The 46,874-nt window shown below is 43.4% G+C and carries 45 protein-coding genes and 1 riboswitch; of the genes, 7 read left to right on the forward strand and 38 right to left on the reverse strand.

The annotated features are described in order from the left end of the window. Positions 1 to 121 precede the first annotated feature (121 nt). Positions 122 to 1,099 carry a transposase gene (locus tag GQA99_RS17870; RefSeq protein ID WP_160056224.1) on the reverse strand — a complete coding sequence of 326 codons (978 nt, stop codon included), beginning with the start codon at positions 1,097 to 1,099 and terminating at the stop codon, positions 122 to 124. Between the two features lie 175 nt (positions 1,100 to 1,274). Between GQA99_RS17870 and GQA99_RS20900 the strand changes: the two genes are divergently transcribed. Then, positions 1,275 to 1,409 (forward strand): hypothetical protein, encoded by a 135-nt coding sequence (locus tag GQA99_RS20900; protein ID WP_268244229.1) that lies wholly within the window; start codon positions 1,275 to 1,277, stop codon positions 1,407 to 1,409. 82 nt (positions 1,410 to 1,491) lie between these two features. Here the strand turns inward: GQA99_RS20900 and GQA99_RS17875 are convergent, their stop codons facing one another. The 12 genes from GQA99_RS17875 to hinT all read right to left on the reverse strand — a co-directional run bounded on the left by GQA99_RS17875 (position 1,492) and on the right by hinT (position 10,800). Then, entirely contained in the window at positions 1,492 to 1,842 is a 351-nt protein-coding gene (locus GQA99_RS17875; protein WP_160056226.1) for a hypothetical protein, read from the reverse strand. 409 nt (positions 1,843 to 2,251) lie between these two features. Further along, entirely contained in the window at positions 2,252 to 2,800 is a 549-nt protein-coding gene (locus GQA99_RS17880; protein WP_160056228.1) for an NAD(P)H nitroreductase, read from the reverse strand. Positions 2,801 to 2,901: 101 nt separating this feature from the next. After that, a complete protein-coding gene (locus GQA99_RS17885) occupies positions 2,902 to 3,495 on the reverse strand; it encodes an HvfX family Cu-binding RiPP maturation protein (protein WP_160056230.1) in 594 nt (197 codons plus the stop codon). A 92-nt stretch (positions 3,496 to 3,587) separates the two neighbouring features. After that, positions 3,588 to 4,433: a DUF6279 family lipoprotein gene (locus GQA99_RS17890; RefSeq protein WP_160056232.1), complete on the reverse strand. Its 846-nt coding sequence runs from the start codon at positions 4,431 to 4,433 to the stop codon at positions 3,588 to 3,590. Between the two features lie 44 nt (positions 4,434 to 4,477). After that, on the reverse strand, positions 4,478 to 5,503 hold the full coding sequence (locus GQA99_RS17895) for a phosphotransferase family protein (protein ID WP_160056234.1): 1,026 nt from the start codon (positions 5,501 to 5,503) through the stop codon (positions 4,478 to 4,480). A gap of 36 nt (positions 5,504 to 5,539) precedes the next feature. Next, on the reverse strand, positions 5,540 to 6,217 hold the full coding sequence (gene pnuC, locus GQA99_RS17900; protein WP_160056236.1) for a nicotinamide riboside transporter PnuC: 678 nt from the start codon (positions 6,215 to 6,217) through the stop codon (positions 5,540 to 5,542). 5 nt (positions 6,218 to 6,222) lie between these two features. Beyond that, positions 6,223 to 6,483 carry a hypothetical protein gene (locus tag GQA99_RS17905; RefSeq protein ID WP_160056238.1) on the reverse strand — a complete coding sequence of 87 codons (261 nt, stop codon included), beginning with the start codon at positions 6,481 to 6,483 and terminating at the stop codon, positions 6,223 to 6,225. Between the two features lie 49 nt (positions 6,484 to 6,532). Continuing rightward, positions 6,533 to 8,734: a TonB-dependent receptor gene (locus GQA99_RS17910; RefSeq protein ID WP_160056240.1), complete on the reverse strand. Its 2,202-nt coding sequence runs from the start codon at positions 8,732 to 8,734 to the stop codon at positions 6,533 to 6,535. Positions 8,735 to 8,791: 57 nt separating this feature from the next. Further along, positions 8,792 to 8,898: riboswitch (TPP riboswitch) on the reverse strand. A gap of 147 nt (positions 8,899 to 9,045) precedes the next feature. Continuing rightward, complete coding sequence (locus GQA99_RS17915) at positions 9,046 to 9,438, reverse strand: YcfL family putative periplasmic lipoprotein (RefSeq protein WP_160056242.1); 393 nt, start codon at positions 9,436 to 9,438, stop codon at positions 9,046 to 9,048. Positions 9,439 to 9,474: 36 nt separating this feature from the next. Next, positions 9,475 to 9,942, reverse strand: coding sequence for a PaaI family thioesterase (locus GQA99_RS17920; RefSeq protein WP_160056244.1), 468 nt, complete (start codon positions 9,940 to 9,942; stop codon positions 9,475 to 9,477). Then, entirely contained in the window at positions 9,935 to 10,447 is a 513-nt protein-coding gene (locus GQA99_RS17925; protein WP_160056246.1) for a PaaI family thioesterase, read from the reverse strand. Before GQA99_RS17925 ends, GQA99_RS17920 begins: the two co-directional genes overlap by 8 nt. After that, the gene (gene hinT, locus GQA99_RS17930; protein WP_160056248.1) at positions 10,447 to 10,800 is read right to left on the reverse strand and encodes a purine nucleoside phosphoramidase; all 354 of its coding nucleotides are present in this window, start codon (positions 10,798 to 10,800) and stop codon (positions 10,447 to 10,449) included. The genes GQA99_RS17925 and hinT overlap by 1 nt, the downstream gene beginning before the upstream one ends. A 202-nt stretch (positions 10,801 to 11,002) precedes the next feature. On the opposite strand from hinT, the gene GQA99_RS17935 reads away from it, so the two are divergent. Next, positions 11,003 to 12,760 (forward strand): M61 family metallopeptidase, encoded by a 1,758-nt coding sequence (locus GQA99_RS17935; protein WP_160056250.1) that lies wholly within the window; start codon positions 11,003 to 11,005, stop codon positions 12,758 to 12,760. A 162-nt stretch (positions 12,761 to 12,922) separates the two neighbouring features. Here GQA99_RS17935 and GQA99_RS17940 read toward each other — a convergent pair whose 3' ends face one another. The 20 genes from GQA99_RS17940 to yceD all read right to left on the reverse strand — a co-directional run bounded on the left by GQA99_RS17940 (position 12,923) and on the right by yceD (position 34,686). Further along, complete coding sequence (locus GQA99_RS17940) at positions 12,923 to 13,555, reverse strand: LuxR C-terminal-related transcriptional regulator (protein ID WP_160056252.1); 633 nt, start codon at positions 13,553 to 13,555, stop codon at positions 12,923 to 12,925. Positions 13,556 to 13,773: 218 nt separating this feature from the next. Beyond that, positions 13,774 to 15,561, reverse strand: a complete 1,788-nt coding sequence (locus GQA99_RS17945) for a bifunctional protein-serine/threonine kinase/phosphatase (protein WP_160056254.1) — start codon at positions 15,559 to 15,561, stop codon at positions 13,774 to 13,776. Positions 15,562 to 15,602: 41 nt separating this feature from the next. Continuing rightward, on the reverse strand, positions 15,603 to 17,069 hold the full coding sequence (locus GQA99_RS17950; RefSeq protein WP_160056256.1) for a NarK family nitrate/nitrite MFS transporter: 1,467 nt from the start codon (positions 17,067 to 17,069) through the stop codon (positions 15,603 to 15,605). An 11-nt stretch (positions 17,070 to 17,080) separates the two neighbouring features. Further along, on the reverse strand, positions 17,081 to 17,407 hold the full coding sequence (gene nirD, locus GQA99_RS17955) for a nitrite reductase small subunit NirD (protein WP_160056258.1): 327 nt from the start codon (positions 17,405 to 17,407) through the stop codon (positions 17,081 to 17,083). Next, entirely contained in the window at positions 17,404 to 20,004 is a 2,601-nt protein-coding gene (nirB, locus tag GQA99_RS17960) for a nitrite reductase large subunit NirB (RefSeq protein WP_160056260.1), read from the reverse strand. The genes nirD and nirB overlap by 4 nt, the downstream gene beginning before the upstream one ends. Before the next feature lie 219 nt (positions 20,005 to 20,223). Further along, the gene (locus tag GQA99_RS17965; protein WP_160056262.1) at positions 20,224 to 20,916 is read right to left on the reverse strand and encodes an ANTAR domain-containing response regulator; all 693 of its coding nucleotides are present in this window, start codon (positions 20,914 to 20,916) and stop codon (positions 20,224 to 20,226) included. Further along, a complete protein-coding gene (locus GQA99_RS17970; protein ID WP_160056264.1) occupies positions 20,904 to 22,067 on the reverse strand; it encodes a glycosyl transferase in 1,164 nt (387 codons plus the stop codon). The genes GQA99_RS17965 and GQA99_RS17970 overlap by 13 nt, the downstream gene beginning before the upstream one ends. Further along, positions 22,060 to 22,917, reverse strand: coding sequence for a uroporphyrinogen-III C-methyltransferase (gene cobA / locus GQA99_RS17975; protein WP_160056266.1), 858 nt, complete (start codon positions 22,915 to 22,917; stop codon positions 22,060 to 22,062). The genes GQA99_RS17970 and cobA overlap by 8 nt, the downstream gene beginning before the upstream one ends. Next, entirely contained in the window at positions 22,917 to 25,685 is a 2,769-nt protein-coding gene (locus GQA99_RS17980) for a nitrate reductase (RefSeq protein WP_160056268.1), read from the reverse strand. The genes cobA and GQA99_RS17980 overlap by 1 nt, the downstream gene beginning before the upstream one ends. Positions 25,686 to 25,975: 290 nt before the next feature. Continuing rightward, positions 25,976 to 26,308: a tetraheme c-type cytochrome CctA gene (gene cctA, locus GQA99_RS17985; RefSeq protein WP_160056270.1), complete on the reverse strand. Its 333-nt coding sequence runs from the start codon at positions 26,306 to 26,308 to the stop codon at positions 25,976 to 25,978. Positions 26,309 to 26,959: 651 nt separating this feature from the next. Beyond that, positions 26,960 to 27,835 (reverse strand): NAD(P)-dependent oxidoreductase, encoded by an 876-nt coding sequence (locus tag GQA99_RS17990; RefSeq protein ID WP_160056272.1) that lies wholly within the window; start codon positions 27,833 to 27,835, stop codon positions 26,960 to 26,962. A 13-nt stretch (positions 27,836 to 27,848) separates the two neighbouring features. Then, a complete protein-coding gene (locus tag GQA99_RS17995) occupies positions 27,849 to 28,337 on the reverse strand; it encodes an acyl-CoA thioesterase (protein WP_011636973.1) in 489 nt (162 codons plus the stop codon). A 90-nt stretch (positions 28,338 to 28,427) separates the two neighbouring features. Continuing rightward, a complete protein-coding gene (fabF, locus tag GQA99_RS18000; RefSeq protein WP_160056274.1) occupies positions 28,428 to 29,669 on the reverse strand; it encodes a beta-ketoacyl-ACP synthase II in 1,242 nt (413 codons plus the stop codon). Between the two features lie 162 nt (positions 29,670 to 29,831). Then, entirely contained in the window at positions 29,832 to 30,065 is a 234-nt protein-coding gene (gene acpP / locus GQA99_RS18005) for an acyl carrier protein (protein WP_011496723.1), read from the reverse strand. 163 nt (positions 30,066 to 30,228) lie between these two features. After that, a complete protein-coding gene (gene fabG / locus GQA99_RS18010; protein ID WP_160056276.1) occupies positions 30,229 to 30,975 on the reverse strand; it encodes a 3-oxoacyl-ACP reductase FabG in 747 nt (248 codons plus the stop codon). Positions 30,976 to 30,985: 10 nt separating this feature from the next. Continuing rightward, positions 30,986 to 31,912: an ACP S-malonyltransferase gene (gene fabD, locus GQA99_RS18015; protein WP_160056278.1), complete on the reverse strand. Its 927-nt coding sequence runs from the start codon at positions 31,910 to 31,912 to the stop codon at positions 30,986 to 30,988. Positions 31,913 to 31,961: 49 nt separating this feature from the next. Then, positions 31,962 to 32,921 carry a beta-ketoacyl-ACP synthase III gene (locus GQA99_RS18020; RefSeq protein ID WP_160056280.1) on the reverse strand — a complete coding sequence of 320 codons (960 nt, stop codon included), beginning with the start codon at positions 32,919 to 32,921 and terminating at the stop codon, positions 31,962 to 31,964. Between the two features lie 8 nt (positions 32,922 to 32,929). After that, complete coding sequence (plsX, locus tag GQA99_RS18025; protein WP_160056282.1) at positions 32,930 to 33,958, reverse strand: phosphate acyltransferase PlsX; 1,029 nt, start codon at positions 33,956 to 33,958, stop codon at positions 32,930 to 32,932. Positions 33,959 to 33,973: 15 nt separating this feature from the next. Continuing rightward, positions 33,974 to 34,144: a 50S ribosomal protein L32 gene (rpmF, locus tag GQA99_RS18030; RefSeq protein ID WP_011636967.1), complete on the reverse strand. Its 171-nt coding sequence runs from the start codon at positions 34,142 to 34,144 to the stop codon at positions 33,974 to 33,976. Positions 34,145 to 34,161: 17 nt separating this feature from the next. Further along, entirely contained in the window at positions 34,162 to 34,686 is a 525-nt protein-coding gene (gene yceD, locus GQA99_RS18035; protein WP_160056284.1) for a 23S rRNA accumulation protein YceD, read from the reverse strand. Between the two features lie 249 nt (positions 34,687 to 34,935). On the opposite strand from yceD, the gene GQA99_RS18040 reads away from it, so the two are divergent. Then, positions 34,936 to 35,541, forward strand: a complete 606-nt coding sequence (locus tag GQA99_RS18040; protein ID WP_160056286.1) for a Maf family protein — start codon at positions 34,936 to 34,938, stop codon at positions 35,539 to 35,541. A gap of 47 nt (positions 35,542 to 35,588) precedes the next feature. Here GQA99_RS18040 and GQA99_RS18045 read toward each other — a convergent pair whose 3' ends face one another. Next, positions 35,589 to 36,236, reverse strand: coding sequence for an HAD family hydrolase (locus GQA99_RS18045; protein WP_229785955.1), 648 nt, complete (start codon positions 36,234 to 36,236; stop codon positions 35,589 to 35,591). Between the two features lie 43 nt (positions 36,237 to 36,279). Further along, on the reverse strand, positions 36,280 to 37,236 hold the full coding sequence (gene rluC / locus GQA99_RS18050) for a 23S rRNA pseudouridine(955/2504/2580) synthase RluC (protein ID WP_160056288.1): 957 nt from the start codon (positions 37,234 to 37,236) through the stop codon (positions 36,280 to 36,282). Positions 37,237 to 37,863: 627 nt separating this feature from the next. On the opposite strand from rluC, the gene rne reads away from it, so the two are divergent. Continuing rightward, the gene (gene rne / locus GQA99_RS18055) at positions 37,864 to 41,235 is read left to right on the forward strand and encodes a ribonuclease E (RefSeq protein WP_160056290.1); all 3,372 of its coding nucleotides are present in this window, start codon (positions 37,864 to 37,866) and stop codon (positions 41,233 to 41,235) included. Between the two features lie 373 nt (positions 41,236 to 41,608). Here the strand turns inward: rne and GQA99_RS18060 are convergent, their stop codons facing one another. Further along, positions 41,609 to 42,526: a bifunctional methionine sulfoxide reductase B/A protein gene (locus GQA99_RS18060; RefSeq protein ID WP_160056292.1), complete on the reverse strand. Its 918-nt coding sequence runs from the start codon at positions 42,524 to 42,526 to the stop codon at positions 41,609 to 41,611. Positions 42,527 to 42,683: 157 nt separating this feature from the next. Here GQA99_RS18060 and GQA99_RS18065 point away from each other — a divergent pair, with 157 nt between their 5' ends. Further along, positions 42,684 to 43,523 carry an isopenicillin N synthase family dioxygenase gene (locus GQA99_RS18065; RefSeq protein ID WP_160056294.1) on the forward strand — a complete coding sequence of 280 codons (840 nt, stop codon included), beginning with the start codon at positions 42,684 to 42,686 and terminating at the stop codon, positions 43,521 to 43,523. A 140-nt stretch (positions 43,524 to 43,663) separates the two neighbouring features. Next, on the forward strand, positions 43,664 to 44,605 hold the full coding sequence (ylqF, locus tag GQA99_RS18070; RefSeq protein WP_160056296.1) for a ribosome biogenesis GTPase YlqF: 942 nt from the start codon (positions 43,664 to 43,666) through the stop codon (positions 44,603 to 44,605). Between the two features lie 67 nt (positions 44,606 to 44,672). Here the strand turns inward: ylqF and GQA99_RS18075 are convergent, their stop codons facing one another. After that, positions 44,673 to 45,167: a low molecular weight protein-tyrosine-phosphatase gene (locus GQA99_RS18075; RefSeq protein WP_160056298.1), complete on the reverse strand. Its 495-nt coding sequence runs from the start codon at positions 45,165 to 45,167 to the stop codon at positions 44,673 to 44,675. A gap of 151 nt (positions 45,168 to 45,318) precedes the next feature. After that, entirely contained in the window at positions 45,319 to 46,182 is an 864-nt protein-coding gene (locus GQA99_RS18080) for a DNA ligase (RefSeq protein WP_338091743.1), read from the reverse strand. Between the two features lie 132 nt (positions 46,183 to 46,314). Here GQA99_RS18080 and GQA99_RS18085 point away from each other — a divergent pair, with 132 nt between their 5' ends. After that, complete coding sequence (locus GQA99_RS18085; protein ID WP_160056302.1) at positions 46,315 to 46,683, forward strand: diacylglycerol kinase; 369 nt, start codon at positions 46,315 to 46,317, stop codon at positions 46,681 to 46,683. Positions 46,684 to 46,874 lie beyond the last annotated feature (191 nt).

Here is a 46,874-nt window from a genome sequence, read left to right on the forward strand (position 1 = left end):
ATATGACTAAAGTATTAACGTTAAATGATTGACTTACCTGTCATATCCAGAAATCTGCACAGCAGAAAAACCTGATAGCAATCAAGTATAAGGAAATGGTAATTCGATTGGGGTTTATGGCTTAAGCGCACAGCCAGCGCTGACAATTTGCCGCGCCTTGTCGTCGTTTTCGTTCCAGGTGCTCACAATACTCTGTTAATGCAGGTAAGGCACCGACAGCACCTTTGAATAATGCACCAAACTCTGTAGTGATTTTAAGCCAATTCTCTGCGGGGATGTTTAATCTATTCAGTATGTCCTGACTGCTTGAACTAATGGCACCACGTTTATCTTCTCGAATAATCCGACCGGTATCTTCAACCAATACTATGTAGTCTTTGACACTGAACATGAGCCCGTTAGGCATATTGAGCCTTTCATTTCCCACAAACGGTAATAAATCAGATGGTTGCTCGCCTTTCACTGCTGATTTTATACGTCGTTGAATACTGGTGTAATCTGAGGTTTCAGGGGTTACGGCCATATTGGCTCTGACAGGGTTTAAATCGACATAAGCCATACAGGCTAGTACTGCGGCTTCATCAAGTAGTGCCTGGGATTTAAACCTACCTTCCCAGAATCTACCTGTACACTTATCTTCTTTATTGGCCATTCTGGCGATGGGCTCACTGAGTGAACGCATAAACCAACTGATATCAATTAAGCGCTTACGGTATTCGGTAATGCATTCATTAACCGTTTGAAGTTCAAATGAGTTAAGGTCTTCTTCTTTTAGGTATTTTTGTGTGAGTAACGTACCTTTAAAGCCCTTGTGCCATTGAATGAGCACTTCTTTATCTGACCACTGTTTTACTTTGTCAGCATCGACTTTCAACACCACATGTAAGTGATTACTCATCACGGCATAAGCACAGATATCAATAGCAAAGATATTCGCTAACTCAAGAATGCGTGAATCGACCCACTCGCGCCGATGCTCAAAGTTCTCACCAGTGGCATTATCAATTCCACATAGAAATGCCTTACGTACCACACGAGAACAGCAGTGATAGTAAGGTGTATCTTCTAGGCTAACGATTGTCTGTCTTGGTCTGGCCATCTTAGATTACCTGTCAGAGTTAAAGGTAACTAAGCCTAGTTGGTTGTTCAATATTTATCCAGCCGGGGTGGATGGCCATGTTTTGTTTTCAGCCAGCTGGGGTGGATGGCCATGTTTTGATGTTTTGTTACCCTCTGAACTCCCAAGCGAACTTCGCTTAGGTCTACAGAAACTAATGACCATTAACAGTATGCAAGGCGGTGTTGGCGATGGTTATTACGGTGGCCGTGTAAACAAAATTTATGGGCAGGCTAATCCTGAAGAGATAACCGCCACACGAAGTGCATTACTAGCTGAAATGGGGCTATAAAAAGAGTTGAGGGAATTGGTAGGTAATGTTTGCAGCTTAATCCTCCGTGCTAGCTGCACTCGTTACCTACCTTTTTTAATAATCAATTAATCAACTTTGATTCTTTAAAATGACAAGAAGAACACTCATAATCCCTTTCTTTAGTTCCTAGCCGCCCAAGGGTTCGATGTGGTCTAGTTGCTATTATTTGAAAAGTGCGGTTGCTGCACTTCGGACAACGTTCACCTGTAGCACTAGTCACTTCTTCAAGTTTACCTTTAAGAGCAGTATTCTCTGAGATCAAATCTGCAATTTTCAATTTTGCATCAGCAAGCTCTAAACTTAATTCCGCAAGCACATTTTTAAACTCAGCATCTTCAATACTTTTTCCAATTTCACGCAATCTAGTTGCAAGGGAAATCGCTGTTGATACTGTGCGAATGATATCGGCCATAAAAAATCCTTTTCTGTTGGTAGCTAACACAATCAAAAATGTATTTATTGATGAGTGTGAATGGTTCGATGGTTAAGATGGGAGTCTAATCCACATACACATAGCCTAAGCCAAGTCGACTTTCCCAGTTAAGAGTATGATTTGACTCTTACTTCATATCTTATCAGTATCTTGAAAAACTAGTTAGTTCCAATAGGAAAGATTAATTGGAAAGCGTTTCAAATTAGGCATAATTATGAATTGAGTGTGGAATGGTCGAAAATTGAATTATCGTGAAAAATTGCCGCAATTATCGCGCTACAGATCAGGATTTCCAAGGGGGCGAACGCGACGTTAGTGGCAGTAGGCCATGCATCAACATGAAGATGGCCACTGATCATAACCCCGAAACGTTATGACCTTGCGTTGCTTACAAATAACGCGCAAATTGCTGGCCACTTTTAAGCGGTTTAGTGGGTGCAACCACGGCTGGAGTGCCGACATATAAAAAGCCCACAATTTGATCGTCTGCGGCTAATCCTAATGCGGCATTCACATCAGCGTTAAAAGCAAAATCACCACTGCGCCATACTGCACCAATACCTAAAGCGAATGCAGCTTGTTGCATGGCCATGGTGGCGCAGCCTGCTGCGATATGTTGCTCTAAAACTGGCACTTTGTCATGCTGTTGCGTTTTAGCCACAACGGTTATCACCATAGGTGCACGATATGGCATATTGCCGGCTTTAGTTATCATGGCTTCATCGGCACCTTGTGCTTTGGCTGCAGCAACAAAAATATCAGCTAACTTAGCAAGGCCATCGTCAACGGCAATTATAAATTCCCACGGTGTTAGTGCGCCGTGATCGGGTACTCTGGCTGCGGCGTCGAGTAAAAAAGTCAGTTGTTCTGCCGTTGGTGCTGGGGCGACTAGACGAGGCGTTGACTGGCGAGTCAATAACAGTTGTGTTGCGTCCAAGGTTCAATCCTTTCAAGTAAAATTATGCGAATGATATTAACAAAAATCCCACCAATTTGGTGGGATTAATTAAACGGGTTTCATCGACTGAACGTACAGCACTACTTTAATAAGCGACGGCTAATAAAATAGTCGATACTGGTGTAGCGTCCACCGCCAATAACCAATAACGCTAACAACATGAATAAGTAAGTAATGGCGAATTCGATACCATTATTTAAAATCACAAAATTGCCAGAGCTGGTCAGCCATTCGTAATTACCATGTTGTTGTAGAATCGATTTAGCCGCGGCTAACTTTTCTGCTGATGCCATCACGTTATCATTAGCAAGCCATGAACTGGCATCGGCAATAGCTAACCATCCATTAGGTAAATGCACTGCAAATGCTGCCACTAGCATGGTGATCATCATAGGCAAAGCGACTAATCGAGTGGCTAATCCTACCAGTAATAATGCTCCGCCAATTAGCTCGGTACCTGCCGCTAATGCTGTCATGACTTCTGGCATGGGTAAACCTAAGCCCCAATCTGGGTTTCCAAACCAGGCTGCGGTGTCGTCAAAATGAGATAGCTTATTGTATCCTGCCTGCATTAATACCGGCGCAAGGTAAAGCCTTAAGGCCAAAGCGGCTATGCCGTCTGAGTGCTTAATAACAAGTAAAAATTGTTGATATAACCCAATTAACGCCTGCATAAATAATTCGTCCTAAATGTGTAGTGAATCAAAAGACCTGCTTTAGCGGCAAAATCTTTCAATTTACGCTGAGGTATCTCAGTGAGGTTCAGTTATTTATCTAAGTGCAATTCGGTTAAATCGTCAACTAACTCGGTTAATTTACCATTAAAGTGTTTGCGCTGTTTGTCGCTAAAGCTTTGGTTTAAAGCAATTATCATCACCCCAAACTTATGTGTATTCTCAGTGACATTATTTTGATAAACAGATGACTTTAGCTCATCAGGTGCGGTGAGTAAGCGTGTCATTTGAGCGGTAAAATAGTCAGCCTCATTACGGCGCAATAAAGCTTGCTCAAATTGTCGTAGCCATTCGTGACGGTATTCTAACCACATATCTAAGGTTGCTAAACGCTCTGTATTGGCTTGATGAATAATCTGCTTTTGCGGCTCACTGACACTACCGGTCCATTCTTTTAACTGTTTTTCGATACGCTTGTCTGAGTCTGTTATCAGTTCACTTTGCTCTTTGCCGGCGTATTCTTCAATTAACTCCTTTTGCTCTTTTTTAAGCTGAGTTAATACCTGTTGAACTTGTTTGTCATCAAAGCTTGCTACTATGGGGAGTAAGTCTGGCATGACGACATTAAAAATTCGATACCAGTGCGCTTTGGCCATAGTGACTTGTTGCTGCCATAACTCTGGTGTTAATGAATATTCATTGGCTTGAGTTGATAATAAGGTTAGCTGATCGCGGTATCGAGGTAATTCGTCTTGTCGATGCCATACTAAAAACTGTTCAACGAGTTGATCAAATTTATCTTGCTGATCATGGTTTAAATCAACATATTCTTCAACTTCCCACTCGATGGCCCAATCAAGAAAGAAATAGCTCACCTTGGTTGAACAGCCGACAAAGAAAACCGTACAGCACAATAATAACAGCAGTTTTTTGCTCACAATTGGTCCCTCAAAATTAGGTGAATCTATAATATATACGTTGATTAATGGATCAGGGCCAAGTATTGATTGTAAAATTTAATGTATTTAGCCATCGCTAATGTATCTTGTTGAGATTCATTCGCCGCCATAAGCAGTGACCACATTGCCGAGAATAACCAAAAACAGTTTATCGCAGCAGGCATTGCCGCTTTAGCGGCGGCTACATCGGTCAAACTCGACGTTTGGCAATATTGCACAATAACCTTGTGAGTTAATTGCGCCACTTGATCTTCTGTTAAGTTATGGGTTGCTACAGTGCTGGCTAAATCAAACAATGGATGGCTGGCAACAGCATACTCATAATCAATACAAATTATTTTACTTTGCGGCAATGTGCTATTTATGTGGGTGGGACTTAACAGCAAATTGTGTGGGGTTAAGTCGCGATGACAAAAAATAGGCAATAAAACACAAGATTCTAACTGTGATAACCAATGCCTGATACGCATGTTCATGCGTTGTAATGTTTGCCATGCGTGATGCCACTGCTCGTTAGTTTGTTGCTGACTCATCGCATCTAATTGCAAAGCGTATTGCTGCCATTGTCCACTTACACTTATGCTTTTAGACGGTACGGGTAATTGGCTCAGCGATGCAAATAATTGCGCCAACAAAGCAACCGCATCCACATTCGGATGAGCGATTGCCGACAATGGACGAGTAGATGAATGGCCAAACATGGATGAGAACTGGCTCCAATCGCCTTGCGGTTGAGCGACAAAATCACTTAAATAAAATTGTTTGTCGTTACTTACCCATTCTAGTTTCGGCGCAATATTCGCCGCGATAGCAGATTGCCAACATTCAACCTCAAGTGCCCTATTACACCAATGACTGTGGCGTTGATTGACCCGCAACACCTTGTCACCCGAGGGGCAAGATAACAAATAGTTTTGGTTACTTAAGCCCGTATTTAATAAGGTAACGGCAGTGCATTGGGTTAATAATGAGTGATATGTTGCAGCAGGCATGGCCTGCTGCAACATATTAATTAACTCACTGGGGAGGGTGAGTAAAGGTGATGACATAAATTTTACCGCAATAACAATCTGATAATGCAGTGATTATACACTAATTGCCTGTTGAGAAAGCTTATCTTGCTTAACAATAGTGTGTTGATATTTTTTACGCCACATCATGTAACCGGCAACGGCCATTGCGACATATAAAATAAACAAACCTGAGGTCAACATCAGCCCTTTTTGGAAGTAAAGGTAGATAGAGACGACATCGATGACCACCCAATACAGCCAGTTTTCGAGCACCTTTTTGGCGACTAAATACGTCGTCATTACCGCAAAACAAGTGGTTGCTGCGTCAATATAGGGAAACGCTGCACTGGTGTAATTCGCCATACCGTAACCCACCACAACCGACACTAAAGATGTCACTGCGATAACGATGGCATGAGTCTTTAATGTCCAGCTGGTGATATTAAGCTGCGAACTGACATCGTGTCGCTGAGATTGTTGCGCTGACGGCACATGCAACCACAGCCAATAGCCATAAACGGCCATGCCCATGTAATAAATATTGAGCACTGACTCCATGAGTAGTGACACATTCCAAAACAATACCGTATAAATTGCAGTACTCAGAAACGCGGCCGACCAACACCAAATATTAGTGCGCATTGCCAGAATAAGGTAAGCCAACGCAAGCATGACCGCGATAGCCTCCCAAAAGGTCATGACCGACGCTTCGCTAAAAGCTTGTTGAATGGCTAACATCACGTCATTCATGGCTGCTATTCGCTATGACTTAGGTTAAGTTCACCACCAATAAACTTGCACACAAACACGGCTTTACCCCACTTCTCGTGAGCAGCTTGCATTTCAATGGCTAGCATTGACATAACATCAGCGTATTCACCGCACACTTGTGTTGCCATGGCGTTGGTGACACGTTCAATATTGTCATAGCTATCAACACGGCCAATAAACCACTTAATTGGATCAAGATAGTTTTCGTTGAATGGATACATACTAATTTCTGCAGTTAATTTCATTGTTCATTTCCTAAACGGTATGCGGCACCGGGTGATGCCGCAGTTGAACTTACATAAATTTATAATCAAACGTTACACCCACTTGGCGGGGATCGCCATAACGAATGTATTGTTTGTCGGCCCAATCTAAGTCGGGTTCGTTACCAAAATAGAAGCCGCGCACACCGTATTCTTTATCAAATAAATTACGGCCCCATAAGTAAGCCGACCATGTTGGTGTTTCGTAACCTAGGCGGGCATTATAAATGGTGTATGCATCTGATGTTGACTCGTTGCTGTCTGAGTAATAAAAATCACTTTTGCCACTGGCATTGATATTAGCAAACCAGCCCGAATCGGCGACATACGTCATACCGGCACTGTAGGTAAATTGTGGTGAATGGGCGAGCTCACGACCCGACAAATCAATAATCGAGCCGTATTTGTCACTGTATTCATACTGGCCGTATTCGGTTTCTAACCAACCAACGCTGCCGTAAAACTCAATATTCTCAGTGACGTACCATTTAGCATCGACTTCAGCTCCGTAGTTTTGTGAGCTACCGGCATTTTCAGTAAATAATACAAATCGTTGTGGATTATCTGGGTCTTGTAAAGAGGCTGACACTTGTTGATCTTCACGATCCATGAAGAATATTGCCAATGTCGAGTCAACTTTGCCGTCTAACCAAGTCGATTTCATGCCGATTTCGTAGTTATATAAGATCTCGGTATCAAACTCTTTTTTGTTGGCCAATTCTGTTGGCAACGTCATATTAAAGCCACCCGCTTTATAGCCTCGCGCAATGCGTGCATAGGCATTATGGTTGCTATTAATGGCTTTTGATAAGGCGATATGGCCGCCCCACATGTTTTCTGAAGGATCAAAATTATCGTTATTACTGTCGCGGTATTCACTGTCTCTTTGCTCAAAACGCAAACCGGTAGACAACAAATAATCATTGCCTAAATGACTGTCTAATTGACCAAACACAGCATAATTTGTGGCTTGGTAACTCGACTGCAACACTTCATCTGGCCAGGTGTTGTACTCAGAATATAAGTCATTATCTTCATTGAGGTTCATGGCATATACACCCACTAACCAATCAGTGCTACCTGCAAAAATCCGCCCGGCATCCTTTGATGATAAACGAAACTCCTGGGTAAGCGTTTTACGGTCGCCTTCTTTATCCCAGGTATAATCGTACTCACATGGCTCACTGCCTGTGACATTATAGTCATCATCGTACAAGGTGCATTGCTTGCTAGCCCAGTAATCTGGGTTTGCCCAGTCACCGTCATATGCGTGGTGGTGATCGGTTTGCGCTATCGAGGTGAGTGAGGTGAAGTCAAATGCACTAGCACCGGTATAAATAAACTTAAGCCCAGCACCAGTGGTTTCTTGCGCATCAATACCCGGTTGGTCGGTTAAGGTATTACTGGTGTTGTTGTCTAGTGTCCAGGCATCATAGCCGTTATCGAAATTGGCATGTAATAAGGTCAAATCAATTTGTAAATCGTCTGTGGCATACCAGCGTAATTTAGCGCGTGCACTGAGCTCGTCACGTTGATTGCTGTCGTCACTATTTAGATACTGATTGTCTCGGTAGCCATTTTGAGTATGCTGCTCAACTGATACCCGATACAGCAATTTACCTGAGTCATTTAATGGCCCTGAACTAAAGCCAGAAAATGTGCGCAAATCATCATCGCCAACGCTAACTTTTGCGCCATGCTCAAATGATTCGGTAGGGTCATTACTTTTTAGATAAATTAAACCCGCTAAGGCATTGGCACCATATTGCGTCCCTTGCGGTCCGCGCAGCACTTCAACCTGTTGCATGTCATACATGCTCGACACCATGCCAAGGCCTGATAAATCAATATCATCGACCACAAAGCCAACAGATGAGTTTGGCGCGCCCTGGTACTGCTCTTGCTCACCGACACCGCGGATTTGGAAATACTTAGGGCGTGAACTGCCACCTGACCAGTTAAAATTAGCAATGGAATTCAGTACATCTTCAAAATGTTGCGCACCTTCATCTTCAAGTTGTTGCGCATCAATAACGGTCACGCTCGATGGCATTTTATCAAGGCTGATATTACTAAAATCAGCATTAACAACAATGACTTCCATTTTTTCATATTCGGGAGTTACGCGCTCAACATCAGCCGTTTTGGCTAAAACAATCGGCGAGCTTAGTGCTGCGATAACCGCTAAGGCAATTGGGGTGTGGGTTAACCCGGTAGATTTTTTCGTGAACATAGGACCTCAAATAGTGATTTTGAGATCCGGCAAGAGTAGCGAATAAGAGGTGCACTTAAAGATAGTGTGGCCCATTCCTACGCCGGTATAAGCCGGATCAGGTTCTAAGGGTTTGTCATAACGACATCTCAGTTCAGTATTGCTGAACACCCCTTGGCGGCCACGAGTATAAACTATCTAAAATCTGATTACACGATCCGTCATACAATTTGATAACACAAAAAGCACTTTGCCAATGTCGACATTATGCTAGTGCCTTTGTCGTATCAAACAAGCGGTAAACCGCGTGTACAAAATACGAATTTAAAGCGTTAATCAGAGTAGGTTTCGCGCACGTATATCTCAAAATGACTGACTTGAGTATTAGGTGCTACTGCACTGACCTGCAGTTGTTGCATGCCATGTAATTTGACCGACTTCCAACTTGTTGCCTCATTTTCAATGGTATAGCCGTTGGCATCAAACCAGGTAAATTTGTATTGCACGCGTTGGTCATAACTCGATTTACTCTGAATTAACGCCGAGGCTTTAACTAAATCGCCCACCATAATTGATGCAATATCAGTGACATTGACATCACTGGCAAAAGAGCTGCTATCAACGCGAACTTGCCCATTAGAGTCAAGGGCAATACCCGCGGTGTTGTGAGCACAAGCGCCAAGTAACAACGTTGATGTGAATACGATAATCGATACGAGTTTCATAATCTTTCCTTAAATGTTACTGGCGGTATTGGGTTATTAATCTAATAAAAAATGAGCTCTGGCTGTGGCGATCAATTGTTTACGGTTAGTTTGCCAACAATTAATGCTCACATTGGCCACGCGGCGCCCTTGGCGGGTAATTTTACATTCTGCAAAGGTGTCTTGATGTAAACCTGCACGTAGATAGTCAATTGAAAAATCAACAATTTTAGGCACCTTTTTGGCCTGCATAAATACCATTAATTGCACAATGGCCGACATTTCCATAAAGCCTGCAATCACCCCGCCATGAATAGCCGGTAAAATAGGATTACCGATATTGTCATCTTTTGCGGGCAATCTAAATACCATTTCGTCGCCAAAACGGGCGACCGACATGCCAATAAATTGTGAGTACGGCACTTTTTCAAGCAAATAACTGTAGTCATTTAACTCAATGGCACGCTTTACCACATCTTGAACATCCAACTCACTTGATGCCACCTGGGTTGTTTGCTCAGTCATGCTGACTCTCCGGCAAATTACCCATTAACGCCTGGCGAAACTCTTCGCCAACCATTTCAGGGCTAATACGCATAAATGAACCTACCGCATGGGCAATGGGTTCATCAATACTTTCTTGATAGGCAATCGCGCGGGTAAAGGCAACACTTGACGATAAACGATAACACTCTGCAAAGGCGTAAACCGGTTTGTGCGGCTCAGCTGGTTTCATGTAATCGACCCGTAAATCTAATGTTGGTGACAACTCAAGCGATTGATATTTTTTTAAAATGGCGCACACCACTGCGGTGCCGCACGCGGTGTCAATTAAGGTGGTAATCACCCCGCCATGGATCACACCCGTATCAGGGTAACCAATAATATCCTGGCTGTATGGCAACTCAATTAATACGTGATGCTCACTGGCTTCTTTAACACTTAACCCTAAGCGGCGGCACTGAGCCAGTTGGTTAACAAAACGAGTGGCCACTTCAGTTAATGGGAAAAAATCACTGTTAATTTTCATTAGTCGCGGCTCAGCATTGGACCTAATGGCTTACCGCCTAAAAGATGCATATGGATATGGTATACCTCTTGGCCACCATGTTTATTACAATTCATAATCAAACGATAACCATCTTCTGCAATGCCTGCTTCATCGGCTAATTTAGCCGCTACTGTCATCATTCGGCCTAAGGCTTTTTCATCTGATGCTTTAACATCATTTGCCGTGGCGATTAAATGGTTAGGAATAATAAGTATGTGCGTGGGCGCTTGCGGCGCAATATCGCGAAATGCAGTGACAAGTTCATCTTGATATAAAATATCGGCTGGAATTTCACGACGAATAATTTTACTGAATATGGTTTCTTCGGCCATTTTAGGATCCTTAATGAATGACAGCATTTTGCTTATGATAATAGTAACAAGTCTTTGATCTCTGACTCCAGAAAAAACTCAATTAATCAGCTATCTTTTACAGAAAATGGGATTCGTTTGCTTAACCGGGTCATTTTTGGCAGCATTGTCGATTATAGCTCAATCCTTTTGATTGCAACGCTTCTACTATTTGGAATTCTTTATGCATTATCATATCCATGCGATCGATCCTAAAGCGCACTTATTTGAAGTCACTCTCACTGTCACCCAAGCCTCACCATCACAGGTATTTTGTTTACCCGCTTGGTTACCTGGCAGTTATATGATCCGTGATTTTGCCAAAAACATTATTGAAATCGACGCCAAAGAAAATCAGCAAGCGTTAACCGTCACTCAGTTAGATAAGCAAACCTGGCAGCTAAATAACCAGGGTAGCGACATCGTATTGTGCTATCAAATTTACGCCTGGGATTTATCGGTACGTACCGCCCACCTTGATACAAACCACGGTTTCTTTAATGGCAGTAGCGTGTTTTTAGCCGCCAAAGGGCTTGAATTACACCCGCACCAGGTCACCATAGCTAAACCCGCCTTAGCCGAGTTAAGCCACTGGACTTTAGCCACCAGCATGAACAGAACCGCTGGCGAACAATTTGGTTTTGGCGATTTTAACGCACCAAACTACGATGACTTAATCGATCATCCCGTTGAAATGGGTGAGCTCAGCATAGAAACCTTTTATGCTGATGGAGTGCCCCACGATATCGTATTAAGTGGTAAACATCGCGCCAATATGGCTCGCCTGGCTAAGGATTTAACCGCCATTTGCGAGTATCAAATTAACTTATTTGGCACGCCAGCGCCGTTTGAGCGTTATGTGTTTATGACCACCGTATTAGATAACGGCTTTGGTGGACTCGAACATAAAGCCTCAACCGCTTTAATGTGCTCGCGCAATGACCTACCTTTGTCACTCGATGCGCCGGTTGATAAAGGCTACCGTACCTATTTGTCACTTTGCAGTCACGAATATTTCCATTCATGGAACGTAAAACGGATTAAACCTGCCGAGTTTACCCCATTTGATTTATCGCAAGAGTCGTACACAGAGCAATTATGGGCATACGAAGGGATTACCTCATATTACGATGATTTAATTACTTTTAAGTCTAAGTGTATTGATGAAAAAGGCTATTTAACCTTACTTAGCCAAATCATGACACGAGTGTATCGCGGCGAAGGACGTTTTAAGCAAACCCTTAAGCAATCGAGCTTCAACGCATGGACCAAGTTTTACAAGCAAGATGAAAATGCGGCCAATGCCATTGTCAGTTATTACACCAAAGGTGCACTATTTGCGTTGTATTTAGACCTAACCATCCGTATAGAAACCCAGGGCAAGCATAGCCTTGATGATGTGATGCGCGCGTTATGGCAACAATATGGCCTGCCGCAAATTGGCACCAATAACATGAGCCACCAACAGATTGTTGAAAAACTGCTTAATCGCTCGTGTGATGATATTTTTGCTTATTTAGACAACACCCAAGACATACCGCTAAGCCGCTTACTCGAACAGGTCGGTGTTAGCATGACAGTGCGTGCCAGTGAAGGTACAGCAGATTTAGGTGGCGGAGATGCTAAAGGCTATAAAATCGCCTTTGGGGCTAAAACCAAGCCTGAATCACTCGGCCTTAAAGTCTTAGCGGTTAGCCAAAACAGCCCTGCACACCAAGCGGGACTCAGCGCTGGAGATTTGCTGATTGCCGCTGATAATTTACAAGTCAACGCCCAGTTTGAGCAACAACTGCAAAGCTATAGCGTAGGCCAACAACTTAACTTACATTGGTTTAGACGCGATGAATTAATGCAAGGCCAACTGCCAGTGCGAGAAGCTGTTGCCGACACGATTTCTTTAACCATTAACGATGCCAGTAAAACCGCACTTTGGCTTAACTAACATGGGGTTAACTGATAGAAGTTAAACTAATCACGGTTAATTAAATCTTGGCTAATTTATTTCAGAAACATTAGCCACGGTTAAACTGTCCACAAAAAGCAGACACAAAAATGGGTATCAACTGATACCCATTTTTATTTACAAAAGCTGTTGAGCTAAGGATTATACCCTCACCTCATGCATGTGAGTTTGTGCCCATGCGATAGCTTGGCCGCGACTTGAAACCCCAATCTTTCTAAATGCACGATACAAATGAGTTTTGATTGTCGACTCACTAACAAATAATTGATTGGCAATATCTAAATTGGTACTGCCTGACAATAAAGCGTGCAACACTTCACGTTCGCGGATAGTCAACTGATCGCCTTCCACTTCGTTATCATCATTCATCATCGAATGTAATAACTCCTGCGGCATGACACTTCGCCCTTTCATTATGTCGTTCAATCCCAAACTGATTTCCGTTAAGCTGGTGTCAGCGTAAAAAACACCTAGAGTCGTCGAAGGGTGAATAAGAAAACGCGTATCAAGTTGTTTGGGGAAGTTAATAAACACAGTATGGATAGAGCAATATTCTCGCTCAATAAGACGTTGTAATTGATAAGCCTGTTGGATGTCTATGGTTGATAAGTCAAAAAAGACCACTGAAATGGGTTCATCAGCCAACTTATTTGCCATATTACCTGGTTGAGTTTGGGTTAATTTAACCAAAAACTCTTGTGGCCAACGGCATTCAAGTAGATCAATGAGCAACTGAGATCGTGATACTATCATCCAATTTTCGACTTTAAACATCCCAAACACTCCATGTGAACCAACTAAACGACTTCATTGCCAAGTAATCTTCTAACTGGTTAATAATACCAATCATCACCACGACTTAAAATAAGCCAAAAGAATCATCAAACCAACAAAACTAGACTTTAGTATTAATACTAACTAATTATCTATGTGTAAGATTATTTTAGTTAACTGAATTCATTAATGCTCAATTTTTATGTTCAGAGACCATATTAAACCAATAAACTGGTGATTAAAGCCAGAAAAAGTACGATTGAGGTGGCTTGCCAAAATTTGACTGGATTACGATTGATAAGTGGCACGAAATGTTTTGGGCGTTGATGAGCGCTAACAGTGGTTAATTGGTGAATAAGCTCGCAGGTGTCGGCCTGGCGCAAATTTGGCTCCATGTTTAAGGCTTTTTTTAGGGCATCATCAATCCAGATGGGCACCATGGGATTAAGTTTATGAGCATTAACGTACTCTAGACGTAAAAAAGCTTGTCTCGTACTACATTGAGCTAATTTACCGTTAAAAGGTAACTCACCGGCTAACATTTCATAAGCAATCACCGCAAGGGAAAATAAATCAGCTCGGCCATCAGCTTGATAACCTAATATCACCTCAGGAGCGGTGTAATCTGCGGTACCTAAAATATGATCTCGGGTTAATGGGGTGCTAATTTCAGCAATGCCTTTGATATAACAAGAGCCAAAATCAATGATTTTAACCACCCCTTCACGGGTAATAAAAATATTATCCGGCTTTATATCTTGATGCAGTGTTTCTCGGCGATGAAATGCCCTAACACCTAATTCAATTTGTTTAAGCAGTAATAGCACCTCTTCCACCGGGGCTTTTTTATGTTGCACCAACCACTGCGCTAAGCTCACGCCAGAAAGAAATTCAGTTAAATAATACAATGCCGATTTAGGTTTATGTTGTTCAACAACTTTGACGACATGGGCATTGTTTATACGCTGACCAATCCAGCTTTCTAACATAAAACGTTCAATATAAGCCGCATCATCAATGTAATTAACTGATGGGGTTTTCATGCAAAAAGCGTGTTTCTGGTCATTCTCAACCCGATACACCTGGCTGCGTTGCGATTGATGAATAATATGAGTGACTTTATATCCATCGAGCTTCATCCCAACACTCAGCGGAGGCGGAAATGGACGCTGCGATAAATGATGGTAAACATCATCAATGGCTTGTTTCGGCAATTGCTGTACACACAACAATTGCGCGCTCAAATTATCTTTACTGCCGAGCTCAAATGCTTTTTTAATGAGCGTATGACAAAACTGCTCACATAAATCATCACTTAATTGCGGGTGAGATTGATAAAAACTGCTTATTTTTTGCAGTAATTCAAACTCTGTAAATTGGTCGTGTATGCCATCGGTAGTCAGCAAGTAAAGATCGTCTTGCTCAACCGTTAATGCTTTATAATCAACATCTAATTTGACATCCATGCCTAATGCACGGGTTAAATATTGATGCGATGCGTTTATTTTTGTGCTGTGATCATGGCTTAATTGAGTTAATTCGCCACGACGAAAACGATAGATGCGTGAATCACCCACATGCAACATGTGCACAGTGCACGACTTAAACACCAATGCGCTAAAGGTACATACAAATCCGCGCCGAGCATCGCGATAATCTTGCCCTAATCCATACAACCAACGGTTTAATGCGGTTAATACTTTGCCGCTTGAAGTTTGCACGCTCCAGCTATCTGGTGTTGAGTAATAATCTGCTAAAAAGTTACTCACACTAATGGCTGAAGCTTGTGCGCCTCCCTCTGCCGTACTGACACCGTCGCTGATAACACTCACAATCCCTTTAGTCATAAGAGATACACCGCTAGGAATGCGTATGCCTATCGCATCTTCATTTTGCGATTTATGACCTTTTTCAGAGGCTTGCCCCACTACCAATTGCAAGCTGGTTGCAAAAGGCAGCGTGTCATCTATCACAGGGCTGGCATGTGTATCTAACTTAGGAGGCATAGGTTTCCTGCTGTAATAACGATCCCACTCGAACGGTTCGCCTAACTGACGCTTATCAAGGTGACTTCGCCGTCTTCATTCACTTCGGCGATATGACCTTTAGGCTCATTCATAAAGAATAAGGTAATAAAACCAAATACGGCGCTCACTGCAATCACATAAAAGAACGTTTGTGTCGACACCATTGAATATACCGTTAAGAAAAACACTGCGCCAACATTTCCGTACGCGCCTGTCATACCGGCAATTTGGCCCGTCAAACGGCGCTTAATGAGTGGTACGGCAGCAAAAACTGCGCCCTCACCGCCTTGAACAAAGAAAGAACACGCCATCACCACTACTACCGCAAGAGGTAATGACCAACTTGAATCTATTTGTGCTACCGATAAGTACCCAATTGCTAAGCCTGCAGTTAAAATCAATAGCGTGGTTTTACGACCAAACCTGTCACTTAACCAGCCACCACCAGGACGAGACATTAGGTTCATAAAGGCATAGCTTGATGCCACCATACCTGCTTGTGCCATGCCTAAGGCAAAGGTTTCGGCAAAAAATAGCGGCAGCATAGACACTACAGCCAGCTCAGAACCAAAGGTGGTAAAGTACAGCACATTTAATACTGCCACCTGTTTAAACTCGTAGCGCTCGAACTCTGGTACTTCCACAGAAAACAGATGCTTATTGACTTGATAGGTTTGATAAAAATCAATTAAAAACACAAACACTAAACCGGCGTAAATCAAGTTTGTGACATCTTGGGTAAACATGCTGACACCCGCTGGCGACAACTTCCATCCTAATAGCGCTAAGGTCGCGTACATGGGGACTTTCATGACAATCAATAACACTAAATCACTTTTACTGGTGACTTCTAAACCGCCACCTTTTTTGGGCTTAAAGTATGTTGAGCCTTTTGGTGTATCGGTAACATTAAAGTAGTAAACAAACGCAAACAACAAGCTCATTAAACCTGTAATACCAATGGCATAGCGCCAACCGTCCGGGCCACCAAATGCAAGGGCAACAGCAGGTAAAGTAAAGGCCGCAGCGGCAGAGCCAAAGTTACCCCATCCACCGTAAATGCCCTCAGCGGTGCCTAACTCTTTGGCCGGAAACCATTCACTGACCATACGAATACCAATCACAAAGCCTGCACCAATAAAACCAATTAAAAAACGGGCTAGTGCGAGCTGCTCAAATGAGTCGGCAACGGCAAACATAAAGCACGGGATTGAACAAATCGCCAGCAGCGCAGAATACGTAATACGTGGGCCATATTTATCGGTCACCATCCCAATGATGATTCGCGCCGGAATCGTTAAGGCTACATTGAGGATTAACAAGGTTTTAATTTGCGCGGTAGTCAGCCCCAAACTGTCAGCAATCACACTCACCAGCGGTGCGGCGTTAAACCACACAACGAAGGTGATAAAAAAAGCCATCCAGCTTAAATGCATAATTTTCATTTTGCCGCTAAAAGAAAACAACTTAAATTTGTCAGCACTCATAGTCATACTCCCTATGCCTTAGCCAATACAAGGACCTGGCCCTGTTCGGTTTTAATATCAAATGGACTGGCTATTAGGCTATTGTCTTCAATACATACACCGGTCGCTAAACGGTAATGTTGTTTATACAATGGCGAAGCCACACATAACTCCCCTTCCATTTCACAAATTAATCCGCGGGCTAATAAGCCCACGCCTGTGGCGGGGTCAACATTATCGATGGCAAACAAACCATCTTTACCCAAATTAAAAATAGCCACTGCCTTTCCGGCTACCCAGGCTGCAACACCAGTACCTATAGGTAAGCTTGTTTCTTCACACACATTAATCCAACTCATGCTAATACCTCATCTGTCGTGGTTTGTTGCTCGGTAATATCTTTTATTGCAATGGTGCCTGCACCGACATCTTTAATGTTGGGAAAGCGCTGTTCGCGTATGCGTTGATAAGCATTAGCATCAGCGACTGGTGCATCGCTTGGATTAACAAATTCATTAAAACGCGCTAAAAATTCGGGTTGTTCGAGGCTGGTTTTCCATTCACATTGATAGGTTGCAGCAATCAAATCCATTTGTTGTTCTAGGGTTGAATTGATCCCTAGCGCATCATCAATCACAACCGATTTTAAATACGCTAAGCCGCCTTCTAATGAATCCATCCAGGTAGAGGTACGTTGCAGTTTGTCGGCGGTTTTGACGTAAAACATCAAAATACGGTCGATGTATTTATAAAGCGTTTCAGAAGATAAGTCGGTAGCAAATAAGTCACCGTGACGTGGACGCATGCCGCCATTACCGGCAACATAGAGGTTCCAGCCTTTGTCGGTTGCGATTACGCCGATGTCTTTACTTTGTGCTTCGGCGCATTCTCGAGTACAACCCGATACGGCAAATTTCAATTTATGCGGGCTGCGTAAGCCCTTGTAACGATTTTCTAAATCGATGGCAAAACCTACCGCATCTTGCACGCCATATCGGCACCAGGTACTGCCCACACAAGACTTAACTGTACGCAGAGATTTGCCGTAGGCGTGCCCCGTTTCAAAGCCTGCATCAATGAGCTTTTTCCAAATTTCAGGTAATTGTGACAAGGTTGCGCCAAACATATCGATACGTTGACCACCAGTGATTTTGGTATACAAATCATAGTCCTGAGCAATTTGGCCCATTGCAATTAATTTGGCTGGAGTAATTTCGCCACCGGCAACCCGTGGCACAATAGAATAAGTGCCGTCTTTTTGGATATTACCTAAATACGCATCATTGGTGTCTTGCAGCTGCACATGGCCGCTATCTTGATTTAATACATATTGGTTTTGTAAGCTGGCAAAAATAGAAGCCGCGGCGGGTTTACAAATATCGCAACCATACGTGTGACCGCTTGCTGAAGGTTTGCCGTGTTGACGCATTAACGAGTCAAAATCATTAATACCTTCCACTTGGCATAGGTGGTACAAGGCTTGTCTGTCATGATCAAAGTGAGCACAAATCCCGGCATTAAAATCAAGGCCTGCTGCTTGCAAAGTCTGATCTATAATTTTTTGCACTAATGGCGCACAACCACCACATCCCGATGCTGCTCGAGTGCAGGATTTAATCTCAGCCATTTTGTGGCTGCCCGCTTTAACCGCATCAACAATGTCGCCTTTCGTCACTTGATGACAAGAACACACAATAGAGGTGTCTTTTAAGTCCGCTTCATCTTCAGCACCAGCAAGTAATAACTCAACAGCCGAGCCTGCAATTTCATCCTGAGATAAATACATATCCAGTAGGCGGCTGTAATCGCTGTTGTCACCAATCAATACCGCACCTTTTAAATACTTGCCACTGTCGTCAAGCCAGAGTTTTTTATAAATACCGGCCTGATTATCAGACAGTTCAACAAATTGGGCATTGTCAAAACCACGACTTGCGCCAATCGCGGCCACATCGACACCCAGTAGCTTTAATTTGGTACTCATATCTGCACCGGTAAACGATTGACTTGGGGAATCTGATGATAATGAAGCAATATGTGAAGCAACAACTCGTGCCATTTGATAACCAGGCGCCACTAAACCAAATATTTTTTGCTGCCATAATGCACATTCACCAATGGCATAAACATCGGGGGCAGAGGTTAAGCAGTGATCGTCAATTTCAATACCGCCACGCTCACCAATACTGATATTTGACACGCGGGCTAAAGCGTCTTGTGGGCGAATACCGGCAGAAAAGACAATCATGTCGGTTTCAAGAAAAGATTCATCATTAAATGTCATGCGGTGCAGTGCTGTTTCACCATCGATAATGGCGGTGGTGGCTTTAGACGTATGCACACTCACCCCGAGTTGCTCGATTTTACTGCACAGTAACTCACCTGCTTTATCATTAAGCTGAACGGGCATCAATTGTGGTGCAAACTCAACAACATGGGTTTTGACCCCAAGTTGCATCATGGCATTTGCCGCTTCTAAGCCCAGTAGTCCACCACCGACAACAACTCCGACCAGGCTAGTTTGTGCAGCAGCTTGAATGGCCTCAAGATCTTCAATGGTACGATAGACTAAACATTGAGCACGATCGTTACCTTGTATTGGCGGCACAAATGGAAACGAACCCGTCGCCAACACTAAACGGGTATACGAGTAACATTCACCTTGGGCACTTGTGACGGTTTTCGCCGCGATATCAATCGCCGTGATGGGAGTATTTAAATGCAGATTAATGCCCCAATCTTGATAATCCTGGGCACTGGTTAGCATTAACGGATCAGCACTGCCTGTCTCAAAATATTTAGATAACTGCACCCGGTCATATGCTGGACGAGGTTCTTCGCCAAACACATGTACTTCAAAGGTTTTATTCAAACCTAGACTGCATAATTGCTCAATAAAGTGATGACCCACCATGCCATTACCAACGACCACTAATTTGGGTTTTGAGACTGTCATTTCCTGCTCCTTCACGCCTTGTCCTGTAAAAAAACAAAAGGCGCCAACTCCACTTAAAGAGTTGGCGCCATTGCCAGTTACAATCTTAATGTTAAATTTAACTGTTTAAGAATATACGGTGGTTAACCCTTGCTCTTATTCAGTATCTTAATAAGCTCTTGCAGGCTACGTGCCAACAACAAATAAATCATAAACACCTGATTTTAAATTAAAAAACACTCAACAACCTTTACGCTGCATGACCGACATGTCCACCTTAGACGCAGCCGCACCATAATGAGGCGCACCACTTTTGCTCGCCACTGAATTCGCTTGGCTTGTTGATGGTTTAGTGCGACTCACAACAGCAATAATTTGCGCTGACATTTGCGCCAATGTGACACCTTTTTGCATTGCTTGTTGCTGAATAATTTGATGTGCTTTTGTTTCATCAAAACCTTGTTGCATTAAAATTAACTTTGCTTGGCTAAGTAATTTTATACCGCGAATTTCTTCATCTAATTTTTTGAATTCTGCTATCGTTTTGCTTGCCGCACTGAAACGGGCTTGGGCTAAACTCACCACGCTAGTTAACCGATTAACCGTTAACATTTCTGGTATAAATGTGATGCGGCCACAGTCAAGTAAATGAGTCAGTTCAGTTTGTTGCCATGTTTTAGCGTTAACAATTATCACCAAGGGCTTACTGGCTAAAATCCGTTGGATCACTCCCAAAATATGAGCTTGTAAAGAATCCGTTAGCACCAATAAGGTATCAAAATCTTGTTGCTGCAAACGTTGCTCAATTTTGGTAATTGACGTGAATACAGTGACAGGGCCAAAGGCGGTTAAACAGGCTTGATATTGTGCAATGTCGCAATCAGCAACCGGTACCGCCGAAAAGCTAGCATCACAATAAATTAAACTGCGCATAACCACTCCTTATTAACCATTGAATCCGTCTTGCTTGTGACGATTAATCGTGTAGACCAATACTGTAGACTCAATTTTTTTAATTGTTCTGTTGTTAAATCAGATTCGTAATCATCTGATTTATAATGCAGTAAATATAAAATAGCCATCAAAGTAGCCTGTACGCTGCTCAGGGCTTGTTCAATCATCGAACAAGACATCAATGCCTTCATCGCATCACTGTCAAAAGGCGTCATTTCGCGCCACAACAGTGCAAGCGCCTGCTCCGATAGCTCTGCCTGGCCGACTTTTGCACCAGAAAAAGCCGTTAATAAGGTGGCAATATCGACTTTTGACATCGCGATCTCACTTTGCAAACCATTAACGATACTGATTGTGGTTTCTACGCGGGGATTCAGCTCTGTTTCGCCTTGCAAACCTTTAAAAATGGCGACTACACCCGGTTGATAACTGCGTTGTTCAAATAACTTTTGGCTCACGCCTTGATGAATTTTGTCGATGCCTGGGTGAAAATAACTGCGTAAGCTCAGTGGCGCATTGCTCGGGTTAATACAACGAACAGCGGTTTGAATTAAACTGCGCAATCCGAGCTCTTGGTGTAATTGACGACATTCATCGAGCACTGGCGCTATATCACCGGCTCGCACATACACTATGCCTGAACGGTCTAATTCAGATTTAGCGGTTAATGGATCTTTACAGCGCACAATTTCAAGTGCAGCAATACATGACTCGACATGTCGACGATGCGGTAACGCTTGGCTATCTCCGTGCAGTAAGACTCGCACACCATGGTTTGCCAGTAATTTTGCCACTAGTAATAACCAGGGTAATTGCTCACGTTTACCGGCATATACTGGCCAGTCAATTTCAACGTTTAATTGGCTCCAACCCACATCAATGGTGTGACGTAACCCAGCGACAACACCTGCTACTTCTGCCACCGTTTCGCCGCGGACCCGCATTAACATCATCGCACTGGCCATTTGCACTGGCGTCACTTTCGCCTGCGCAAAGCCCTGTATCAGTAAGCTTGCCTCGGCGAACGTTAAACTGCGTGAACCTTTTTCACCTTTACCTAAGGCTTTGATCAGTAATTTAAAGTCAAATTCAGCCACTGAGGTTAAGGTTAACTCACCTATTTTAGGCATACATAGCCTCATACTGAGTTGTGTCATCAATATCTGTTAATAACGTCGCTAATTGTTGTCCGACGCTGACAACCTCACCGATAATAATCAATGTAGGCCCCGCATCGCGTATCGACATTGCCGCGTGTGCCATTGAAGATACCGTTGCATACGTGATGATTTGATTTGGTCGGCCGCCGTTAGTGACAAATGCCACCGGTAGCGAGCCCTGACAATTGGCCTCGAGCAACCCTGTTGCAATGCGATTGGCTTGCTCTTTGCCCATATAAAACACCAGGGTCGATTGGGCGGCTAATAATGCTTGCCATTGCGTTGGAGCGCCAGCGTTGTCGGCATCGGTCATTTTTGTGCCCGTAATTAAAGTGACGCTGCGCGCCATACCGCGAAATGTCAGCGGGATCCCGGTGCTTGATGCACAGCCTAATGCCGCGGTGACCCCTGCAATAAATTGTGAGCGAATACCCTGCTTGGCGAGATAAAGCGCCTCTTCAGCTCCGCGGCCAAAAATATGCGGGTCGCCACCTTTTAAGCGCACCACTTTACGGCCTTGTTTAGCAAGCTTAAGTAATAATGCGTTAATGTCTTCTTGTTTAATGCTCGGCTGGCCGCAACGTTTGCCGACAAAATGACGCTGACAGTGGCTACTGACTAAAGTCAAAATGTCACTGCTTACCAGGCTGTCGTAAACCAATGCATCAGCCTGGGCGACAATACGTGCCGCTTTTATGGTCATTAAATCAAGCTGGCCGCATCCTGCGCCTACAATGGCAACTTCACCGGCTTGCAGCGCACCTGAACCACCGCAGCCAATAGGCTTAACATTGTGGATTAATCCATCTACTGTATTCATTAGGCGACATCCTCTTTTGCTGCATTAGGGTACTCAAGTTCAATATACGATAAAGCCTGTTGCCAATGATTTTGGGCACATTGCTTAACTTCACTGTTGCAGCTACCACACTGACGACCACAGCCCAATGTTGATTGCATAACGTCTAAAGCCTTAGCAAAATGAAGGTGCTGTTTACCATCATGAAACACTTGTTGGTCAAATTGTGCATTTATTTCATCAGCAATTTGTGCATCATTCACACCAGTACAAGCACAAATCAAGGGGCTATTACCTGCATTAATTTGTTGATGTAATTGTTTTATAAAAGCATTATCGACAGGTTTGCCAATGAAGGCATTCAGTGGCTCGACGGCAAGATTAACGCGTGACTGAGACAAGACTTTTATCGCGCTCACGAAGCCTTTTTCCATATTGCACTGCACATGCAGGCGCTGGCCGTTCACGTTAGTCGACCAGGTAAGCGAGTGGGCAGTAGCTTGATAAGCAAACCCTTTATCAGCATCAGTAAAACCGACGTGATGACATATTCCGGTGGTTAAGGTCTGGGCGACTTGCCAACATAAACCCTTTGCCGCAGGGTCATGCAAACCAAACACGACACCTTGCAATGCCATAATGACCGGTTGCAGCACCACATCCTGACACTTAAATCCAGGTTGCTGTGATACTGGGTCAACTCGACTATCAAGGTATTGATTTACGCCTTTGCCCAATGAGAATTGCTCAGACCAATGCATGGACATCATTGCCATCTCAAACGGCATATCTTGATCGACTGCAACTCTAGCCAGTGCAAATGGCGAAGATGCCTTGTCTGTTGCAGAGCCGATAGTCACCAGATCGCCATCTGCAATAGACAAGCTCGCGAGTTTATTTGGATGAAGTTGTATCACGGGCTCTGGAATGCTTGCTCGCAAACTTGCAATATGCCCCGTGCGAGTCATGGTGTGCCATTGATCGCGGCTGCGGCCACTGTTAAGTAACACGCTAGCGTGTTTGCCATCATAGTCAGTCACTTGCGTTACGGACTTTGCTGGTGAAATAAACTGCCCTTTACCTGACGACGTCGCAAACACGCCATCACTAAATACTCGCAGCCCTTGCTGACCAATGAGTTCTGCTGATGCAATGGGCCACTGGGTCGGCAATAGATTGTCGTACTCTTGTTGGCTGAGATTGGTGAGTCCACTTAAATCAAACATTTTATTGGGAAATGCCTGTTTAACCTTTGCTGACAACGCAGAAAACTCACGAAAAACACTCGCGCTGTTGTCAAACTCAAATCCTTGAAAACCCATTTTTTGCGCCACCAGGCTTATGGCCCACCAATCTGCTTTACTTTGCCCTTTAGGGGTAATAAAACCTCGCTGGCGGCTTATGGTGCGTTCACTGTTGGTTACCGTACCGCACTTTTCTGACCAGCCTTGAGCGGGTAATAATATATCTGCATACTTTGCCGTATCAGAATCAGGGCTTATTTCAGACACCACCACAAAGGGGCAATCTGTTAACGCTTTAGCAATTTTCTGGCTATTTGGCAGTGATACCACAGGGTTAGTCCCCATGATCCAAATCGCTTTTATTTTCCCGTCGGCCACTGCATCAAACATGTCGACTGCGGCTAAGCCTTTGGTGTCAGCGACCATATCGACCTGCCAAAAATTGGCGAGTAGTTCACGTTCCGGTTGAGAAAATCCCATATGGCAAGCCAGTTGAGTCGCTAAACCGCCAACCTCTCGCCCCCCCATAGCATTGGGTTGGCCCGTTAATGAGAAAAAACCACATCCCGCCTGGCCAATATGCCCTAAGGCTAAATGACAATTAATAATCGCATTCGTGGTGTCGGTGCCAATAACAGATTGATTCACGCCTTGGCATGATGCTGTCAGTATGGCTTTATGTTGAATAAACAATTGATAAAACTGCTTTAATGCTTGTTCAGTTAATCCCACTTGCTGAGCTAAGTCAGTCAAACCGCTACTTAATTGTTTGGCGTGACTCACAACAGTATCGAAACCTTCTGTGTGGGCCTTAATGTATCCATGGTTAACATGTCCGTTATCAGCTAAATAACCTAACAATCCATGGAACAAGGCTAAATCGGCTCCTGGCGTAATAGCTAAATGAAGGTCAGCTTGTTTTGCTGTCGCGGTTGTCACTGGGTCGATAACCACTAACCTTGTGTTATTGGCTTTTTTTGCTGCCAATATCCGTTGAAATAACACTGGATGAGTCCAGGCGGTATTAGCACCGATTAAAACAATTACCTCTGCATGTTCAATATCGTCATAACAACCTGGCACTACATCTTCACCAAATGCCCGTTGCATGGCGCTCACTGCAGATGACATACACAAGCGTGAATTCGTGTCGACGTTAGCGGTCTTTAAATAGCCTTTGGCAAATTTGTTTGCGACATAATAATCTTCAGTAAGTAGCTGTCCAGAAAGGTACAGTGCGACTGAATCTGGGCCAAATTCAGCAATGGTATTGGCAAACTTATCGGCTATTAAGCTGCTTGCGTCATCCCAGTTTATCGGCTTACCGGAGCGCATCATCGGATAACGAAGCACATTAGGTTGGGTTAAGCTATCGAGGAGTCGCTCACCTTTAGCACATAAATGTCCATGATTGGCGGGATGGTTAATGTCACCTGTAAGTGTTAAATTTGCGCGATCAACATTTTCCCAATCAGCTTGAGTTGAGGCCACACTAACCCCGCATCCGACACCACAATAGGCACAACTTGATTGGATAGCTGACATACTTTGACCCTTTCGCATTCATCATTTATTGATATTACTTGTGCGAAAGCTGTGCCAAAAAATTAACTTACTGATTTAACGTAGAATTAGAAAATATAATATTGGGTTTGCCTCAACATTTGCGCAACAAAAGTGCAAGGCAGCACAGTTAAAGTGCGTATCTACTTGAAAATAATAAGATTTATATACCTAAAAAGAGGTATACCTGTCATTTGTAAGGGGGATATCAAGAAGGGGCAGAAACAAAAATACCGACAGTAATGTCGGTATTTATTAAACCGCGAGAGTACTTATTTTGCGGTACGGCCATCATCATGGCAGGTGTCACATGTTGGTTTTACGCCCACTTTAGCTTCATGCGGAGCATGACAATCTGCACACATTAACGCGCCATCATGTGCTTTATGGGTATCATCCATTTCAGCAAGAGAACCATGACAACTTTGACATTGTTCAAATTCATATGCGCCATCAGCAGATGGTTCTTCATTTGCATGGCAGCTTTCACAGCCACCCATTTCAACGTGAAACTCTGCGAGGGTTTCATCAGCAGCAAATGATGCAGAAGACATCATTACCGCGAAACCTGCCGCAAACAATGCGCTGAGTAGTTTTTTGCTCATTATTCATTCCTCCAAGTGAGTGTATGCCCGCATTCTTTTTAACTGACACGGGTCTTACACTGAAGCACGACACTTTACTTACGGACCCATTCAACATTCTATATTGACGAAAATCGACTCTAAATCGACAAAAAACTAATCTTGTAGCGACAAAAACCAATTAATGACAATATAAAAATAGTTAACTAATCCACTTTAAGCAAAATTAATTTAGATTAGACAATAATAGCAGCCTTACTCATTGGAATATGTGCGCTACATCATGTAACTCGATGGTTTTCAGTGACTAAATCAACTTTTATCCCAGCATATCTTATACAATTGCGCGTTAGTAAATGATCTCTCAGCGAGAATTTAAAAGGGTTTAAACAAGGCGAATGACTGAATGAATAGTTGTTCTCTTTCGAAGTCATGCAACGCAGTGTAAGCCCTGTTAAAACTCGCCACAAAGGAATACCCCAGCCGCTTTTGCTTTGCGTTCTCGCTATTTGAAAGGGAACAACCATGACTACGCAACGCCTTAATCAAAAACCGCTGGACGCATCCTGAGTGGTCACTTATTAATGCACAAAGGTATTAGGTTTTTACAGGCCAAAAAAAGCCCCAATCAATGTTGAGGCTAACAATCGTAAACTGAATATATTGTCTAAGTTAATTTCTCGTTTTTTCTAACCTAGCTAATAAACTCGAGGTATCCCAACGGTTACCTTTCATCGCCTGTACTTCTGAATAGAATTGATCAACCAATGCAGCAACAGGCAGATGACTGCCATTTCGGCGCGCTTCATCTAGTGCAATACCTAAATCTTTACGCATCCAATCAATTGCAAAACCAAAATCATATTTACCTTGCCACATGGTTTGATAACGATTTTCCATTTGCCAGCTTTGCGCAGCGCCTTTGCTAATCACTTCAATCACTTTAAGGCCATCTAAGCCGGCACTTTTCGCAAAGTGAAGCCCTTCTGCCAAGCCTTGTACCACACCAGCTATGCAAATTTGATTGACCATTTTGGTCAATTGCCCTGATCCCACAGGCCCTAAAAGTTCAGCACAACGACTATAAGCAGCAATTACAGATTTAACAGCATCAAAATCGGCAGGCTCGCCACCCATCATTACCGTTAACACGCCATTTTCGGCGCCAGTCTGGCCGCCAGATACTGGCGCATCTAAAAAGGCAATATTAAGCGGTTTGATGTGCGTAGCAATCTCGCGTGCAACATCAGCTGAGGCCGTTGTGTGATCGACTAACACTGAGCCTGCATGCATGCCGTGAATCACACCTTGCTCACCCAACACCACTTGGCGAAGGTCATCATCATTACCGACACAGGTAAACACAATATCCTGGCCTTTCGCAGCATCTTTTGGTGTCGCGGCAGATTGACCACCAAATTGTTCAACCCACTGAGCCGCTTTTGAGCTTGTACGGTTATATACGGTGACCTCATGGCCATTTTTAACTAAGTGCCCTGCCATCGGGTACCCCATAACGCCTAAACCAATAAATGCGACCTTGGCCATGTTTTTTCCTTATTTATTCAACAGAAGGTTTAACGTGTGCTTCCATTTCAGCACCAATACGTTTGCGCATATCCATTAACCGTAATGCACTATCACGTAATCGAACATCATCTGCCGTTGCCGGTATCCATTCAGGAACCGATGTTGGATGACCTTCATCGTCAACAGCAACCATAATAACAATACAATGTGTCGTCAAATGACGTTCAGATTCTTTTGGATCGCCTGCTTTTACATCTATCGCAATATGCATTGATGTTGTACCGGTATAAATCACTTTACCCGTCACCTCAACAATATTGCCGACATGGATGGGCTTAACAAAACGGATGCCGCCCGCATAAACTGTAATACAATATTTACCGCTCCAACCCGCCGCGGCGGCATAGGCCGCTAAATCGATCCATTTCATTACCGCACCACCGTGCACTTTACCGCCAAAGTTCACATCTGCAGGTTCGGCCAAAAAACGTAATGTAAGCTGTCTATCTTTACCGGCCATAAAGCCTCCAAGTCATTCGATGGTGTATCAACGATACACGTTGTACTGATACAAAAAAAGCGCACTAGGCGCTTTTTATATTGAACAATATTAATCTATTTTTTTAAATAGTAGCGAACCATTCGTGCCACCAAAACCAAATGAATTGCATAACGCATAATCAAATTGATGACGGCGAGAAGTGTGCGCAACAAAGTCTAAATCGCACCCTTCATCAGGGTTATCTAGGTTAATTGTTGGCGGCACATGTTGGTCGCGCAGTGCAAGCAGAGTAATGATGGCTTCAATAGCACCTGCTGCGCCGAGTAAATGCCCTGTCATTGATTTAGTTGAGCTTACCAACAAATCATAAGCATGCGGACCAAAAACCGCTTTAACCGCGGCAGCTTCTGCTTTATCACCGGCATTGGTTGAAGTGCCATGGGCATTAATATAACCCACTTGCTCTTTTTGAATTTGTGCATCGTTAATCGCGTTAACCATCGCTGCGGCAGCACCTGCACCATCACTTGGCGGTGATGTCATGTGAAATGCATCGCCACTCATGCCAAAGCCAACTAATTCGCCGTAAATTTTAGCGCCACGCGCTTTAGCACGTTCGTATTCTTCCATCACAATCACACCCGCACCATCGCCAATCACAAAGCCATCACGGTCTTTGTCCCAAGGGCGGCTTGCTGCAGTTGGATCGTCATTACGGGTCGATAATGCTTTAGCGGCGCTAAAACCGGCTACGCCTAATGGGCTGGTGACATCTTCTGCACCGCCAGCGACCATCACATCGGCATCGCCGTAAGCAATAGTACGGGCTGCAAAACCAATATTATGCACACCGGTTGTACATGCAGTAGTCACCGCAAAATTAGGGCCAGTCATGCCATACATAATCGATAAATGCCCAGCAATCATGTTAATGATGGTGCTTGGTACAAAGAATGGCGATACTTTACGTGGTCCACCATTTAATAATGCCGAATGGCCTTGTTCAATTAACCACATGCCGCCCATGCCTGCACCGATTGCAGTGCCCACACGAGCTGGATTTTCTTGGCTCATGTCTAAGCCAGAATCAGTAACGGCTTGAATGCCTGCGGCCATGCCGTATTGGATAAACAAATCCATTTTACGTGCATCTTTTTTTGTTAAGTATTTTTCGACATCAAAATCTTTCACCGAACCACTAAAACGGGTGCCAAATTCGCTGGCATCAAATTTAGTGATTGGCGCAATACCACTTTGGCCTGCCAATAAGGCATTCCAAGAAGACTCGACATCATTACCTACTGGAGTCACAAGTCCAAGACCTGTGATGACGACACGACGTTTAGACATGATATTCACCTTTAAATAAAATCTGCCACGATGCCATTATTGCGATAACGCTAAAGAAGTATAAGAAGGGATATGTTAGTGCAATTAAATGGAACGAGCGTTTACAAATGCTTTAAACAAAAACAGGCGGCATAAATGCCGCCTGTTAATGTGAATTCTTGATTACTGATTCTTAGAAACGTAATCGATCGCTGCTTGAACAGTAGTGATCTTTTCAGCTTCTTCGTCAGGGATCTCGGTATCAAACTCTTCTTCTAGAGCCATAACCAATTCAACCGTGTCTAGAGAATCAGCGCCTAAATCGTCTACAAAAGAAGCAGCTGATTTAACGTCTTCTTCTTTAACGCCAAGTTGTTCGATGATGATTTTCTTTACACGTTCTTCGATGTTGCTCATTAGTTTTCTTTCCTATTCAAATTACGCACTTGCGTAAGATTGCGAGTAGTTTATTCGAATTAGATAACAATGCAAGCTTAGATTTTGTGGTCTAACCACAAAAATTAACATTGAATTGTCACTAACCCTGACTCAAATGAAGGTAGTTTCCTACCTATCGCCCTTAAACCATGTACATACCGCCGTTCACATGCAATGTCTCGCCTGTGATGTAAGCGGCTGAATCCGAGGCCAAAAACAATACTGCGTTGGCAATTTCTTGTGCTTGCCCTAAACGTTCCATCGGAACTTGCGACATAATAGCTTGTTGCTGCTCAGGTGTCAGCTCATCTGTCATGTCTGTCTGAATAAATCCAGGTGCAATAGCATTCACTGTTATTTGACGAGATGCAACCTCTCTTGCAAGAGATTTTGTAAACCCTATCAAACCCGCTTTTGCCGCCGAGTAATTTACTTGACCAGCATTACCCATTGTACCTACTACTGAACCGATACTGATAATACGTCCGAAACGTTTTTTCATCATAGATCGCATTACAGGTTTAGACAATTTAAATAATGACGTCAAATTAGTGTCGATAATGTCTTGCCATTCATCATCTTTCATCCGCATCAGTAAATTGTCGCGGGTAATACCAGCATTGTTAATAAGAATATCAACATCACCGGCTTTTTCTTTGATCTGGCTATATAAATCGGCAACCGATTGACTATCAGTGACATTTAACACCATCCCAAAGCCTTTGTCACCTAGGTATTGCTGAATTGCTGCAGCGCCTTTTTCACTGGTCGCGGTACCGATAACGACTGCACCAGCTTGTTGTAGCGATTCAGCGATGGCACGGCCAATGCCACGACTAGCACCGGTAACTAAGGCTACTTTGCCGTCTAGACTGATGTTAAAGCTCATAAAAACTCCTTTATTCGGTTAATGCCGCAAATGAAGCAACATCGTTTACCGCTTGAGCGGATATTGATTTATTAATTCTTTTTGTTAAACCGGTTAATACTTTACCCGGACCACACTCAACTAAATTTGTAACACCTTGTGTCGCCATAAATTCAACCGTTTCGCTCCAGCGCACTGGGCAATACAATTGACGTACTAATGCATCTTTTATCGCATCTGCATCTGTTGGCATTGCCACATCAACGTTATTAACCACATTAATGTTTGGCGTAGAAAACGTGACGTTAACTAATGCTTTGGCTAATTCATCTGCGGCAGGCTTCATAAGCGCACAGTGAGATGGCACGCTAACAGGCAAGGCAACGGCCATTTTAGCGCCAGCGGCTTTACACGCAGCGGCTGCGCGTTCAACTGCGGCTTTTTCACCGGCAATGACCACTTGACCGGGGCTGTTATAGTTAACAGGACTGACGACATCACCTTGAGCAGACTCTGCGCACGCGGCGGCAATGGCATCATCATCAAGACCAATAATAGCAAACATCGCACCAGAACCTGCTGGCACGGCTTGTTGCATTAATTTACCGCGCAGCTCAACTAATTTAACCGCATCAGTAAACTCAATCACACCGGCGCACACTAATGCTGAGTATTCGCCTAGGCTGTGACCAGCTAATAAAGAAGGCATCGGTTTGTTAGACGCTTGATAAGCACGCCAAATAGCGACACTTGCGGTTAATAACGCTGGTTGAGTTTTGTCTGTTTCATTTAAGGTTTCTACTGGGCCATTTGCCACTAAATCCCATAAATCATAACCTAATGCGTTACTCGCCTCGGCAAAAGTTTGCCCAATAATGTCATAAGATTGAGCTAATTCAGCTAACATTCCTACGGCCTGAGAGCCTTGACCTGGAAATACAAAAGCAACATTTTCCATAAACACTTACCTGTATAAGAATTGAATTAAATAACAGTACATTTAAAAATTAAAAACGAATTAGGGCACTGCCCCAGGCAAAACCGCCACCGAAGGCTTCAAGCAGTAATAATTGACCACGCTGAATACGGCCATCACGCACGGCTTCATCTAGGGCAATAGGCACTGAAGCTGCAGAGGTATTACCGTGCTTAGCCAGGGTAAGCACCACTTTATCTAAACTCATGCTGAGTTTTTTAGCGGTGGCATTAATGATGCGAAAATTAGCTTGATGCGGCACTAACCAATCAATCTCTGACTTATCGACATTATTAAGGCGTAATGTTTCAGTCACGACATTCGATAACTGCGTCACCGCGACTTTAAATACGTCATTGCCTTTCATTGTCATGAAACTAACGGCTTCTGAACCTTCACCCGAGCGAGGAGGAAAAGCACATTTTAACAAGTCGCCTTGACTACCATCGGCATAAATATGGGTCGCAATAATACCTGGTGTATCACTTGCGCCAATAACAGCAGCGCCAGCGCCATCACCAAACAAAATAACGGTTGTTCTATCGGCAGGATCGCACATGCGCGACAATACATCAGAGCCAATGACTAATACTTTTTTAGCGGCACCTGTTTTGACGAATTGGTCGGCGACAGACAAGGCATACACAAACCCTGAACACGCGGCAGCAATATCAAAGGCTGGAATATTTTTAACGCCAAGTAAGGCTTGAATTTCGCAGGCAGCTGCTGGGAATGCATTGGTTGCACTGGTGGTGCCACAGACAATCATGTCTAGCTCGCTGGCATCAATGCCGGCCATTTCAAGCGCTTTTAATGCCGCTTGATGGCCCATGGTTGCCACCGACTCGTCTGTAGCAGCGATGCGCCGCTCAGAGATACCAGTTCGGTCAACAATCCATTGGTCATTGGTTTCAACCATTTTTTCGAGATCTTGATTGCTACGTACTTGCACAGGCAGATAGCTGCCTGTTCCGAGAATTTTTGTGTGCATATATGAGATCAGCTATTGATGTCTAAAAGAATCGACTCCAAACGATCTTTAATCATTTCAGGAAGACGACGTTTTGCTTCTGTTGCTGCTAAATTTAATGCTTGTAAAAATGCAGCTTCATCCGCGTTACCATGACTCTTTACTACTATTCCGCGCAATCCTATCAGACTTGCACCATTATAGTGGTCGGGGTTCATCTTACTGAGAACAGCTTGTATGTGTGGAGCGATAAGTTTGGAGAGTAAACGTACAAAAAAGCCGTCTTTTAAACCACGCTTTAATTGATGTACTAATAGCTTGGCAATGCCTTCTGAGGTTTTTAGGGTAATGTTGCCCACAAACCCATCACAAACAATGACATCAACATTACCGGTATAGATTTCGTCGCCTTCAACAAAACCAATGTAATTGATTTGATCAGTATGCTGTAACAACTGCCCAGCTTGTTGAACTTGATCGTTACCTTTGACTTCTTCAATACCCACATTCAATAATGCCACTTTCGGACGGGCTTTTTTATGGACGGCTTCACATAAAACCGAACCCATAATGGCAAATTGAAATAATGCTTCAGAGTCACAAGAGACGTTAGCACCTAAATCGAGTAAATAAACCGGCTTACCAGTAACCGCCGGTAAACATGACACTAATGCAGGTCTATCAATCCCCGGTAAGGTTTTTAATAACACCTTAGCCATTGCCATTAATGCCCCCGTGTTCCCCGCGCTAACGCAGGCGGCCGCTTTTCCGTCTCGTACTAATTCCAGTGCAATTCTCATTGAACTGTTTTTACGTGAACGTAAAGCATGAACAGGCCTATCACACATGGTGACAACTTCAGTGGTATGGATTATTTCAATGCGGTCTAAATCGGTAGAAGGTGTTTGAGGTAAATACTTTTGAATGTCGGTTTGATTACCAACCAAAATGATCTTGAGGGTGCTATGAAATTTCAATGCCTGCATTGCTGCAGGCACTGTCACGTGGGGACCGTGATCGCCCCCCATCGCATCTAACGCAAGCGTCAGATTTGTCATCAGATAATCAACAAATTACTTGTTGATTACCTTTTTACCGCGGTAAAAACCATCAGCAGTCACGTTGTGACGTAGATGTAATTCACCGCTAGTCGCGTCTACTGATAATTGAGCAGTGCTCAATGAATCATGTGAACGACGCATGCCGCGCTTTGAACGTGATTTTTTATTCTGTTGTACAGCCATTTGACCTGTCTCCTAGATTACTTGCTCTTCAGTTTTTCTAACACTGCAAACGGATTTGGACGCTCCTCATGAGCGGGTTCGATCTCGCCTACAACTACATCTTTCGATCCCTGGCTGCAATCAGTATCTTCATGCATAGGGATGATAGGCATAGCGACTATCAATTCATCTTCAATCAATTGATGCAGACGTACTTCACCAATCTCATTACACTCAATTGGGTCATACGCATCCGGGAGCTCATCGATTTCTGCCTCAGTCCGACAAGGACTAAAACAAAAGTCGACCGTAACCTCAGTAGTATATTGTGTCATGCAACGTTGACATAGCAGAGTGAGCTCCGTCACAGCCTTCCCGCGAAGGTAGACTATCCCCTGTAAGTCGACGCCACATTCCAACGACACAACTACGTTGGAACAGTCGCCGGCACATAACTCGCTTAATCGCTTTAGTTGCTGGCCTGGCACGTAACCTTCATAACGAAGGCCGCTTGAGGCAGCGCGTATAGGATCAATTGAAACCGGTATCTTTACTGTTTGCATAAGGCGCGCATATTATAGTTTGAAAACGCTGGAGTCAAAGAAAATTTCCGTAAAAATACGGTCATCTCACCTAACACTGACTATTTAGGTATTCTTTAATCCGGCATTGAATTTGAAAGTTGGCAAATTTTACCGAACCAAACCCCATCACACAAGCATTACTCGGTGAAAAATACTCCATTTAACCCAATGAATGCAGTAAACTGAGCAATAATCGAGTATTGGCCACGGATAAGTAAAATAAACGTTATGAATTTCAATATTGTACTTGCATCAACCTCGCCTTTTCGTCAGCAATTATTACAAAAATTAATGCTCACATTTGACTGCGTTAACCCCGATATAGACGAATCTCCCCAACCAAACGAAACAGCAATAGCATTGGTGCAACGTTTAGCTGAACAAAAAGCACTCCAAGGGGCAACATTAACGCCACACACAGAGGCGACGGAATTAATTATTGGCTCAGATCAAGTTGCGGTCATCAACGGACAGATCATAGGTAAACCTCATACGGTCGACAATGCAATAGCCCAGCTTACGGCCGCATCTGGTCAGGCCATTACGTTTTATACTGGACTTGCGGTATATAACAAAACAACCAAACAAATGTTGTCGTGCATCGAACCTTTTATCGTTCATTTTAAAACGTTATCCCAAGCACAGATCCGTTATTACGTCGAACAGGAACAACCACTTTATTGTGCTGGCAGTTTTAAGAGTGAAGGACTTGGAATTGCATTGTTTAGCCGCTTAGAAGGTGATGATCCCAATACCTTGATTGGTTTGCCACTGATTAAGCTTATTGAGTTATTACAACAACAGGGATTGGACGTGCTTAGTCAGCAGGAATGATGCAAAAATGAGGGCTTTCAACAATATTCAGAAAGCCCAAATTGATATTATAAATACTGGCGGATTGCTGAAGGGCTATTCACAATAGCCAAAGGCTGAAGCCCAAGTAGCCGAGCTTCATCATGGGCGCCATAACTCACCCCAATACTGGCCATGTTAGCGTTATTGGCCATGGTTAAGTCATGAATGGAATCACCAATCATAATGGCTTTATCGGCACTCACTTCAAAATGACTTAATAAAGCATGGAGCATTTCTGGGTGTGGCTTACTTTGCGAGTCGCTGGCACAACGTGATGCATGAAAATACTGACCCAGCCCGGTCAATTCAAGTACCCTGTCTAACCCTTCCCGCGCTTTACCCGTTGCGATAGCTAATTGATAACCCGCTTCATGCAGCTGCTTAATCAAGACTTCCACCCCGTCAAATAACGGCGTTGGATAATCGCTCGCTAAATGATGGCGACGGTAACAATCAATAATCTGTTGATGGTTTTGATGCTCGCTAAACAAAATCGGCATAATGGTCGGCAAAGACAATCCAATCACATCTCGCACCTGTTGCTCAGTCGGCACTGTTAACGCCAACTCTTGCGCCACACTTTGCATGCAAGTGACAATTTTACCGACTGTGTCCATTAATGTGCCATCCCAATCGAAGATGACTAAATCAAATGCTTTGTCTTGACTCTTCACGTTATGCCTTACTTTATTAATTTAACACACAGCGACAACCTACTTAAGTGCGTTTAAGCTTATCCAATGTATTGAGTAATACTTCGTCCAATGGTGCTTTGACCTGCATGATTTCGTTGTTTTCAGGATGAGTAAATTTAAGCTCAGCCGCGTGTAAAAACAGACGGTCTAAACCTAAGGCTCTCATACTGTCATCAAATTGCTGCTCGCTGTATTTATCATCACAGGCAATCGCATGACCTGCATACTGGCAGTGAACACGAATTTGGTGCGTTCGCCCTGTCACAGGGCTGGCTTTCACCAAGGTACACCCTTGATAGCGTTGCATGATTTTGTAGCGCGTTTCAGACTCTTTACCTTCTTTATTAACGCGCACAATACGTTCACCAGACTTTAAGGTAATTTTTAATAATGGCGCTTTAACCACTTTATCACTTGCCTGCCACTCGCCGCGCACCAGGGCTAAATAATCTTTTTGCATGGTTTTACTGCGCAGTTGCTCGTGTAAATGCTTTAATGCACTGCGTTTTTTAGCAACAAGTAACACACCTGAGGTGTCTTTATCTAAACGATGAACCAACTCTAAAAACTTTTGTTGCGGACGCAGTGAGCGTAAACCTTCAATTACGCCATAATCCACACCACTGCCGCCATGCACTGCAATACCAGCAGGTTTGTTCATAACGATTAAATGATTGTCTTCGTGGATAATTCGATCTTCAAGTTGCGATACTCGAGATAAATTTGCCGACGGTGCAGTGCGATGATCTTTCTCGGCGATGCGCACCGGCGGAACACGCACTATGTCACCAATCTGTAATTTGTATTCTGGCTTAATGCGTTTTTTATTAACACGCACTTCTCCCTTACGCACAATCCGATAGATCATGCTTTTCGGTACGCCTTTTAATTTAGTCAGCAAAAAATTATCGATGCGTTGTTCAAAATGATCTTCGTCGATAGTCACGTATTCAACTTGGGGGGTGGTTTCAGTATTCATGATGCGCCATATAGTAGTAACCGCAATAGTGTACCTTATCTTGCAAATGATTGGCTATTACCATGGCTGACTTGAAATAAATACACGAAAGAATATGGGCTTTTGATTGATGAAAATAGTGTTTGTTGCTATATTTGCGCTCAGGTTGAGAGTAAACAGTGGATAAAGTGTTCACAACTTTCACCAAATGCGAAAAAACTGCAATTAAGAAAATGAGCTTTATCGGTAGCAAACCATTGATTTGCAAATTGTATTTAAATAAAAAACGACAAAAAACGTTTCGACAATTAAACCGTAAGTTTTCAGTAAAGATTTCAATTTAAGTGCAGAAAATCGCCCCAAATTCGAACAATATTTTAGCTTGTTATCAAACAAACCGATTCGACTTGGGCATTAACGGATTAAATTACCATAATTTATGGGGTTGGTTGTAAGTCAACGAATTCCTTGTTTTTGTAAATATTAGAAAATAAGCCATAAATAGGATGCGACACGCAGCGACTGCGTTTTACAGTGATGAGCACCTAATTGCCTGGAGCTAACCGTGAGGTTATACCGATTAATTCAGGCCCGTAATGCAGAAAGATCGTGTTGTTTGATGACCTCATTTAGAAGAATCACGTCATCATGAAACGTATGTTAATTAATGCAACTCAATCAGAAGAGTTGCGTGTTGCCCTTGTAGACGGGCAACAACTGTATGATCTAGATATTGAAAGTCCTGGTCACGAACAGAAAAAATCAAATATCTATAAAGGTAAAATCACTCGCGTAGAACCCTCACTTGAAGCGGCGTTTGTTGATTATGGCGCAGACCGCCATGGTTTCTTACCGCTTAAAGAAATTGCCCGCGAATACTTCCCTAAAGGTTACTCTTTCCAAGGTCGTCCTAACATCAAAGAAGTGGTGCAGGAAGGTCAAGAAGTCATCGTGCAAATTGATAAAGAAGAGCGTGGCAACAAAGGCGCTGCATTAACAACCTTTATCAGTTTAGCGGGTTCTTACCTAGTCCTCATGCCAAATAACCCACGTGCAGGCGGTATTTCTCGTCGTATCGAAGGTGATGAGCGTACCGAATTAAAAGAAGCGATGTCTGAGCTTGAAGTGCCAAATGGCATGGGCTTAATCGTGCGGACTGCCGGTGTCGGTAAAGAGTCAACCGAATTAAAATGGGACTTAAAAGTTCTACAGCATCACTGGGATGCCATTCAAGAAGCGGCTCAAACTAAAGCTGCACCATTCTTAATTCATCAAGAAAGTAACGTGATTGTTCGTGCTATTCGTGATTATTTACGTCGTGACGTTGGCGAAATCCTTATCGATCACCCACGTATTTACGAAGAAGCTAAACTGCACATCGGTTTAGTGCGTCCTGATTTCGTTGAACGTGTTAAACAATATGATTCAGAAGTGCCTTTATTTACTCACTTCCAAATTGAGTCGCAAATTGAATCGGCATTCCAACGTGAAGTGCGTTTACCATCTGGTGGCTCAATTGTTATTGACCCAACAGAAGCATTAACCTCTATCGATATTAACTCGGCGCGCGCCACTAAAGGCGGCGACATTGAAGAAACCGCATTAAACACTAACCTAGAAGCAGCTGATGAAATTGCCCGTCAATTACGTCTTCGCGATTTAGGTGGTTTAGTGGTTATCGACTTTATCGACATGACGCCAGTTCGTCATCAACGTGAAGTAGAAAACCGTATGCGTGATGCCGTACATCATGACCGTGCACGTGTACAATTAGGCCGTATTTCTCGTTTTGGCTTAATGGAAATGTCACGTCAACGCCTACGTCCTTCATTAGAAGAGTCGGCAGCGCATTTATGTCCACGCTGTCATGGCCAGGGCACGATCCGTAGTACCGAATCACTCGCATTATCTATTTTACGTTTAATGGAAGAAGAAGCCATTAAAGAAAACACCACTCAAATCGAAGCCATAGTGCCGGTTGATGTGGCGGCATTCTTGTTAAACGAAAAACGCAAAGCAATCCGTATTACTGAAGAGCGTCATGAAGTTGAAGTGTACATCATTCCAGATGCACACATGCAAACACCTGAGTACCGTGTTGTTCGTCGTAAGAGCGATGATGAAGTGAGCGAATCGAGCTATAAACGTGTCGAAAAGCCGTCATCAAAATTATATGAGCCTCGTAAACTTGAACGTGCAGCCTCTCCTGAGCCAGCATTAAAAGGTTTTGCAGCACCACAAAAAACAGCCGCGGTTGAAGTAGCCCCAACTCAGGCGCCTGTAGCTAAAACACCCGTTGCTTCTACGCCATCTCAGCCAAGCTTTTTTGCCCGTATCGTGTCAGCAATTAGTGGGTTGTTTGCTACTAGCGATAGTGAAAGCAAAGAAACGAAACCAGCTACGCCTGAAAAAGATGCATCACAGGCTAATAATCGTCGCCCACGTCGTAATGATAACCGCAACGAAAACGGCAATCGCAATGCTAGCCGCAACGACAGCCGTCGTCAGCGCAATGACAACGATAAGCCAAAAGACGGTACCGAGCCACGTACTCGTAACAAGCGCAATGATCGTAATAGCAAAAACAATGCTCAAGACGATAACGCCAAAAACAAGCCTCGTAATGAGAAAGTAGATAAGCCATTAACGCAAACTAATGAGCCTAAAGCTGCTGATACCAATACTGAGAAATCACCTAAACAGGAAGCGGCACGTGAGCGTCGTCAACGCCGCAACATGCGTCGTAAAGTACGTATCGAAAATGAGCAAAGTGAAGAGTCAGTAGTAAAAGCCGCTGATGTAAACGCAAGCGCTCCAGACGTTAATGTACAAGAAACCAACACGGTAGAGCCTAAAGTAGCTGAAGAGAAATCAGACACTAAAGCGCCACGTAGCCGTCGTCAACCACGTAAAGAAAGAGGCGAGCAATCGAATGAAGCGCAAGCTAAAAACGACACTGCAGCAACTGATACTGACGACAAAGCCACTGTAGCCTCTGCGCCACAAGCACCTAACGAAGTCAACGCTGAAGCTACTGATACTCAAGTTGAAGCTAATGCCGTTAATGCGGAGCAGGCAACGGAAAAAAATGACACCGTAAGTGACAAAGAAAAACCTGTCACCACAGAAAATACGGTAAGTGATGACACGACTGATGACAATGATACAGAAGGCGCTGAAGATGGAAAAGCAGATGGTCGTGAAGGTCAACGTCGAAGCCGTCGTAGCCCTCGCCACCTAAGAGCTGCTGGTCAACGTCGTCGTCGTGATGATAGCGATGCAACTCAACAAGCAGTATTTACCTCAGTTGATGAGTTAGAAAAACAGCTAGATGCAGAGCAATCTCAAGACAAAGCGGCGCAAAAGCCAGCAAACGTTGATGCCAGTGTTCAAACGGTAACTGACGCACCTGTTGAAGCAACCGCCGTTGAAACTCAAGCAGTAACACAAACTCCAACTGATGCACCAAAAGCTGAAGTCATTGTTGAAGCCAAACCTGCGCCAGTTGTAGAACCAGTTGCAGAAAAAATCGCTGAAGCACCAAAAGCGGTCGAGCCGAAAGCTGAACCACTTGCAGTAGCTGCTCCTGAAGCTGTTAAAGCAGAAGTTACTTCTGAAGTGACTCCTGAAGTGATAGCGGAAGTCGTGAAAGCTGAAGTGGTAACGGAAACGGTTAAATCTGAACCAGAAGTCAATGTCGTTCGCGAAAAAGCGGTAGCATCAAATGCTTCTGCGCCAATGGCTAAACCTGCGGCTATGGTACGCAAAGTTAAAACTGAAACAGTTACTGACGCTAAAGCAGAGGTGAGTGTACCGGTTGAAGCTGCACCTAAAGCACCAGCTAAAGCAAGTCGCTTTGGTTCTATGGTCTCTTCAGATATGACGAAACCGACTGTTGATGTTCGCGAACAACAAGCTGTACCGCAAGGTAGAGCCTATGAAGCGCCAGCAGAAAACAATACCCCAAAAGTGACAATGGGTAACAGCGCATCATCTGATATGGCTCGCCCTGGCAAGTAATATCATAAGGAGTAATCACACTTCTTAACCATAAAGCCATGCTTAGCATGGCTTTTTTATTGGGCCATTTTTAGTTCTGCGGCGTGGTTTAGCGGTGTAAAATTGCCTAACCACCTGTCCGGTAGTTGTTGATAGAAATGCAGTGCCTGATGATTTACATCGGATAGGATATTTGATTAAAGCTACTATGATTGAAACGGATGAAATGCAATTAAGTGCTAATATTCACACGTCTCTGGCTCAACGTATAAACGCCATCAAAGTCTTTTGAAAGCGGCAATATAAAGATCAAAAGGGGGAGATTGATGATTCAACCTCCCCCTTTGTATTTAACTAATCCACTACCTTTAGCCAATACTTTTTTTACTGTGCTTCATTTTTTGCGTTTATCAGCAAATTTGCGCATTACTTTATCAAATTTTGGTTTTACCACTAACTGGCAATAAGGTTGTTCACCATGTTTAGCAAAATAATCATCGTGATAATTTTCTGCTGGGTAAAATGTCTCAAAAGCGCTAATCTGAGTGACGATCGGATTCTGCCAGATAGCTTGTTCCGTTAAACGATTGATAAACGCATTGGCCAAGTCAACTTGTTCACTATTATGCGCAAAAATAGCCGAACGATACTGAGGTCCATTATCGTTGCCTTGCTGATTTAATGTCGTTGGGTCATGGCTTTCAAATAACACGGTTAAAAGTGTTTCATAGCTAATCACCGCGGCATCAAACTCAATGTGCACCACTTCAGCGTGCCCAGTACGCCCCGAACATACCGCATCATAGTTTGCCTCGTTTGCATCGCCGCCGCAGTACCCTGACTTGGCACTTATTACGCCTTCAAGTTGAGCGAAAATCGCTTCAACGCACCAAAAGCAGCCCGCACCAAAAGTGGCTTTTTGATTACGACTAACAGCCATATTTGATGCGTTTAATTCATCGATTGATTTGAACACCATCGACACCGAATTAACGCAATGACGTACATTTTTATCCGTCAGAAATTCGCCTTCAAATACATGGCCTAAGTGACCGCCACACTGCTGGCAAGTAATTTCAACACGACGCCCGTCGGCATCAGGGGTGCGCTTAACTGCACCCGTAATCTCATCGTCAAATGCTGGCCAGCCACAATGAGCGTTAAACTTATGTTCGCTCTTGTATAAAGGTGCCAAACATTTTTTACAGCAATACACGCCTTGAGCATCATGGTCCACATATTCGCCACTAAAAGGACGTTCGGTGCCTTTTTGTTCAATCACGTATTTTTCAAATTCGGTTAGAGTATTCATTGCTTGTTCTCACTGATTTTTTGCCGCTTTGGTAGATAATACGCAATATCAAAAGCATCAGTTCAACCAATACTCTTTGATTACGCGCAAATAATTGCGACAAAGTGTGACTAAGGTTACCATTAGGGTGGGTCAACACACTAATAAGAAATATATAATGAAACTTAATACAATTGATTATTTAGCACATGATAGTGCTGAACGCTTTGTCGAGTCACTGCGTGAAACCGGTTTTGGGGTATTAACAAACCACCCTATTCAAAAGCAACTTGTCGAAGACATCTACCAAGAATGGTATGCGTTTTTTCAGTCTGAAAAAAAAAATGATTTCTTATTTAATAAAGAAACTCATGATGGTTTTTTCCCTGCATCAATATCAGAAACAGCCAAAGGCAACACAGTAAAAGATATCAAAGAATATTATCATGTGTATCCATGGGGCCGTATTCCTGACTCGCTGCGCGCGAATATTCTTGCGTATTATGAGCACGCTAATGCATTAGCGTCAGAACTTCTGAGTTGGATTGAACAATACACTCCTGCGGACGTAGCAGCAAAATATTCAATACCGCTGCCAGACATGATCGCCCAAAGTGAAAAAACCTTACTGCGTATTTTGCATTACCCGCCAATGAAAGGTGATGAAGAAATGGGCGCAATTCGCGCTGCAGCACATGAAGATATTAACCTCATTACTTTATTGCCTGCAGCCAATGAGCCTGGCTTACAAGTGAAAACCAAAACAGGTGAATGGATTGATGTGCCAAGTGATTTCGGCAGCATTATTATCAATATCGGTGATATGCTTCAAGAAGCCTCTGGTGGTTACTTCCCGTCGACCTCTCACCGGGTAGTTAACCCTGAAGGCACCGACAAAACCAAGTCGCGCATCTCATTACCATTATTTTTACATCCTAATCCTGACGTTGTGTTGTCTGAACGTTATACCGCTGACAGCTACTTGATGGAAAGACTACGTGAGTTAGGTGTTATCTAATCCATTAACCTTTGATAAGCGCCTTAGGGCGCTTTTTTTATGCTTTTAGTCCGCTAACAAGGTACAATAGCGCTTTTGATTACATTCGATTCTTTATTCAGTTAATCAGTCGAATTCGCATTCGGTTATAAGGCAACATCATGGCAATTCAGTGGTATCCAGGACATATGCACAAAGCGCGCAAAGAGATCGAAGAGGCAATGCCTCAAGTTGATCTGGTTATTGAAGTGCTCGATGCGCGCATTCCCTACAGCAGTGAAAACCCAATGGTGTCACAACTTCGTGGTGATAAACCGTGTATTAAATTACTGAATAAATCTGATTTAGCCGATCCTGCAGTAACCGAGCGTTGGATTGAATACCTCGAACGCGAACAAGGCGTTAAGGCATCAGCGATTACCACCTTGCAACCGGGCATGGTCAAAAGTATTCCTGATATTTGCCGTAAACTTGTGCCGCACCGTGATGTCATCGAAAAAGATATTCGCACTATGATTATGGGTATTCCAAACGTAGGTAAATCAACCATCATCAATACCCTTGCAGGTCGCACTATCGCCAAAACGGGTAATGAACCTGCAGTAACTAAAACCCAACAACGAATTAATTTACGTAACGGTATTGTGCTTTCTGACACGCCAGGGATTTTATGGCCAAAAGTCGACAACGAAGCCAGTAGTTATCGCCTTGCAGTAACCGGCGCCATTAAAGACACGGCAATGGAGTATGAAGATGTAGCAATGTTCGCTGCAGAATACTTCTTAAAAGCTTACCCAGAAGCCATTTGCGAGCGTTATAAACTGAGTTCATTACCCGATACTGACATTGGTTTGCTTGAAGCTATCGCAGGCTCTCGCGGTGCACTTCGTCCTGGTGGTCGTATTGATTACCACAAAGTGTCGGAGCTGTTATTACATGACTACCGCTCGGGACGTATTGGCTTGTTAAGCTTAGAAACGCCAGAAATGGCTGAAGCGGAAAAAATCGAAGTTGCCCGTGTACTTGCAGAAAAAGAAGCTTTAAAGCAACAAAAGATTGAACAAGAAAAACTCAAGCGTTCAGGTAAACGCCACAACGACTAATTATGAGCTTTATCGCAATAAAACGATCTTACCAAGAATAACAATCACCTTTAAACGGGGTAACAACTTACCCCGTTTTCGCTAATACCAATTGTTTCGCTAATTCTGTAAGGCTTATCTCAAGCAGGTCGATAACTAATTCAAACCCCAGTTCACCACCATAGTATGGATCGGGCACTTCGGTTACCCCACCACCCACAAAAGACAAAATCAAGCGGATTTTATATTGTAAATGCGCAGGACAACGTGAGTTCAAATCGATTAAGTTGGCCTCATCTGCGGCTAAAATCAAATCAAATGTGTCAAAGTCACTGCCAATGACTTGTCTGGCTTTCATGCCTGAAAAATCTAACCCCCGTTTGCGCCCTGCCGCCATACTGCGACTATCTGGGGGATTACCTTGATGAAACGCAATTGTGCCTGCGGAGTCTATCTTAAGCGATAACCCGTGTAATTTTGCTTGCTGCTTAAACACTGCCTCTGCGGTCGGAGAGCGACAAATATTCCCCATACATACAAATAACACCGACGACACGTTCGCTAAATTGGTATTGTTGTTCATGAAATAAACCTGTTTGTTTGAGCTAAGCCTTTAGCCAATTAATATCGAGCTCATTTTATTCATTAACGTTTATTGACCGTAACTTATTTGATTCATTCTATTATCTCACATTGATAATGTTTAAGTGATTCAATACTCCAGTCACAAGCTTCTATTGCACCGATCTAACTCGTAAAAAAGTGGCAAAACGCGGTGTCCCTTTCTGGGTAAAGCCCACATACTGATAAGTTATTGTGGTACCGATAGCGGGTGGGTTTTGTCTTTGCTTGTCACTGAGGCCACTGCCAATATTAAACACTTTCCCTTGAGGCGTTTTCACCGTTAATGCGCCGACTTGCCCCGTATATTTCCCTTTTCCTGCTGTGTGGCCAATCACTACCGCTTCTGCATCATATTTAGGTTTTAATTTTACAATAAACTGACTGCGCCCCACAGTATAAAAAGCATGTCTATAATGCAGCATTAAGCCCTCTCCACCAGCTCCAACCACACTGTCGAGCTCAGAAAAAAGCGCTTTATTGTCGGTAAACGTTAATTGGCTAATAACGTGTAAATGTACTGAATTGACCTTTTGTGCTAATTGTTGCATCGCCAAATACCGCTGCTCAAAAGAGCCATTGTGTTGCGGTAAATCAAACATCATAAAAGACACAAATTGCCAATCTTGCATTTGAGTTTCCTGTCGACGAACCAGTGCAGATATTTGCTCGAACTGACCACGGCCGAGCCATAACTCACCATCAATAGGGTATTGAGGAAAGCCTTGCGTAAAAGTTGCAGGAAGGTCAACAGTGCGTCCACTTCTCGTTAGCATCTGTTTACCCGTCCAGTATCCTCGCACCCCATCTAACTTTTCGCTTACAAGGTAATCGGTTACATCTAAATCGGCAGCATAGTGACTCGCAAGTTGAATTTCAGGCTTGGGAAGCGTTTCACTTTGACACACCATACAGCTCATCAAGAATAGAACGGAAAATAGAAAAGAGTGGACACGTAACATAAGCAATCCTTGCATAATAGCTTGAGCCTCATGGCAAGCTAAAGCCTAGTACAAGTCGAATAGATGTGCACATATAGCCAAAAACACTGGTAGCTGTGGTCGTGAATGTTACAATCAGCACAATGTGAATAAAAAGAAATAAAAATAATGAAACCAGCAAATAATCATGGCCTTAAACGCGTATTTAGAGCAACGGGATTCTCAATAAAAGGCCTAAAAGCCGCATGGAAAAATGAAGCAGCATTTAGGCAAGAAGCCATTTTAGCCATACTGATGTTACCCATCGCCCTACTCGTTGAGGTGAGTATATCGGAACGGATATTAATGATCATGACAGTGATGATTGTGTTGATTGTTGAATTACTCAATTCAGCCATTGAAGCGGTAGTGGATCGTATCGGTGATGAAATTCACCCATTAAGTGGTCAAGCTAAAGACATTGCATCTGCAGCCGTGTTTATCAGTTTAGCAATGTGCGCTATCACTTGGGCAATGGTTCTTTTGCCATTAATTTAATCGTATTTAGCAACAGGTCTTACCCCAAATGGCTTAGTAAACAATCACTGTTAGCTAAGCCTTACACATAGACAGGATCTTTAGCAATAAACCTATATTTTAGATAGAAAAAAGGCCTTATTTATGATCTGATAATTGTCGCCAAACAAATCAACATGACCAATAAATAAAGCCAATGACAATTATCACCT

Origin of the sequence: Shewanella litoralis (assembly GCF_009828585.1) — a bacterium.
GTDB classification, from domain to species: domain Bacteria; phylum Pseudomonadota; class Gammaproteobacteria; order Enterobacterales; family Shewanellaceae; genus Shewanella; species Shewanella litoralis.

Bases quoted from the DNA above. Each gene is read 5' to 3' on its own strand.
- GQA99_RS17870 (WP_160056224.1), bottom strand. From the start codon at position 1,099: ATGGCCAGACCAAGACAGACAATCGTTAGCCTAGAAGATACACCTTAC.
- GQA99_RS20900 (WP_268244229.1), top strand. From the start codon at position 1,275: ATGACCATTAACAGTATGCAAGGCGGTGTTGGCGATGGTTATTACGGT.
- GQA99_RS17875 (WP_160056226.1), bottom strand. From the start codon at position 1,842: ATGGCCGATATCATTCGCACAGTATCAACAGCGATTTCCCTTGCAACT.
- GQA99_RS17885 (WP_160056230.1), bottom strand. From the start codon at position 3,495: ATGCAGGCGTTAATTGGGTTATATCAACAATTTTTACTTGTTATTAAG.
- GQA99_RS17895 (WP_160056234.1), bottom strand. From the start codon at position 5,503: ATGTCATCACCTTTACTCACCCTCCCCAGTGAGTTAATTAATATGTTG.
- pnuC (WP_160056236.1), bottom strand. From the start codon at position 6,217: ATGAATGACGTGATGTTAGCCATTCAACAAGCTTTTAGCGAAGCGTCG.
- GQA99_RS17905 (WP_160056238.1), bottom strand. From the start codon at position 6,483: ATGAAATTAACTGCAGAAATTAGTATGTATCCATTCAACGAAAACTAT.
- GQA99_RS17910 (WP_160056240.1), bottom strand. From the start codon at position 8,734: ATGTTCACGAAAAAATCTACCGGGTTAACCCACACCCCAATTGCCTTA.
- GQA99_RS17915 (WP_160056242.1), bottom strand. From the start codon at position 9,438: ATGAAACTCGTATCGATTATCGTATTCACATCAACGTTGTTACTTGGC.
- GQA99_RS17920 (WP_160056244.1), bottom strand. From the start codon at position 9,942: ATGACTGAGCAAACAACCCAGGTGGCATCAAGTGAGTTGGATGTTCAA.
- GQA99_RS17925 (WP_160056246.1), bottom strand. From the start codon at position 10,447: ATGAAAATTAACAGTGATTTTTTCCCATTAACTGAAGTGGCCACTCGT.
- hinT (WP_160056248.1), bottom strand. From the start codon at position 10,800: ATGGCCGAAGAAACCATATTCAGTAAAATTATTCGTCGTGAAATTCCA.
- GQA99_RS17935 (WP_160056250.1), top strand. From the start codon at position 11,003: ATGCATTATCATATCCATGCGATCGATCCTAAAGCGCACTTATTTGAA.
- GQA99_RS17940 (WP_160056252.1), bottom strand. From the start codon at position 13,555: ATGTTTAAAGTCGAAAATTGGATGATAGTATCACGATCTCAGTTGCTC.
- GQA99_RS17945 (WP_160056254.1), bottom strand. From the start codon at position 15,561: ATGCCTCCTAAGTTAGATACACATGCCAGCCCTGTGATAGATGACACG.
- GQA99_RS17950 (WP_160056256.1), bottom strand. From the start codon at position 17,069: ATGAGTGCTGACAAATTTAAGTTGTTTTCTTTTAGCGGCAAAATGAAA.
- nirD (WP_160056258.1), bottom strand. From the start codon at position 17,407: ATGAGTTGGATTAATGTGTGTGAAGAAACAAGCTTACCTATAGGTACT.
- nirB (WP_160056260.1), bottom strand. From the start codon at position 20,004: ATGACAGTCTCAAAACCCAAATTAGTGGTCGTTGGTAATGGCATGGTG.
- GQA99_RS17965 (WP_160056262.1), bottom strand. From the start codon at position 20,916: ATGCGCAGTTTAATTTATTGTGATGCTAGCTTTTCGGCGGTACCGGTT.
- GQA99_RS17970 (WP_160056264.1), bottom strand. From the start codon at position 22,067: ATGCCTAAAATAGGTGAGTTAACCTTAACCTCAGTGGCTGAATTTGAC.
- cobA (WP_160056266.1), bottom strand. From the start codon at position 22,917: ATGAATACAGTAGATGGATTAATCCACAATGTTAAGCCTATTGGCTGC.
- GQA99_RS17980 (WP_160056268.1), bottom strand. From the start codon at position 25,685: ATGTCAGCTATCCAATCAAGTTGTGCCTATTGTGGTGTCGGATGCGGG.
- cctA (WP_160056270.1), bottom strand. From the start codon at position 26,308: ATGAGCAAAAAACTACTCAGCGCATTGTTTGCGGCAGGTTTCGCGGTA.
- GQA99_RS17990 (WP_160056272.1), bottom strand. From the start codon at position 27,835: ATGGCCAAGGTCGCATTTATTGGTTTAGGCGTTATGGGGTACCCGATG.
- GQA99_RS17995 (WP_011636973.1), bottom strand. From the start codon at position 28,337: ATGGCCGGTAAAGATAGACAGCTTACATTACGTTTTTTGGCCGAACCT.
- fabF (WP_160056274.1), bottom strand. From the start codon at position 29,669: ATGTCTAAACGTCGTGTCGTCATCACAGGTCTTGGACTTGTGACTCCA.
- acpP (WP_011496723.1), bottom strand. From the start codon at position 30,065: ATGAGCAACATCGAAGAACGTGTAAAGAAAATCATCATCGAACAACTT.
- fabG (WP_160056276.1), bottom strand. From the start codon at position 30,975: ATGAGCTTTAACATCAGTCTAGACGGCAAAGTAGCCTTAGTTACCGGT.
- fabD (WP_160056278.1), bottom strand. From the start codon at position 31,912: ATGGAAAATGTTGCTTTTGTATTTCCAGGTCAAGGCTCTCAGGCCGTA.
- GQA99_RS18020 (WP_160056280.1), bottom strand. From the start codon at position 32,921: ATGCACACAAAAATTCTCGGAACAGGCAGCTATCTGCCTGTGCAAGTA.
- plsX (WP_160056282.1), bottom strand. From the start codon at position 33,958: ATGACAAATCTGACGCTTGCGTTAGATGCGATGGGGGGCGATCACGGT.
- rpmF (WP_011636967.1), bottom strand. From the start codon at position 34,144: ATGGCTGTACAACAGAATAAAAAATCACGTTCAAAGCGCGGCATGCGT.
- yceD (WP_160056284.1), bottom strand. From the start codon at position 34,686: ATGCAAACAGTAAAGATACCGGTTTCAATTGATCCTATACGCGCTGCC.
- GQA99_RS18040 (WP_160056286.1), top strand. From the start codon at position 34,936: ATGAATTTCAATATTGTACTTGCATCAACCTCGCCTTTTCGTCAGCAA.
- rluC (WP_160056288.1), bottom strand. From the start codon at position 37,236: ATGAATACTGAAACCACCCCCCAAGTTGAATACGTGACTATCGACGAA.
- rne (WP_160056290.1), top strand. From the start codon at position 37,864: ATGAAACGTATGTTAATTAATGCAACTCAATCAGAAGAGTTGCGTGTT.
- GQA99_RS18060 (WP_160056292.1), bottom strand. From the start codon at position 42,526: ATGAATACTCTAACCGAATTTGAAAAATACGTGATTGAACAAAAAGGC.
- GQA99_RS18065 (WP_160056294.1), top strand. From the start codon at position 42,684: ATGAAACTTAATACAATTGATTATTTAGCACATGATAGTGCTGAACGC.
- ylqF (WP_160056296.1), top strand. From the start codon at position 43,664: ATGGCAATTCAGTGGTATCCAGGACATATGCACAAAGCGCGCAAAGAG.
- GQA99_RS18075 (WP_160056298.1), bottom strand. From the start codon at position 45,167: ATGAACAACAATACCAATTTAGCGAACGTGTCGTCGGTGTTATTTGTA.
- GQA99_RS18080 (WP_338091743.1), bottom strand. From the start codon at position 46,182: ATGCAAGGATTGCTTATGTTACGTGTCCACTCTTTTCTATTTTCCGTT.
- GQA99_RS18085 (WP_160056302.1), top strand. From the start codon at position 46,315: ATGAAACCAGCAAATAATCATGGCCTTAAACGCGTATTTAGAGCAACG.